Origin of the sequence: Metabacillus crassostreae (assembly GCF_016908395.1) — a bacterium.
Classification (GTDB): Bacteria; Bacillota; Bacilli; order Bacillales; family Bacillaceae; genus Metabacillus; species Metabacillus crassostreae.
Window position 1 is genome coordinate 173015 of record NZ_JAFBDU010000007.1, and the last position, 57671, is coordinate 230685.

Sequence of the window (57671 nt, forward strand, 5' to 3'; positions counted from 1 at the left end):
ATAGATGGGAAATGTGTTGGACTTATCTCAGAAGCTGTTAGAGGAGAAGGTGCAACATTAATTAACCAGAACGGTAAAGTATTTATGAATGAACTTCATCATCAAGGTGATTTAGCGCCAAGAGATGTTGTATCAAGAGCTATTTTTGATGAAATGAAAAAAGGAAACAAAATCTACCTTGATATTTCAATGATTACGAACTTCACAACAAGATTTCCAACGATTTCAAAGCTATGTCGTGAACATAAAATTGACTTAGCTAGTGGGAAAATCCCTGTTGCTCCAGGAATGCACTTTTTAATGGGTGGAATCCTAACTAATGATAAAGGTGAGACGTCAATTCCAAATTTATTTGCGGTTGGAGAAGCAGCATGCACAGGTGTACATGGTGCGAATAGACTGGCAAGTAATTCTTTGTTAGAAGGTCTTGTTTTTGGTAAAAGAATTGCTGAGTATATCTCTACATTATCTTTTGACAGAGAATATTTCTTTAATGAAGTACCTTCTACGTATCTGACGGAAATAGAGCTACCAAATAAAAAAGAAATCCAAGAAATCATGACAAAATATGTGGGCATACAAAGAACAGAAAAAGATTTACTTTATGCTGTCAAATGGTTTGAATCATATAAAGATCAAGTCTCTTTTTGGGACTTTAATGTGAATGATTTCACAATTGAACAAATTGAAGTAATTAATATGTTAACAATTGGCTGGATCATATCGTCATCAGCATTAAGACGAACTGAAAGTAGAGGGGGTCATTTTCGACTAGATTTTCCTGAGAGTAATGATCAAATCTGGAGACAAAAATATGTTATTCGAACAAAAGATGAAATGCAAGTGGAGGTGTAACAGTTGAATACGATCAAATTAAAGAAAAAATTAGAAGAATTCTTTTTAGAGGATCTTGGAGAATTAGATATTTCCAGTTCAACAATCTTTGGTGAAACCGCTAGAGGTGAAGCTGTTATTGTTGCAAAAGAAGATGGCATCTTCTCTGGTGCTAGTATTATAGAAGCAGGATACTCCCTCTTTCAGTCAGATCTTCTTGTGAACGTAAAAAAGCTTGATGGAGATGTATTAAAAAAGGGAGATATTATTGCTGAAATTGAAGGACCTGTTTCTGTCATTTTAAGTGGAGAGCGTGTTATTTTAAATTTAATGCAACGGATGAGTGGGATTGCTACTTTAACAAATCAAGCAATTAACTTACTGAAATCAGATTCTACTAGAATTTGTGATACAAGAAAAACATCACCTGGTCTAAGAATGTTTGAAAAATATGCAGTTCGTTGTGGTGGTGGCTTCAACCATCGATTTGGATTGTATGATGGAGTCATGATTAAGGATAATCATATTGCTTTTGCGGGTTCTATTTATAATGCTGTAAAAGAAGTAAGAAATAAAACAGGTCATATGGTCAAAATCGAGGTGGAAATTGAAACTGAAGAACAATTATTAGAAGCCATTGAAGCTAAAGCAGATGTAATTATGTTTGATAATCGAACACCAGAGGAAGTAGCAAAATTTGTTAAGCTAACACCTAAACAAATTATCACTGAGGCTTCTGGAGGTATTGGCTTTCATAATTTAGCAGATTACCGTAATACAAATGTTGATTATATTTCTTTAGGAATGTTAACTCATTCATATAAATCATTGGATATTAGCTTAAATGTAAAATAGGGGGGAAATACACGTGGAATTATTAGATATTCTTGAACATGAAAAAAAAGAGATGATGCCAGAATCTTATAAAACACGATCAACTGAAGAGATGGAAAAAAGAGTTAGAGAAATTAAAGAGAAGTTCGGCTCAAGATTGTATATCCCAGGACATCATTATCAAAAAGATGAAGTTGTTAAGTTCTCAGATGTTACAGGAGATTCATTACAGCTAGCACAAGCAGCTGCTAAAAATAAAGACGCAGAATATATTGTTTTTTGTGGTGTACACTTTATGGCGGAAACAGCTGATATGCTTACTACAGAACATCAAAAGGTTTTATTACCTGATATGAGAGCTGGTTGTTCTATGGCAGATATGGCTGATATTGAACAAACAGACAGAGCATGGGAAAAGCTTCAGAAGCTTTTTGGTGATACTATGCTACCTTTAACATATGTAAACTCAACCGCTGCTATTAAGGCTTTTGTTGGAAAAAACGGTGGAGCTACTGTTACATCTTCAAATGCTAAAAAAATGCTCGAGTGGGCATTTTCACAAAAACAACGAATCTTATTTTTACCTGATCAACATCTAGGAAGAAATACTGCATTTGATTTGGGCGTTCCTCTTGATAAGATGGCGATATGGAATCCTATCTCTAATGAATTAGAATACGATGGAAACCCTGAAGACGTTGTGGTTATTCTCTGGAAAGGGCATTGCTCTGTTCATGAAAACTTCACTGTGAAAAACATCGAGCATATACGTAAAACAGAGCCTGACATGAATATTATTGTTCATCCTGAATGTAGTCGTGAAGTTGTAGGCTTATCTGATTATGCTGGATCTACCAAATACATTATCGATATGATCGAAGCGGCAGAACCAGGAACTAAGTGGGCAATTGGGACAGAAATGAATCTTGTTAATAGAATCATTCAGCAGCATCCTGATAAGAAAATTGTCTCATTAAATCCATTTATGTGTCCATGCTTAACAATGAATCGAATTGATCTTCCTCACTTATTATGGACATTAGAAGGTCTAGAAAAAGGGGAAACAGCTAACAGAATTGTTGTGCCTGAACATATAACCCAAGATGCAGTTCTAGCGCTAAATCGTATGCTAGCAAATGTATAAAAGGAAGAATAATGACTTCCTGCTGAAAATAAAAGAATATATAGAAAAAAGACCAATTCATCAGATTTGGTCTTTTTTCTATAGTAATTCTATAAATCAAATTAAACAAACTAAAACAAAAGTTGAATTAACTAGTGATACAGCTCATCTTTTGAATTATTGAATATAAAGCCAGCTCCTCTTGTTTTGCCCTCTCTCATTAAGAGCTTATTGGTAAAAATACCGATATTAAGAATACATCAGTCTTTATACATTGCTGCTTCCTTCAATCGACTGAAAGCAAAAACATATAAGAAAATAGCCTTAATAATTTCCAAAAAACAAACATAGGTATAAATATAGCCATTTGAGAGGTAATCGTTTCTTTTATATTAATTTTTAACATAATTACTGATTTCTTCTCATAACTTGTTATGAAGAATAATGGCATTATGCTTAAGTTCATATTTTGCTGAAAATAATGGTGTTTAGTAAAAATCATTATGATTCATTATCCATCAGATACTTTTTATGCTTAGGAGGGAAAGCATTGAAAATTCATATTGTACAAAAAGGCGATACACTTTGGAAGATTGCAAAAAAATATGGAGTTAATTTTGAAGAAGTTAAGAGCATGAATACACAATTAAGTAATCCAGATTTAATTATGCCTGGTATGAAAATCAAAGTTCCTTCTGGAAATGTAGCTGTGAAAAAAGAAGCTCCAATTCAAAAGGAAGCTCCAATTCAGAAAGAAGCACCAATTAAGAAAGAAATGCCTTTAGCAGAGCATCCTTTTGCTAAAGAAAAACCAAAAGCAGTTGTAGATGTTGAAGACACTGTTCCTAAGGAACCTATCTCAGAAAAACCATCAAAACCTTATATACCGCCTGTACCTAATGCACAACATCCGGTATATACTGGGATGGAAGCGAATAATTATTATACGGTGAATATGGCAATGATGCCGCAAATGGGAAATCCACAGCTACCACCGAAACCAGCAAATGTGTTACCTGACATGACAAAAGTAGACGAAGAAATGCCTAACGAAAATCATCATGCAGAGCCATATTATCTACCAAAAGAAGAACACCATGAGGAGGATTTAAAAGATATGGCCAACATGCCGAATGTACCAAACATGCCTAATATGCAGATGCCTGCCTATAATCAACCGGCAATGTATCAACCACAACCGCAATATGTAGCACCACAATACATGGTGCCAGTTTCACCTGTATTACCGGGAACAGGACTTTGTCCACCATATTATCCTATGCAACAAATGCCTTATGCGCCTGGTCCTGCTATGATGCCGAATCAGCCATATCCATCAGCTGTGAGTCCTGAAGCTTATGATGATGATGATTATGACTATGATCATGAAAATGTACCAAATCAGCCTTATATGCCATATCAACAGCAAGTAGCTCCAGCTCATTATGGGCAAGGTCATGGATTTCCTGTAAACCCATATGCAGGCGTACCAGTTTCACCAGTTATGCCAGGAACAGGACTTGGCTATCCAAGTCAAGTGATGGGTGCTTATGGAGAAGCTCCAGATGGAGATTATGCTGAGCATGCTAATATGCCAAATCAGCCATATCCTCAAGTAGCTCCTGCTTATGATCAGGATGATTGTGGATGTGGAGGTCCGTCTCCACAGCAATATGCAAATCCATATCCTTATCAACAAGGCTATCCTATGGCGCAGCAGCCTTATGGTGGATACCCAATGCAACAACCATACATGGCTCCACAAGGTTATGCACCATCACCATATGGTTATAATCCATATGGCTATAATCAAACACCATACCCAGGTCAACCAGGTCAACCAGGTCAACCAGGTCAACTTGATCCGAGTGCGCAAATGTTTGGTATGCCAAATTATGATCGTGAAGAAGAGGAAGATTAAAATAATATGACAAACAGGGGATGATATATTCATTCCCTGTTTTTATATTTGGCTGATTTCGTAAACCTTGTTGTTTTTAGGAATCAGATGGAATCAACTTGGTACAAAATTAATTGAATATTATCTTCTTCAAATCGCACCTTCTATATAATAATACACTGCTTGCAACAGAGAATGACGTCTAAAAGCAAAGAAACATATTACATACAAAAAACTAGTATTTGGCCGAAAATAAATGAATCTCCATTATTTAAACAAGTTGGCGTAAAGTAACAGACTTATCTTCCTGCTTCAAGCACATCATAGGTAATGAGCAATTGATGATTGATTGCTTAATTTGAGTGTATCTAAACAGGGAGGTTTTTGTATTGATAAACAGTAAAAAGGCTTCTACTTTAACGGCAATCGCTCTATTAACAACAAGTTTAACTGCTTGTAATGGTAATGAAGGTGCCCTAAATAATGGAGATAATGATAACAATACTCGACCTATTGGATACTATTCAAATGAAAATACAGATGTTGATAATGAAGGACCTATCACAGAAATGATGGATGGCATGAATGACGAAGATAATTATTTTCGTCGTGTAAATGACCGTTATGACAATCGTAACATGTCAAATCCAACAGTTCCTTTAGGTGACCGTGATAACGGTCTTGTACGAGATAATCGTTTTAGTCATGGTGACGCAAACTATCATGGACACTTAAACGAGGTTGGTTATTATAATCGTGGAGATGGAGCAGTTTCAGATAAAGTAAAGAATGCGGTTGAGAAAATTGATAACGTAGATGATGCTCGTGTTTTAGTAACCGATGATAATGTAATCGTAGCTGTTGATACTCATGACAGAAACGATGCAGATATGAAAGAGAAAATCACGAGTGAAATACGAAAAATGACTAAAGGCAGAAATGTCCAAGTTATTACTGATGAAGGAACATTTACTCGTATACGAAATATTGACAATGATATTCGTAATGGTGGAGACAGAGAAGCAATTGATACAGATGTTAATGATTTAATGGAAGATTTAGGGGATGCTATTCAACGTCCATTTAATGGTGAGCGCTAAATTTTCGTAAAAAGGGGCAATGCCCCTTTTTTTATTGATCTTTTTTGGATAATCCTTCTATAAATGGTCACAATAATAATTGAGATTGTGTTTAATGAATTTTATGAACGAGGTGAGATTGGTGAGTAAGTTTCATCGTGGTCACATCATTACTGTTTGTTGTATTCTTGTTTTTATTGTAAGTATCACAGTAACAAACGGTAGTCATCAGTATATAAGAGCAGAAGAACAGAGTGTAAGAGATCCATTAACAATTGAGGTTATCTTACAGCGGAAATATTTAGACGGAGAAGTTAGTGAAGAAATAACGAAGGAAACAATCCTTTCTATGGAGGATTTTTGGGCATCATATGAGAGCTGGCAGTTGGTTGATCAAAATGAAGATCGAGTTATTTTTAAAAAGAATATTGATGATATTTCACCTTTACTAAAGACAAATGGCTACTTTGGAATTGCAGGAGATGGGACACTCTCCATTTTTAATGGCAAGCCAGAAACAAGTGAAGTTATTCAATCTTTTTTTCAAATTGATATGGATAAGCTTGAAAGTCATAAGCATGATGAATTAATTCAAGGCATAAGAATACAAACAAAAGATCAATACTTAGAAGTAATAAAAATGTTTGAGACCTATTCAAAAGCTGAAAAAAAATAGAAATTTTGCTAACTTAGATTTTTTCTGGTTAGCTTTTTCTTTGTAAAAAGAGTTATTGCGCAAATCTATTTAAATCCATCATCAAAATATTGGCGAATGCAATATATATCAGCTTGTTTTTTCAGTTAGTTTTGCCTTCTTTTTTTGTATTGACGTCTTTTTTTAGAATGTCCTTTTCGAAAACTCCACAAACAACACTTTAATAATTCATACAATTTCCTTCACATCATGGTAAAATAGAAGGGAACAATTGTACGGGTTCTTTTATTGTAATGAATTATCCTTCTGATTAGTCAAGTTTTTTGATACAATGAGGTACAGTCAATAAGAGGTGAAGGAAATGATTGAATTTATTAAAGGGTATGTGGATAATGTAACACCTGAATACATTGTGATTGATCATAGAGGAATGGGGTATCAAATTCATACACCTAATCCTTTTAGCTATAGAAAGAATAGTAGTGAAGAAATCATTGTTTATACATATCAGCATGTTCGTGAGGATTTATTAGCTTTATATGGCTTTCCATCTAGAGAGGAAAAAGCACTTTTCATGAAGCTATTAAACGTAACAGGGATTGGACCAAAGGGTGCGCTTGCCATCTTAGCATCTGGAAATCCATCACAAGTTATCGAAGCAATTGAAAATGAAAATGATACGTTTTTAGTGAAATTTCCTGGTGTGGGTAAAAAAACTGCACGTCAGATTATTCTTGATTTAAAAGGTAAATTGGAAGAAGTTGCCGCACTATATTCTCCAGACTTATTTACACATGAAGATATAGAACAAAAATACACAACAAACCAGGCATTAAATGAAGCAGTTGAAGCTTTAAAAGTTTTAGGCTATGCTGAACGTGAAATTAAAAAAGTTCTTCCTGCGTTACAGGAAGAAAGCTTAACGACAGATCTTTATATTAAAAAAGCATTGCAAAAGCTATTAAAATAGGTGATAAATATGGATGAACGTCTTGTATCCAGTGAAGCAGATTTACAAGAAACGTATATCGAACAAAGCTTAAGACCACAAACATTATCACAATATATCGGACAAGATAAAGCAAAGGAAAACCTTAAAGTATTTATTGAAGCTGCAAAAATGAGAAGTGAGACTCTCGACCATGTCCTCTTGTACGGTCCCCCTGGATTAGGAAAGACCACATTGGCTACGATAATTGCAAATGAGATGGGTGTAAATATTAGGACAACATCAGGTCCTGCTATTGAAAGACCCGGTGATTTAGCGGCGATTTTGACAGCACTTGAACCTGGTGATGTGCTTTTTATAGATGAAATCCACCGATTACAACGTTCAATTGAAGAGGTATTATATCCAGCAATGGAGGACTTTTGTTTGGATATTGTGATTGGTAAGGGATCAACAGCTAGATCTGTTCGACTTGATCTTCCTCCTTTTACATTAATTGGTGCCACGACAAGGGTAGGCTTATTAACGGCTCCGCTTCGTGATCGCTTTGGAGTTTTAAGCAGATTAGAGTACTATAATGAAAGTCAATTAGCTCATATTATAGAGCGAACAGCTGATATTCTTGAAGTGGGTATTAAGCATGATGGTGCCATTGAAATGGCAAGAAGATCAAGAGGTACCCCTAGAATTGCCAATCGTTTATTAAGAAGAGTGAGAGATTTTGCTCAAGTTATGGGTGAAGACACGATCACATATGAGCTTGCAATTGATGCCTTGGAAAAACTCCAGGTTGATAAGTTAGGCTTAGATCATATTGATCATAAGCTATTGTTAGGGATTATCGAAAAATTTCGTGGTGGACCGGTTGGGATTGATACAATTTCGGCTACAATAGGAGAAGAATCGCATACAATCGAGGATGTTTATGAGCCTTATTTATTACAAATTGGCTTTCTCCAACGAACTCCAAGGGGAAGAATTGTAACAAATCTTGTTTATCATCATTTTCAAATGGAGGCTCCACATCATGACTGAATTTCCTAAGATACTCATGATATTAGGTGGATTACTATTAGTGATTGGATTTTTCATGCAATTTATTGGTAAACTACCTGGTGACCTTATTTTTAAAAAAGGAAATACAACAGTCTTTTTTCCAATAGTAACTTGTATTGTTATAAGCATAGTGCTATCAATTGTCTTTTCAATTTTGGGTCGTTTTAAGTAACAAGTTTAGATAGAAAATAGGTGAGTTTATTGAAGGTAGAATTATTTGATTTTCATCTCCCGGAAGAACTGATTGCTCAGGTTCCTCTTAAGGAAAGAGATGCTTCAAGGTTAATGGTTCTAAAAAAAGAAACAGGCGAAATAAAGCATGAGTCTTTTAAGGCAATCATTGATTATTTCAATGAAGGTGATTGTCTTGTGTTAAATAATACAAGAGTTATGCCTGCAAGACTTTTTGGTGTAAAAGAAGATACGGGTGCAAGTATTGAAATTCTCTTATTAAAGCAACAGGAAGATAATGTGTGGGAAACACTTGTTAAACCTGCAAAGCGTGTCAAAGAAGGAACTGTTGTTACATTTGGTTCAGGTGTTATGAAAGCTACATGTGTTGGATCTAGTGAACATGGTGGACGATTATTAAAGTTTGACTATGAAGGTATTTTTTATGAAGTACTTGAAACACTTGGAGAAATGCCACTCCCACCATATATTAAAGAACAATTAGATGATCGTGAGAGATATCAAACAGTTTTTTCCCGTGAAATAGGGTCAGCAGCTGCACCGACAGCTGGTTTACATTTTACAGAGGAAATTCTTGAGCAGCTTAAATCAAAAGGGGTACATATTGCTTTTATTACTCTTCATGTTGGTTTGGGCACATTCCGTCCTGTAAGTGCTGATACAGTGGAGGAGCATGAAATGCATGCAGAATTCTATCAGGTTACAGAAGGTACTGCAGCTCTTCTAAATGAAACAAGGGCAAAAGGTGGTCGTATTATATCTGTTGGGACAACCTCTACTAGAACGCTTGAAACTATTGCATCAAAGCATAATGGTCAATATGTTTCAGAGAATGGCTGGACAAATATCTTTATTTATCCAGGTTACGACTTTAAAGGTATTGATGGAATGATTACAAATTTCCATCTTCCTAAATCTTCGCTTATTATGTTAGTTAGTGCTCTTGCTTCAAGAGAAAATGTCATGAACGCATATGAAACAGCTGTAAAAGAGCAGTATAGATTTTTTAGCTTTGGAGATGCGATGCTGATTATTTAAGATTTGAAAAGAATTAAGAAAGTTAATTAGTGTATGTTCATATCTTCGTGGGATAATAACATACACTTTCGATTAAGGAGGAAATATAGGTGTCAACATCACCAATTCGTTACGAACTGATTAAAACATGCAAACAAACAGGAGCAAGACTTGGAATCGTTCATACGCCCCATGGTAGCTTTGAAACACCAGTTTTTATGCCTGTAGGAACACTTGCAACTGTAAAAACAATGTCACCTGAGGACCTGAAGCAAATGGGTGCTGGTATTATTCTAAGTAATACCTATCATCTTTGGCTTCGTCCAGGTAATGAGATTGTTAAAGAAGCTGGTGGATTACATAAATTTATGAATTGGGATCGATCCATTTTAACAGATTCTGGTGGGTTTCAAGTATTTAGTTTAAGTGATTTCCGTCGAATCGAGGAAGAGGGAGTTCACTTCCGTAATCATTTAAATGGGGATAAGCTATTCCTTTCACCTGAAAAAGCTATGCATATTCAAAATGATTTAGGATCAGATATTATGATGGCTTTTGATGAATGTCCACCATATCCTGCTGAATATGATTATATGAAGAAATCAGTTGAAAGAACAAGCCGATGGGCTGAGCGCTGTTTAGAAGCTCACCAAAGACCAAATGATCAAGGGTTATTTGGAATTATTCAAGGCGGAGAATATGAAGAATTACGTAAGCAAAGTGCAAGAGATTTAGTGTCATTAGATTTCCCTGGATATGCGGTTGGTGGATTATCAGTTGGAGAACCAAAAGATGTTATGAACAGAGTGTTGGATTTTACAACACCACTTATGCCTGATAATAAACCTCGTTATTTAATGGGAGTAGGATCTCCTGATTCGTTAATTGATGGTGCGATTCGTGGTATTGATATGTTTGATTGTGTATTACCAACACGTATTGCAAGAAATGGTACACTTATGACAAGTGAAGGTCGACTTGTTGTGAAAAATGCGAAATTTGCTAGAGATTTTGGTCCTCTTGACGAAAATTGTGATTGCTATACATGTAAAAATTATTCCAGAGCTTATATTCGACACTTAATAAAATCTGAAGAAACCTTCGGATTAAGATTAACATCTTATCATAATCTATATTTTCTGGTAAACTTAATGGAGCAAGTTAGACAAGCTATTCGTGAGGATCGTCTAGGCGATTTCCGCGATGAATTCTTTGAAAAATATGGTTTTAATAAACCAAATGCCAAGAACTTTTAATACATGCTTGAAAGGGGTGATATTTAATGGATATGTTAACAACAGTTTTACCTTTAGTGTTAATGTTTGCGATCTTTTACTTTTTGCTAATTCGTCCGCAACAAAAGCAACAAAAAGCGGTTCGTGAAATGCAGAACAGCCTACAAAAAGGCGACAAGATTATTACAATTGGCGGCCTTCACGGTATTCTTGATTCAATTGATGAAAATAAGATTGTATTAAAAGTTGGTGACGGTACTCGTTTAACGTTTGATCGTCGTTCAGTACGTGAAGTAGCAAAAGACTAATATGTATGATACATACAAATAGAAACAGGGGCTATCCCCTGTTTTTTTGTATGGTTTTTATAAGAAAAGAAAGGTAACTTGTATCGGTAGCAAATGGTATCTCCTATATGTCTTCAGATTATCTCCCTATGAACTCAGTCGATGCTCATCTTAGTTTATCGGTGATGACCAAGGCACCTTGTTATTTACTTTCTCTTGATGCTGACAAATTAACGCCAAAAACTCCACCTAACATTGCAATTAATAAAAATCCTCCATGATACATCAACTCTTCAGTTGTAAATACTTGTCCGTGACCCAAAAATTTAAATAGAAGAATAATTAATGAATAAAGTAACGCAGTTATTCCTCCAATTAACCAACCCTTTTCTTTACCGTTACCTCCAGCAACAAATCCACCGATAAATAAAGTCAATAAAGAAATTCCTAGTAATACCCATGTAATAGAAGATTCTGTAAGACTAGTAAATTTTAATAATAAAGAAAAAGTTAAGCTTGTCACTAAAGCGATCACAAATATTGTAATGAGACCATAAAGAATCGCTTTTCCCCATCTTTTTGTTTCCATTTTAACGTCCCCCCTAAAAAATAAAAATAGTACCAAAGCTTGTTGTAGCTCGTCTTATTACAGAATATTCATAGAAGAAAAAAAAAGACTATAAATATTTTAGTGGACTTGCATCATATGATGGTAAAGAGGACATGTACCATAGTGGTAGATGGTAAAAAATTAAAAAGAAATCAACAATACTATCGATAGATTTTATAAGGCTTGTTTGAGGGTAGATTGCTTTGTAGCTTTGATTTCAATCGAAATTCTAGAAGCAGCAATGTTTATTAAAATAATCATATAAACGTTTCAAAAAGCTAATAAAGCATATAGAGAAATTGTTGTACAAAAGTGCACATGAAGCAAAGCACTAGTACATTTGTGCTTTCAAGGGGGATAAACGATGCTTACAATTTTAACTGTTATCATCTTTCTCGTAACATATTTTATTATTATGACTGAAAAAATTGACAGAGCTGTAGCAGCAGGATTTGGCGGAGTTGTTATGCTCATAGTAGGGATATATGATGTGAACAAAGCTTTTTTATCATATATTGATTGGAATACAATCGCTTTGTTATTTTCAATGATGCTTATTGTTATTATTACAAGTCAAACAGGTGTATTTGAATATGTCGCTATCGTTATGGCAAAAGCAGTTGGAGGAAAGCCGATACCTCTGCTCATAGTGATATCAACTTTAACTGCAATTGGATCAGCATTTTTGGCAAATGTAACGATGGTTTTGTTACTAGTTCCAATCATCCTAACAATAGTTAGAATGCTTGATATTCCTGCAATGCCTTATTTAATTTCTATTATCATTGCTTCTAATATTGGAGGAACAGCAACTTTAATTGGTGATCCACCTAATATTATGATCGGTCAGGCCGTGGAGCATTTAACATTCAATGCTTTTCTTTTTCACTTGAGTCCAATTGTTCTAATTATCTATGCAGTTGTATTAATTTATTTAATAATTCTTTACTGGCCGAAGTTAAATGTAAATCATATTGATCAAGTGAAATTATCTTCAATAAAAGCATCTGACTATTTAAAAGTAACAGCAGCGTTACCTAAATCACTAGCTGTATTGTGTATGACGATATCTGGATTTGTATTAAATCCGATTCTTCACATAGATTTAACAAGTGTTTCTTTAGCAGGTGCATTGTTATTACTTTTGTTAACTGAGGATGAGTATAAACCTGAAGAGGTTTTTAAACAGGTGGAATGGGGAACATTATTTTTCTTTATCGGTTTATTTATGTTAATTGGAGGTCTAGAAGAGGTAGGAATAATTGATGAATTAGCTAGGGGACTAGTGTTTTATACAGAAGGTGATTTACCGAAGACTTCTATGTTAATTCTTTGGATGACAGGAGTGTTATCAGGTTTTGTAGATAATATCCCCTTTGTAGCTGCCATGATCCCAGTTATAACAGAATTCCAGGATTATGGAATGACAAATCTCGATCCGTTATGGTGGTCATTGGCACTAGGTGCTTGCTTAGGTGGAAATGGAACGCTGTTAGGTGCAAGCTCAAATTTAGTTGTCGCAGGATTAGCAGCCAAAGAAAAAGAGCATATAAGCTTTATTGAATTTCTAAAGGTAGGTTTCCCAATAGTGATCATATCTCTTTTTATTTCATCTATTTATATCTATTTTAGATATCTAATTAATTTTACAAATTAAATACAGTTACATAAATATAAACTTATCGCTCAAACTAAGTATTAATAAACTGCATGCTGATAAGGAGGCCATATTATGGAGTGGTTTCTAACCATTGTGGCTCGTACACTTTTTCTTTATTTCTTAATCGTAATTATCTTTCGTTTAATGGGTAAAAGGGAGATTGGAGAATTAAGTATACTCGATTTAGTGGTTTTTATTATGATTGCTGAAATGGCTGTTACAGCTATTGAGGATGAAAAAGATCCATTAATTCATACAGTTGTTCCAATGAGTTTATTAATGATTATTCAAATCTCTCTCGCCTACTTGTCTTTGAAAAACCAAAAAATTAGACATCTATTAGATGGGAAACCAACAATCATCATTAATCGGGGAAAAGTGGATGAGCATGCCATGAAAACACAACGTTATAACTTTGATGATTTAATGACACAATTACGCGATAAAAATATTAGTAATGTGGCCGACGTCGAGTTTGCCATTCTAGAGCCTACTGGCAAACTTTCAGTAATAGAAAAACAAAAAAAGCAAAAGAAGCAACCTGAGCTGCAGGTGCCACTAATTGTTGATGGACAGATAAATGAAGACAATTTAAAAGTAATTGACAAAAATAATTTATGGTTAAGGCAGCAACTTCGTAAATTAGGGTATAAAGATATTAGTGCAATATCATTATGTACCTTTGGAAAAGGGATCTTTTTTATTGATATAAAGGATGAAAAAAAATAGAATATCTATTTGCCAAAGATAGGGATAAAACCCTACTTTTTTTCGCCTATTTATTAATTTATTGTTTTCAATTTACTACTATTTTTAAAAGTAACAATCTAAAAGAGGGTACACAAAATCGACAGCTAGGTCATTTAGCTGTCGATTTTGTATTGGGTATTATTTAACAGGTATTAATTTTGCTAAAAATCCACCAACATAAGGTAACCGTTTCACTTCATCTTTCTCTACTAAATTCAAAACAAATAACAGCAAGCAGTAGATGATGGATGTAACAATTAATGCTGCTATTAACCGAAGAATACTTGAAGAATTAAGGAATACATTTTCGTAAAATAGGTAACCAGCTACTCCAGATATGACCATTGTCAAACCACTTTTTATATAATCCTTCACATATATAGTAAATGGTATAACCTTCATTACAGTTGCGAAATGTAATAATGTAACAAGCATGATACCAATTACTATTGCTAATGCTGCTCCCATTATTCCTAATGAAGGTCTCGATGCTAAGGTAAAGATTAATGCTGTTTTTATTGCAGATCCTATTAGGCTATTGATCATTGCTGCTTTAGCTAAATCCAAAGCTTGTAAAACAGCTTGTAGTGGGCCTTGGAAATAGTAGAAAATAAAGAATGGTGCCATTACTTGAACGAAAATGGCTGATTTACTACTACCATACATAACAGTCATCAATGGTTCAGCAAAAACATATAACACAACACAAGAAAGACCACCACTTACAATCGATAATCTAATCGCCTGCTGAAGTCGATGCTCAACAAGCTTAAGTTGATTTTGCGCCATTGCTTCACTTATTGCAGGAACCAAGGAGGTAGAAAGAGAATATGTAATAAAAGATGGTAACATAAGCAATGGTAGTGCATAACCAGTTAGTCCACCATATTGACTTGTTGCAACAGCTGTAGCAACACCGGCGATGGCTAGACTATTTGCTACAACGATAGGTTCGAAAAACCATGCAATGGAGCCTATGAATCTACTTCCTGTAGTTGGTAGTGCAATACTCATTAATTGTTGAAAAGTATCTTTTCCATTTTTAGCCGATTTAAAAAACTTTTTCCGGATTTTCATTTTTTTCTTGAGCTTAAACATTGTTAAAAGGTAAATAAGAGAAACTAATTCTCCGATGACAGCAGAAATCATAGCACCAGCCGCCGCATATTCAATTCCATATGGTAGGAAAGCACTTGTTAAGATAGCTACTAATGAAATTCTGACAAGTTGTTCTAATACTTGAGATATAGCAGCAGGGCGCATGTTTTGTTTTCCTTGAAAGTAACCGCGAATAACTGACGAGATCGCAACAATTGGCACAACTGGTGCAATCGCATATAATGGCCATACTGTACGACTATCCCTAAATAATTCAGCTAGGTAAGGAGATAGAAAAAACATTGTTGGGGTGAATATTAAGCTAAGCAAGCCTGTAATAGATAATGAAACAACAAGAATTTTCTTTATCTTCCTTTGATCTCCCTGAGCTTCAGCTTCAGCAACTAATTTTGATATCGCTACAGGCAAGCCAAGCTGTGTAATGGTAATAGTTAAAACGAGTGTAGGAACAGCCATCATATATAAACCTACACCTTCTTCACCGATAAATCTTGCGACAACAATTCGATTAATAAAGCCTAAGACACGTGTGATAAATCCTGCTAATATTAAAATAAGCGTTCCTTTTAGAAACGTTTGCTTTGACATTCCTTTCCCCTGCCTTCTCAAATAACGTGTAATGCTATACAATTACTATATGCACAGGATTAGGCCAAGCATGACAAGTTCTGTATAGAATATATAAACATCAAAAGTTTACATAAGAAATTCTAAAAAGGAGAGGTTATATGGACAAGCAACCATTTGATGATTTTAGAGATCATGTAAAGCCAGCAATAAGAAGCAAGCTAGAGGAATTTATATTGTTGGGTTATCGTGATGTGTCAGAAGAAAAGGTATGGAATTTCTTGAAAAATAAAAAATGGAGAAAAACGCCTGAATTGTTTGTTCATGAAGTTGTTCGTGATGTTTTGGCACTTAAAGTAGGTGACTTCATGAACTATGCAACAGTTGAATCGTTTAAAAAAGATAACTGGTTTGATAGTGATGAAGGAAAAGATCTACTAAAAGGTCTTATTTAGCATTGCTTCCATTCAATATAAAAGCGTATAATTTTTTAGTGTAGAAGTTAACAGCCAAAGTGATTTCTTCTCTTATGGAAAATCCGAAGAGGAGGGTAAATGAGAAGGTGGGTGTAATCACAACTCTCTACAAAGACCTTATTTTTTATCATACTATTTCAATTACAATTTTTTAGAGTGATTTAAGGAGGATACATAATGATAAAGCGAGGACGCATTATTGCGTTTTTTCTACTAGTCCTTGTTGTGGGAAGCTTAATTGGTATGAACACAAACAAAGTGACAAATAACATCATTTTAGGGTTGGATTTACAAGGTGGCTTTGAAATCCTTTATGAAGTTCTACCAGCAAATGATGGTGATGAAATAAATAGAGAAGTTTTAGTTAGTACTGTAAATGCTTTACAAAGACGTGCGAACGTTCTAGGGGTAAGTGAACCGAATATTCAAATTGAAGGTGAAGACCGTATTCGCGTTCAGCTTGCAGGAGTTAGTGACCAAAATAAAGCTCGTGAAATATTATCTACACAAGCAGAATTAACATTTCGTGATTATGAAGATAAGGAAATGTTAAATGGCTCTGACTTAGTTCAAGGTGGCGCTAAGCAGTCTTTTGACGAAAATGGTGCTCCTAATGTAGCAATTAAGCTTAAAGAAGCATCAAAATTCAAAGAAGTAACACAAGAGATTGTCGGAAATGCCCCATATAACCAGCTAGTAATTTGGTTGGATTATGAAGATGGTGATTCTTATCAAGAAGAAGTGACAAAAGAAAACCCTAAATTTCTTTCAGCACCAAATGTAGATCAAGTTTTTAATCAAACAGATGTAACAATAACAGGGAACTTTACGATCGGTGAAGCACAGGATTTAGCCAATCTACTTGATGCAGGATCACTTCCAGTAAAGCTAAAAGAGATGTATTCAACATCAATTGGTGCTCAATTTGGAGAGCAGGCCCTTGACCAGACGGTTCTTGCTGGGATAATTGGAATTTCTGTTATCTTCTTATTTATGATTTTCTTCTATCGTTTACCTGGTATTATTGCAGTTGTTACACTATCGACATACATCTATGTAATTCTTCAGGTCTTTGATTGGATGAATGGTGTATTAACATTACCGGGAATAGCGGCACTTATCCTTGGGGTAGGTATGGCGGTTGATGCAAATATTATTACATACGAACGGATAAAAGAAGAATTAAAGCTAGGTAGAACAGTTCGCTCTGCCTTTAAGGCAGGAACGAGACGTTCATTTGCAACAATTTTTGATGCAAACATAACGACAATGCTGGCAGGAGGTGTTTTGTTCTTCTTTGGTACAAGCTCTGTTAAAGGTTTTGCAACAATGTTAATCATTAGTATTGTTGTTAGCTTTTTAACTGCTGTATTCTTAACACGAATTCTACTTGCGTTATTAGTTGAAAGTCGTTGGTTAGATAAAAAGAAAGGTTATTTTGGTGTTAAAAAAGATCATATACTTAGTATAGAAGATACTGATGATGATACAATTGCACCAACACAATTTGATAAAGTTGATTTCTTAAAACACCGTAAAAAGTTTTTCGTGCTATCTTCTTTTTTAGTTGTAGCGGGATTTATCATTCTACTTATTTTTAAATTAAACTTAGGTATAGATTTTGCTAGTGGTACTCGAATAGAGGTTTTAGCTGATAAAAGTTTAACAGCAGAAGAAGTAGAAACAGAAATGGCTAAACTAGATATAGAGGTTGATGATGTTGTTCTTGCTGGAAATGAAAACGAAATTGGTGTTGCTCGTTTTAAAACGGTTTTAGATCAACCAAAAATTGCAGAAGTGAAAAATCACTTTAAAGAAAAATATGGCTCAGAACCAAATGTTAGTACTGTTTCTCCAACAGTTGGTGAAGAACTAGCTAGAAATGCAATGCTAGGAGTTCTTATCGCATCAATTGGTATTATTATTTATGTATCAATTCGCTTTGAGTTTTATATGGCATTAGCATCGATTGTGGCGCTGTTACATGATGCATTCTTTATTATTGCCTTCTTCAGCATTACTCGACTAGAGGTTGATATTACATTTATTGCAGCAGTCTTAACAATAGTCGGTTATTCGATAAATGATACGATAGTCACCTTTGACCGGATTAGGGAGCTTTATAAGAAGAAAAAGGTTAAGACAATTGAAGATTTACAATTTATTGTTAACAGAAGTTTACAGCAAACATTTACAAGGTCAATCAATACTGTTCTTACGGTTGTAATAGCAGTTATAGCTTTAATGATTTTTGGTAGTTCATCAATAACAAACTTCTCCATTGCCTTGTTAGTTGGATTAGTTTCTGGAACATATTCATCTTTATTTATTGCTGCCCAGCTGTGGTTAATTTGGAAAGGGAAGCAGTTAAATAAGAAAAAAGATGTCCCATCTAATATAAGTGATGAACCACAAATCTAAATAATTTATAGGGTCACTCCTCTTTTAAATGTAGAAAAAGTGATGAAATTTGCTCACTTAACAATACATATAGAGGGGATGACCCTTATTTATTCATTAGAGTTGGTTATTATATGGATAACAGTTAAAGAGGTGGAATAAGTGAATAACAAAGATCGTTTTAAGCAAGCTGAATTTGCAGCAATGATAGGTGTTGTAGGAAATATCATTTTAGCGATTATTAAGGGAGTAGTTGGTGTTATATCTGATAGTCGCGCTTTGATCGCAGATGCCGTTCATTCAGCTTCAGATGTTGCGGGCTCACTAGCCGTTTTTATAGGTGTGCGTGCTGCCAAACAGCCCCCTGATGAAGATCATCCTTATGGTCATGGTAAGGCGGAATCAATTGCTGCAATCATTGTAGCTGTTTTGTTATTTTTAGTTGGCTTAGAAATTGGAAAATCTTCAATTGAAGCATTTTTTCATGAAATTGAAGCACCTAAGCTCCTTGCTATTTATGCTGTTATCTTATCAATTGTTGTAAAAGAATGGATGTTTCGATATAAGTTTAAATTGGGTAAAAGAATAAAAAGTGATGCAATCATTGCTAATGCTTATGAACATCGCTCAGATGTTTATTCTTCGATAGCTGCTTTAATTGGAATAGGTGCAGCTATTGTTGGACAGAAGATAGGTATAGATTGGCTTGTGTATGCTGATCCTGTAGCAGGATTATTTGTAGCCATTTTAGTTATTAAGATGGCGTGGAAACTTGGTTCAGAATCTATTCATACAACCTTGGACCATGTATTGCACGATGAAGATATTACTGAACTTAAGGATACGGTAAGTCAGATAAGTGGAATCAAAAAAATTGATGAACTATTTGCACGTGAACATGGGCATTATGTCATTATAGATATAAAAATATCAGTTGATCCACATATAACCGTAGAAGAAGGTCATAACATTGGAAAGCTAGTGAAAGAGAAGCTAATGAGTGAACATGAGCATGTACAAAATGTACTTGTACATATTAATCCATATTCACCATAAAAAGTTTGGAGGAATTTAGATGAAACGTCAGTGGAGTCTTGTTGTAGCTATTATTTTTGCACTAATTATTGCACTATTTGCCGTAATAAATGTTGAGCCTGTTAAAGTTGATTATTTGTTTGGAACATCTGAATGGCCATTAATTTTAATTATATTAGGATCTGTTCTGATGGGAGGGTTCATTATTGCATCTGCAGGTGTAGTTCGAATTTTATCAGTACAGAGAAAACTTAAATTAACAGAAAAAGAAAATATAAAACTAAAAGAAGAGCTAGAATCCCTAAAGGGAGAACAAGTTCATTTACCAAATAATGAATTTCAGAACGAGGAAGAAAAGCAATCTGAGAATGTCTAATTTGATTCTATAAAAGTTGGAATATAATACTTAAATTGAAACCCCTTGATCACTCTTGTATAATGGGATGGTTGAGGGGTGAAACTATGTTAAAAGCAAAAACAAGATGGTTGGTTCAACCACCTGATGAATCTTTGATTAATACATTAGTAGAAGAATTATCGATAACTCCACTTGTAGCGTCATTACTCGTTAATCGAGGAATACGTTCAACCCATGGAGCTCGTGAATTTTTACAAATAGAAAAACAAGATTTTCACGATCCTTATTTATTAAAAGATATGGACAAAGCTGTGCTCCGAATAAAAACAGCTATTGAAAATAATGAAAATATCCTTGTGTATGGAGATTATGATGCTGATGGTGTTAGTAGTACTACAGTGTTGTTAACAACTTTAAGAAATATTGGAGCACAAGCTGACTTTTATATTCCAAATCGTTTTACTGAGGGGTATGGCCCTAATGAGGCAGCGTTTAGACAAGCTCATCAAAAAGGCTTCTCATTAATCATAACTGTTGATACAGGAATAGCTGCAATCAATGAAGCTGAAATTGCAAAAGAGCTTGGAGTTGACCTAATTATTACTGATCACCATGAACCAGGACCGATTCTTCCGGATTCCTTTGCAATTATCCACCCAAAACAACCAGGGTGCTCTTATCCTTTTAAAGAATTAGCTGGTGTTGGTGTAGCTTTTAAATTAAGTCATGCTTTATTGGGAGAAGCTCCATCAGATTTATTAGAGGTGGCTGCGATTGGAACAATTGCTGACCTTGTTACTCTTCATGGTGAAAATAGATTAATTGCAAAAAAAGGAATTCAACAACTAAAATCAACTAACCGTATAGGATTAAAGGCTTTGTTGAAAATTGCAAATGTAGATCACAAAGATATTACTGAAGATACAATTGGCTTTGCAATTGGTCCAAGAATCAATGCTGTAGGTCGGCTACAGTCAGCTGATCCTGCAGTTGATCTACTTTTGTCAGACAATGAAGAAGAAGCTTTTATGATTGCAGAAGAAATTGATTTATTAAATAAAGAGAGACAAAAGTTAGTTAATACAATGACTGAAGAAGCAATCGCAGAAGTGGAAAGTAAATTTCCAATTGAAGCTAACCCAGTCTTAATTATTGCAAAAGAAGGCTGGAATCCAGGGGTAGTTGGAATTGTTGCATCTCGACTTGTAGAGCGTTACTACCGACCAACAATCGTTTTAAGTATCGATCATGAAAAGGGAATTGCTAAAGGCTCAGCACGAAGTATTAATGGCTTTGATTTATTTGAAAATTTATCAACATGTAGAGAGATCTTACCACATTTTGGTGGACACCCAATGGCTGCTGGTATGACTTTACAGCTTGAACACGTTGATATTCTACGAGAAAGATTAGTAGAGCTCGCTAAAAATCAATTAACGGATGAAGATTTTACTCCAATAACTAAAGTTGATGTGAGCTGTATGCTAGAAGATATTTCTGTTAAATCTATAGAAGAAATGCAACAGTTGTCACCTTTTGGAATGAACAATCCCAAGCCTATTGTTCAAGTTGAGAATGTTACACTTGCAAGTATTAGAAAAATTGGCGCGGATCAAAACCATTTGAAATTAGTTTTCTCACAAAAAGAACAGCAGCTTGATAGTGTCGGATTTGGCTTTGGATATATACATGATGAACTATCACCTGCCGCAACATTATCAGCAATAGGTGAGCTAACAATTAACGAATGGAACAATCACCGTAAGCCACAAATCATGCTACAGGATATAAAGGTAGATGAATGGCAGCTTTATGATTATCGTGGCACTCGTAATATAGAAAAGCTTATCAAAACAGTTAATTCTGAAAATCTAATCTTTATAACTTTTCAACCTTCTACATTTGAAACAATGAAAAGTAAAGCGGGATTAAATAGCATCCATTTAGTTAAAACAATGGAGGATGCAGAAAAACTTAATGTGAAAAATAAAAATATTGCTTTAATAGATATACCTTTATCATCAGAGCATATTGAATCTCTCTTTTTACAAGGAAAGCCAGATCGTATATATTCAGTTTTTATGCAAGAAGCCGATCATTTCTTTGCTACAATTCCTACTCGTGAGCACTTTAAGTGGTATTATGGTTTTTTATTAAAAAAAGGTACCTTTAACTTAAATGAACAAGGAGAATTATTAGCAAAACATAAAGGATGGTCAAAAGAAACAATTGAGTTTATGTCACAGGTGTTTTTTGAGCTGAAATTTGTTACAATAGAAAATGGTGTTATTTCGACAAATTCCTCGTCTCAAAAAAGAGATTTAGGAGAATCGGAAACCTATGTACAAAAACAGATGAAAATCGAGTTAGAAAAAACGTTATTATATACATCATATATGCAGTTAAAGCAATGGTTTGAAGAACGATTTCAATCTGCTAATGAAGATGCACATGTGAATGTATAAGGAGGACATTGGAAAAATGGATTTAAAGCAATTCGTAACAGTCGTACCTGATTATCCGAAACCAGGAATCCAATTTAAGGATATTACAACTTTAATGGATAACGGAGATGCGTATAGATATGCTACAGACCAAATTGTAGAATATGCTCGTGAAAAGCAAATTGATCTTATCGTTGGTCCTGAAGCTCGTGGATTTATAATCGGTTGCCCAGTAGCGTACTCATTAGGTGTAGGTTTTGCTCCTGTTCGTAAAGAAGGAAAATTACCTAGAGAAGTAGTTCGTGTAGAATATGGCCTTGAATATGGTAAAGATGTTTTAACAATCCATAAAGATGCTATTAAACCTGGTCAACGTGTATTAATTACAGATGATTTACTTGCAACAGGAGGAACAATTGAAGCAACGATCAAGCTTGTTGAAGAGCTTGGTGGAGTTGTAGCTGGGATTGCTTTCTTAATAGAACTATCTTATTTAGATGGACGTAAGCTTTTAGATGGTTATGAAGTATTAACGTTAATGACTTACTAATTGCTTGAAAAATTAAATATTAATACAGAGAAATTATTTCGATGTTTTTTAATTGAAATATTGAAGAATTTCTCCTTTCTTTTAATTTAAAAGAGCACTCTCATGGGTGCTTTTTTTATAAAGGCTCTTTTAAATTTATTATATGGTTTAAAAATCAACATTTTAGAATAAGAGCCGATATGAATAACAATACTTCTCTTATTTACATAAGGTTGTGTCACCATCATGATTCTCCTCATTCGTTTACCTTTCATTAGAGAATACATGACTTTATTTGTAGCTACCTTTCAAAGTGAGAAAATAAATAGTATCTAATTATTCATCGAACCAGTATTTGGTTTCTTAAAAAGAGTGAATTCTCTTTACATCTTCTCAATTTTTATTGATAATAGTTACAATATAGTAAAATTTCTAAAAGTAGGATCTAAGGACTATTCTTCATTATTAAAACCCTATGAAAAGCTTGGTTAATTATATACAGGTTTACAAGACGTATTCACTCCAAATTATTGGAGTTCAAATAAAGTTTTCATTATAAAAAAGGTGATTTCATGGCTAACGAACAAGTTTTATCTTCTGAACAAGTAATTGAAAAGGCACAGCGTTATTTATCAACTGAGGATACCGCTTTTATTCAACGAGCTTATGACTTTGCAGAAGAAGCACATCGAGAGCAATTTCGTAAATCGGGTGAACCATATATCATACATCCCATTCAAGTAGCAGGGATTTTGGTAGACTTAGAGATGGACCCTTCAACAATTGCTGGAGGATTTCTGCATGATGTTGTTGAGGATACTGAAGTAACGCTAGATGACTTGCGTAAGGAGTTTAGCGACGAAGTAGCCATGCTTGTTGATGGAGTAACAAAGCTAGGTAAAATTAAATATAAATCAAAAGAAGAACAACAAGCAGAAAATCATCGTAAAATGTTTGTGGCGATGGCCCAAGACATAAGAGTAATCTTGATTAAGCTTGCTGATCGTCTTCATAACATGAGAACGTTAAAGCATTTACCACAAGAAAAGCAAAGAAGAATTTCAAATGAAACATTAGAAATCTTTGCTCCTTTAGCACACAAATTAGGTATTTCTAAAATCAAATGGGAGCTAGAAGACACGTCATTACGTTATCTTAACCCTCAACAATATTATCGAATTGTTAATTTGATGAAAAAGAAACGACAAGAACGTTTAGAATATTTGGATGAAGTGATTAATGAAGTTCGCGATCGTGTTGATGATGTAAATATTGAAGCGGATTTTTCAGGAAGACCTAAACATATTTACAGTATTTATCGAAAAATGGCTCTTCAAAATAAACAATTCAATGAAATTTATGATTTACTAGCTGTTAGGATCGTCGTTAATAGTATTAAAGACTGCTACGCAGTGTTAGGGATTATTCATACATGCTGGAAGCCGATGCCTGGTCGTTTTAAAGATTATATTGCCATGCCAAAAGCTAATATGTATCAATCACTTCATACAACTGTAATTGGTCCAAAAGGAGATCCTCTTGAAGTTCAAATACGTACAATTGAAATGCATCAAATTGCTGAGTACGGAATAGCAGCACATTGGGCATATAAAGAAGGAAAAGAAGTTGACGAGAAATCAACTTTAGAGAAAAAACTAACATGGTTTAGAGAAATATTAGAATTCCAAGATGATGTAACAAACGCAGAGGAATTCATGGAATCTTTGAAAATTGATTTATTTTCAGACATGGTCTTTATCTTTACACCTAAGGGAGATGTTATTGAACTTCCTTCTGGATCAGTTCCGATTGATTTTGCTTATCGTATTCATTCTGAAATTGGTAACAAAACAATTGGCGCGAAAATTAATGGTAAAATGGTCACATTAGATTATAAGCTAAAAACGGGAGATATTATTGAAATCCTTACATCGAAGCACTCTTATGGACCAAGTCAAGATTGGTTAAAGCTAGCACAAACCTCTCAAGCAAAAAATAAAATACGCCAATTCTTTAAAAAGCAACGACGTGAAGAGAATGTTGAAAAAGGCAAAGAAATGGTTGAAAAAGAAATTAAGAATTTAGATTTTGATGTGAAAGAAATCATGACGATTGATAATCTTCAGCGTGTAGCAGAGAAGTTTAACTTCTCAAATGAAGAGGATATGTATGCTGCAGTAGGGTATAACGGTGTGACTGCATTACAGGTTGCTAATCGTTTAACAGAAAAGTGGCGTAAAAAGCGTGATCAAGAAGAACAAGAGAAAAATGTCCGTGAAGTAATAAATGAAGCTAAGCAAGTTACATCTGTAACATCAAGAAGACGTGATGCTGGTGTACAAGTTAAAGGTATTGATAACTTGCTAATCCGCTTATCAAAATGCTGTAACCCTGTTCCAGGTGATGAAATTGTAGGGTTCATTACAAAAGGTCGAGGTGTTTCTGTTCATAGAGACGATTGTACAAATGTTCATACTGATGACGCAAAAGAACGTTTAATTGATGTAGAATGGGAAAATCAGCCTTCTACAAGTCGAAAAGAATATAATGTGGAAATTGAAATCCTTGGATATGATCGCAGAGGGTTGTTGAACGAAGTACTTCAAGTAGTTAATGAAACAAAAACAAATATTTCGTCTGTATCTGGAAAGTCTGACCGAAATAAGGTTGCTACAATTAATATGACCATATCGATTTCAAATATCAATCATTTGCATAAAGTTGTAGAAAGAATAAAGCAAATATCTGATGTTTATTCTGTACGTAGAATGATGAATTAAGGAAAGGTAAGGTATTGTTCGTGAAAGTTGTGATACAAAGAGCTAAACATGCAAGTGTTACCGTTTCAGGTGAAGTAGTAGGAACTATTGATAATGGTGTAATGGTCCTAGTTGGTGTTACACATGATGACACTGAAAGTGATGCTGAATATCTAGCAGATAAAGTTGCTCATTTACGGATATTTGAAGATCATGATGGGAAAATGAATCATTCTTTATTAGATGTTAATGGACAGGTTCTATCTGTTTCTCAATTCACTTTATATGGAGATTGTCGAAAAGGAAGACGTCCGAATTTTATGAGTGCTGCAAAGCCAGATATAGCAAATGAACTTTATACATTATTTAATAAAAAGTTAAGAGACAAAGGACTTCAAGTTGAAACAGGTACTTTTGGTAGTATGATGGATGTTCAATTCACAAATGTTGGACCTGTTACATTAATTCTTGAAAGCAAATAAAGGTTGTTTTCGTAAACTATGTTGCTTACTTACTAAACATTAGCCATTAAGCTAGCATCATTGTTAAAAAAGGTCTTCTTTCCACAAAGTTTGTGTTTTTTATATAATAGGCAGGTAGTAACAAATTTGTTTCATTTCGCTACAAACTACATGCCTCTAAACCGCAGGAGTATAGGTCTTCCTCTCAAATAGATTCAAATAAACAACCTTTGAGAAAAGAGTCTAAAATAATCAAAATAAAAAAGGTTACTCGTTCCATTTGGAGAGAGTAACCTTTTTTGCATAAGATCGACATATGATCTATTTAAAATATTGTGTTAGTCCATTATAAATACCTTGTGCTGCTCGTTCCTGGTACAGGGAAGAAGCAATTGTTAATTCCTCTGTTCTGTTACTTAAAAATCCTAATTCTAGTAATACAGCAGGACCTTTGTTTTCGCGGATAACATGAAAATTACCAAATTTTACTCCACGATCTCTAAGTTTCGCTTGTTTAACTAATTCAACATTCATTTTTGATGCTAATGGTGCATCCTTTAATGAGTTATAATAATAAGTGGTTGTACCAGAAGCACTTCGATCAGTTGTACTATCAAAATGTAAGCTAATAAATGCTTGGGAATTTCTGTAGTGTGATGTGCTTACTCTTGAGTTTAAACTAATATAAGTATCATTTGATCGAGTAAGAAATACATTTGCTCCTGCAGACTTTAATTTATCGTAAACAAGTTTTGCAGTGGATAAAGTGATATTTTTTTCTAGCGTACCTCGTGATCCAACGGCACCACTATCTTGCCCACCATGACCTGGGTCAATGATGATTGTTTTGTTTTTTACATACTGTTCAGATCCAGGTTTAGTAATAGGAGAACTAACTCCTATCGTTTCAATAACCCAACCGGCAACATACGCAGTCTTGTTATTGCCAACATTAATTTTGTACCATTCTCCAGATTTTCCTATAATGTCATAGGTTTCTCCTAATTTCGCTCTTTTGACGATAGAATGACTTGTTGAAGCTCCAGAACGGATATTTGTTCCATCAAAAATAATTTTCACCTGTTCTTTTGAAGAAGCTGGTGTTTCCTTAACCGGAGTTGGTGTTGCGGATTTCGTGACATACCAGCCTGCTACCCAACCAACCTTGTTTGCTCCAAAGCTAATTTTGAACCATTTATTTTTTTCCTCTAAGATGGTAACCTTTGTTCCTTTTGTGACAGCAGCAATAACTTTGCCACTTAATGATCCATTGTCCCTTACATTCAAGGAAGTAGCTGTTACTGTTCCGTTAGACGTTGTATTTGTTGGTGTCTGTGGAGTAGTAGTTGTTTCTTTTGGCGTTTCAGCAGGTTTTGATGCACTTACTTTTATGTAATCACTATGAACCCAGCCTTTGATGCTGTTTGTCTCAACATATGCCCAGTCACCTTGTTCCTTTGTGATAACAACTGCTGCATTTTTCTTTAAACTACCAATCTTTGCTCCTTTTGTCGAAGCAGAATTCCTAACATTAAGGGAGGTAGCAGTAACTGTAGCTGTTTTTTTAACAGAAGGACTAGTACTTGGATTGTTACTAGTAGCTGTCTTATTAATTGTTACATATTGGGAAGAAACCCATCCTTGTTTACCAGAATATGAAATTTTAACCCAATCTCCACTCTTCTCTAAGTAATTGGCTGATTTCCCATTATCAAATACCCCGATTACCGAGAAAGTTGTTCCAGGTCCTGAGCGAAATCTCAAGCCTGTAGCTTTTGATATGACAGTTGAAGACGAACTTTCCGAAACATTTGCTGTTGATGTTGGCTTTTGAGTGGCAGTTTGTTTTTTCTCGGTTACAAGCCATCCTGCTACCCAGCCTGTCGAATTACTAGATAATTTAATTTTTATCCAATCGTTCTTCTTTTCTACCACATCATATGTTTGTCCGGATTTAACTTTGGCAATAACTGAATATGTAAGACCAGCACCACTTCGAACATTTAATAAATCAACCTTTATCGTGACCTGATCAGTTGTAGCAGATGTTTTCACAGTAATAAACAATGAAGAAGTTAACAGTACTGTTAAACAGATGGATACTGTTAAAAGTTTGCGAATCAATGATATATCCTCCTTTATAAAAATGCTAATATAACCATTTCTCTACTTATATCGACATTCCTTTTAAAATTTGAAATAAAATCTTCCAATATAGGAAAAGATATTTAAGAAAATAACTTCATTTAAGCATTTTGTTGATTTGTGAAGAGTTTCTTCGAGGAAATTAAAATGTCTGGAGAAATCATACTAATATATGGAGGAGAAATGAATATGAGAAATAGTGAAAAAGGTAACATCTCTCATTCAACCCGTGATGTGTTTGGAGTAAATCTTCATGATTTTATGATGAAAGAACAAAATGATACTTCATATGAGCTTGCTTCAGAGTTCGGTATATCACTTGGAGATGTTAAGAAATTAAAAAAACATTTAAATCGTTCTTGACAATGTACTGTAAAGATACGTATGATAAGATAAAATTCGATAATAACTTTTATGTTGAAATATACATATCTTATGAACCAATGAGGGAGAACAGTAAGTAAGAATACACATGACTAGAGAGGAAATGTCTAAGGCTGAAAACATTTCTACATGATGACTTATTGAAAAACACTCCTTAGGTTTCTCTCTGAAAAACATAATGTTTAGTAGGAGCTGAACGTTACAGGCGTTAACTGTTTGAGTGGAGATAGATAAAACTATTTCAACTAGGGTGGAACCACGGGTATAACTCTCGTCCCTACATTATTGTAGAGACGGGAGTTTTTTTGTTGTTTTGAACCATTTTAAGAAAAACAACCAGAGCTCGGGTAACTACCCAGATCATATAGCATTTGTGTATTGGAGGAGAAAAGTAATGTCATTCCAGATTCCTAGAGGTACTCAGGATATTTTACCTGGAGAAGTTGAAAAGTGGCAGTATATTGAAAATACTGCTCGTGATTTATGTAGTAGGTATCAGTATAAGGAAATTCGCACACCAATATTTGAACATACAGAATTATTTTCACGAGGTGTTGGTGAGAGTACTGATATTGTTCAAAAGGAAATGTATACCTTCCAAGATCGAAAGGGAAGAAGCATTACACTAAGACCAGAAGGAACGGCATCAACTGTACGTTCGTTTGTTGAAAAGAAACTTTATGCAAATCCGTCACAGCCAACAAAGCTTTATTATATTGGACCTATGTTTCGTTATGAACGCCCACAAACAGGTCGTTTTCGCCAATTTGTTCAGTTTGGTATTGAAGCACTTGGTAGTAATGACCCGGCAATTGATGCAGAAGTTATTTCTCTTGCAATGAATTTATATGGAACACTAGGTCTTAAAAGCTTAAAGCTAGTGATCAATAGTTTGGGTGATACTGCAAGCCGTACAGCTCATCGTGAAGCATTAATTGCACATTTTGAACCTCGAATTAATGAATTTTGTTCAGATTGTCAAAATCGATTGCAACAAAATCCATTGCGTATTTTAGATTGTAAAATAGATCGCGATCATGAGTTAATGAGCTCAGCTCCTTCTATTCTTGAATTTTTAAATGAAGAATCCAAGACTTATTTTGAAAAAGTCCAACAATACTTAACGGCAAATGGAATTTCATTTGAAGTTGATCAGAATCTTGTTCGTGGGCTTGATTATTATAATCATACAGCGTTTGAAATTATGAGTGATGCAAAAGGGTTTGGGGCAATTACTACTCTTTGTGGAGGTGGTCGCTATAATGGACTTTCTCAAGAGATTGGCGGTCCAGAGACACCAGGCATTGGGTTTGCACTTAGTATTGAGCGTCTATTATCAGCACTAGAAGCTGAAGGTGTAGAGTTACCCATTTCATCAGCAATAGACTGCTATATTGTGACAATGGGAGATCAAGCAAAAGATCGTGCTGTTTCATTGCTTTATGACATGAGAAATGCAGGCTTTAAAGCGGAAAAAGATTATGAAGATAAAAAGATGAAAGCTCAATTTAAAGCAGCAGATCGTCATAATGCCAAATTTGTTGCCGTTTTGGGTGATGATGAGCTAGAAAAGAATGTGATTGCAGTGAAAAATATGGATACAGGTGAGCAAGAAGAGATTGGAATAGATCAATTAATTTCATATTTAAAACAAAATTCTAAGTAAAGTATTGAAAGGTGAGGGTTACATGTTTGGCCGTACATATTATTGTGGAGAAGTACCTGAAACTTCTATTGGAGAAAAAGTTATTTTAAAAGGCTGGGTTCAGAAACGTCGCGACCTTGGAGGAGTTATTTTTATTGATCTTCGTGATCGTACTGGAGTTGTTCAAGTTGTTTTTAACCCCGAAATCTCTGAAGAAGCATTACAAATAGCTGAAAAAGTTCGAAGTGAGTACGTATTAGATATAACTGGGGAGGTTGTTCTTCGAAGTGAAGAAACAATTAATCCGAATGTACCTACAGGTAAAATTGAAGTGATTGTTGAAAGTGTAACAATCGTAAATGCTGCAAAAAATCCTCCTTTCTTGATTGAAGATAAGTCAGAGGAAGTTTCAGAGGATGTTCGTTTAAAATATCGTTATTTAGATTTAAGAAGACCAGCATTATTTAATACAATCCAGATGCGTCATAATGTTACAAAATCAATGCGTAATTTCTTGGATGAAAAAGGATTTTTAGATATTGAAACACCTATTTTAACGAAAAGTACTCCTGAGGGTGCTCGTGATTATTTAGTGCCAAGTCGTGTTCATGATGGTGAATTTTATGCATTGCCACAATCGCCACAAATTTTTAAGCAATTATTAATGGTTTCAGGTTTTGATAAATATTATCAAATTGCTCGTTGTTTCCGTGATGAAGATTTAAGAGCAGATCGTCAACCTGAATTTACGCAAATAGACATTGAAGCATCTTTTATGAGTCAAGATGATATTATGGCTATGACAGAAAAAATGATGGCACGAATTATGAAAGAAACGAAAAATATTGATATTGAGTTACCACTACAAAGAATGTCTTATGATGAAGCAATAAATCGATTTGGTTCAGATAAGCCTGATACTCGTTTTGGTTTAGAGCTTGTTGATGTTGCTGACGTTGTTAAAGACAGTGGCTTGAAAGTATTTAACACAGTAGTAGCCAATGGTGGACAAGTAAAGTCTATCAATGTAAAAGGTGCTGCTGATAAATATTCAAGAAAAGACATGGATGCTTTAGCTGAATTTGTTGCACCATATGGAGCGAAAGGTTTAGCTTGGCTAAAAGTTGAAGAAGATGGATTGAAAGGTCCAATTATCAAATTCTTTACTGAAGAAGAACAAAAAGGACTTTTACAAGTGATGGACGCAACTGTTGGGGATTTATTAGTATTTGTTGCTGATAAAAAGTCAGTTGTTGCTGACGCTCTAGGTGCTCTTCGTATGAAGCTAGGAAAAGATTTAAAGCTTATTGATGAAAGTAAATTCAATTTCTTATGGGTAATTGATTGGCCATTACTTGAATATGATGAAGCAACAAAACGTTATTATGCTGCACATCATCCATTTACAATGCCAGCTAGAGAAGATATCGGATTATTTGAAACAGATCCTGGAAAAATGAAAGCACAAGCATATGACATTGTTCTTAACGGTTATGAGTTAGGTGGAGGATCAATTCGTATATTCGAAAAAGATATTCAAGAAAAGATGTTTAAGCTACTTGGTTTCTCTGAAGAAGAAGCAAAAGAGCAATTCGGTTTCTTGCTTGAAGCATTTGAATATGGAACACCACCACATGGAGGTATTGCTTTAGGTTTAGACAGACTTGTCATGCTATTAGCAGGTCGAACAAACTTAAGAGATACTATCGCGTTCCCTAAAACAGCTAGTGCAAGTGACTTACTAACAAATGCACCAAGTGCTGTAAGTGAAGCACAATTAGAAGAGTTAAATATAGAGCTTCGTGATTAATTTATGTCACTAGAGCTTCCAATAATCTTGATCTGTATTTTGTAATTTGCTATTATTTGATTAAGAAATAAAATAAAAATAGTCCTGATGTGTTCGTTGTATACCTAGTTTTGACCTAACATTATAAATTCGGGAGCTTCTTGTTTCTACATGTAGTAAATGCCTTTTATTCACAAGTGAGGACTTACAATCATTTAGAATAGAGCACCCACCTGCTAAGGGCGGGATCAAAACTAAGGAATCGGCAACGGCACAATCGGGACTAATACATAGAATGAAATTATAGAGTCTAATATTCCAGAATGCAGTGGAAGATGGGCTTTTTTATTTTGTTTATAATATTTTAATACGCAACATCATTTAATATCTGATCTATAAAATACTTGCATTTCCGTCTGTGTATGATATATTCGTTTTCAGGTAAAAATACTGTCATTATATAGATCGACTATAAATGAAAAATGGAATAATTGGAGTTGAATTAATTGTTACATCAATTTTCTCGTAACGAATTAGCTATAGGTACAGAAGGGTTAAATATACTTAAAAATAGTACAGTTGCAGTCCTTGGTATTGGAGGAGTTGGTTCTTTTTCTGCTGAGGCACTAGCTAGATCAGGTGTTGGTAAACTCGTTCTAGTTGATAAAGATGATGTTGATATTACAAATGTTAACCGACAAATTCACGCACTAGTTTCAACTGTGGGACAACCTAAAGTAGATTTAATGGAAGCTAGGGTCAAAGATATTAATCCTGATTGTGAAGTAATATCGCTTAAAATGTTTTATACAGAAGAAACATATGAGCAATTTTTTGATCACAATATTGATTATGTTGTGGACGCATCTGATACAATTTCATATAAAATCCATTTGATGAAGGAATGCTTAAAACGAAATATTCCTATAATTTCAAGTATGGGTGCAGCAAATAAAATGGATCCAACAAGATTTCAGGTTGCTGATATTTCCAAAACACACACAGATCCAATTGCAAAGGTTATTCGTACACGTTTAAGAAAAGAAGGAATTCATAAAGGAATTAAAGTTGTATTTTCTGATGAAAGTCCTATTGTCATACGTGAGGAAGTGCGAAAAGAGGTTGGGAATGATGCGGCACAAATCCGGAAAGCGAAAATGCCACCATCATCAAATGCATTTGTACCTTCAGTAGCAGGTTTAATTATGGGAGGATATGTTATTACAGATCTTCTAAAGGATATAAAAATAACACGAGTTAAAGATGAAAAGAAATAATAAAGGAGGCTGACATGTTTCAGCCTCTTTACAGTTAGTTATAATATTTTTTAGGGAATGTATCATCACTCATTTTTTGTGCTTGATTAATCATTGACATTAGTAGCTTATAGTCATGTTCAATATGCTGTTTTTTCTGTAATAGCTGTGCATACTTAGCTTCAAGTTCAGAATGTTTTTTCCTAAGTTGTTCATTCTCTTTTTTTAGTTGTTCTTGTTCATCCTTTGTATTATGATCATTCTTTGTTTGTTCATGACTTTTTAAAAAATTTATACAATCACTTAATGTAATATCATTAAAAGTATCCTGGTCAGAATTTGATGTTAGAGCATCATTCGATAATGCTAAACTGTGACTTACTTTCTGTTGTGTGAGTTTATTGTCTTTTTCTTGATGAATGCTTTTTCTTAGCGTTTTGGCATGTTCTACTTCTTTTTTATAATGCTTCCTTACTTCTGCATTCCACCGGTAGCCACAAGCTGCTGAAGTTCTATTTAACTGATCACCCACTTCGTCAAATGCAGCCACCTGAGTGCTTCCTTTTTGAATATGTTGTAATACAGACTGAGCTAATAGCAGATCATCTTCACTGGACCAAGCATCTTGTCTAACCTTCATGATACCCTCCTTTACGTTGTTAAGTATTTTCCTTTAGCGTTTCCTGATAAAATCATATTATTACGATGTGTAAATAGGAAAGCAATATTAGTTGTGATTGAACTGGTTAAGACCGCTCAATTTTTAACATTACTTATTTTATTACGTCTTTTATCAAATCTCTATGATTTGAAAGATTGATCCTACCCTATATAATCAAATAAGAAGGTTTTTTAAACAGTGCTATTTTGCGGTGAAAGATGTATTTATTGTAAAATATATTTCCATTTTTTATGAAAAAGATGCTATAGAATTGATTGGAGTGTTAACTATGAATGGGGAGCCACTTGCTTATCGTATGAGACCAACAACAATAGATGAAATTGTTGGTCAGAAAGATATAATTGGACCAAATACAAGTTTATATAAGATGATTAAAAATGGTTTTGTTCCATCTATGCTTTTATATGGTGAACCAGGTATCGGAAAAACGTCAATTGCATTTGCTATTGCTGGTACAACCAGTATTCCTTTTATAGCATTAAATGCAACAACGGCTGGAAAAAAGGATGTTGAAGCTGTTGTTGATGAAACTCGTCTTACAGGAAAGGTTATTTTATTTTTAGATGAAATTCACCGATTTAATAAAGCACAACAAGATTATTTATTACCACATGTTGAACGCGGAGATATCATATTAATTGGTGCAACAACTGAAAATCCATTTCATGACGTAAACCCGGCGATTCGAAGCAGATGTGGACAAATAAAGCAGCTCACTCGATTAACGACTGATAATATAAAAGAATTACTTAACAAGGCTTTACAAGATGAGCAAAAAGGTCTAGGTAAGTTATCAATTAAAATTACTGATGAACAAATAGATAAAATTTCCTTTGGATCTAACGGTGACGCAAGGAAATCTCTAACATTGTTAGAATCAATCGTATATGCTTCACCGAGGGAGAGTTCCACTTATTTAATCGATGATGAAATTATCCAAGATATGATTGGTCGAGTGGGTGTATATGGTGATAAAAAGGGGTCTAATTTTTATAATTTGTTATCAAGTCTTCAGAAAAGTATTCGAGGAAGTGATGTAGATGCAGCACTTTATTATTTAGCTCACTTACTTGAAACCGGAGATTTAGTTGCAGTAAACCGAAGATTACTTGTTATCGCTTATGAAGATATCGGATTAGCTGATACTTCAATAGGTAATAATGTGTTGGCGGCTGTTACCTCAAGTGAAAGGTTAGGGCTCCCAGAGGCGAGAATACCTTTATCGGTAGCAGTGGTTGAAATGTGTTTATCATCTAAATCAAATTCAGCGTACAAGGCATTAGACATGGCCATAAATGATGTTCGAAATGGTAATGTTGGAGATATACCTAAGCACTTGAGAGATGGTCATTATGCAGGCGCAAAGGATTTGGGGCATGTTGGCTACAAATATCCTCATGATTTTCCGATTGGAACTTTTGGTGGATGGGTTCAACAGGATTATCTGCCAACTAAACTTTTAGGAACCAAATATTATCGACCAATAGAAGCTGGTGAAGAAAAACGTCTTGCTGGGATTTATAAGAAGCTGGAACAATTTAAGAAAGAAAACAAATAAGGTACAGCAGTTGAATGTCCAAGTTGAATAGTCGGTTTTAGTGCTAACCATAAGGATAATATGCTATAATGGCAAGTGTTCAAAGAAGATACTATTATCAATTAGTTTTTCTTTATAAATTCAGCATAACTAAAATAAGGTTAAAGAACAACCTTCTAGCCGTCTTGCCTTATGCCTGTCGGGTCTAAACAAGGCGCTTTCGCTTTTCGTTGTCTAGCTACAGGCGCCATCGGCTCGAGGTCATAAGTCAATTAGGAATAGAAGGTAAAAAGCACCTTCTTTTCCTAATCGCCTTATGCTTGTCGCCGATAGGCAGGCGCCTTTCGCTTTTCATTGTCTAGCTGCAGCGCCTAGCCCCTCGGGGTCATAAGCCACTCAGGAATTGAAGACAAAGAACGTCTTCTATTCCCGAGCGTCTTATGCCTGTCGGGTCTAATCAAGGCGCTTTCGCTTTTCTTGGTATGGGAGGGTATTTATGGCGAATAATATGACAGAAACGATCTTTAAATGGGTTGTTTATTTTATAGGTTTACTGATTATGTCGTTAGGTATTGTATTGACGATTAAAGCGGAGTTGGGTGTTTCTTCCTGGGATGTGCTTCACATTGGATTGTATTATCAATTTGGTTTAACAATTGGTTCATGGACGATCATAACAGGTGTGTTTGTTTTATTGATTAGCACAATAATGATGAAAAGAATTCCACAGCTAGGTGCTTTTATTAATATGATAACTATTGGAATTTTTATTGATTTATATTTATTATTACCTTTCCTTCATACACCTCATTCGTTTTTAGGTCAATTGCTGATGCTACTATTAGGTATTGTTGTTTTATGCTACGGAATGGGTTTATATATATCTGCAAAATGTGGTGCAGGTCCAAGAGATAGCTTAATGATCGCCTTAGTAGAAAAAACAGGTAAATCTATAACTGTTATTAGAGGAAGTATTGAAATGATTGTCTTATTTTTGGGTTGGCTTTTGGGTGGACCTGTATTTATTGGAACGATTATCACAACTTTATCTCTAGGGTACATGGCAGGTGTGATGATTCCATTTTGTGAAAAATCAACAGATAAACTCTTCAGTAAACTATTTAATCAAAATAAAAAATTATTTGAAAAAGTTTGCTAGGGTCGTAAAGCTTAAGGGGGATATTATGAAAATATCAACAAAAGGACGTTACGGATTAACAATTATGATAGAGCTCGCGAAACAGCATGGAGAAGGACCAACTTCATTAAAAAGTATTGCCCAGACACATAATTTATCAGAGCATTACCTAGAGCAACTTATTGCTCCATTAAGAAATGCACGTCTTGTTAAAAGTATTAGAGGTGCTTATGGTGGCTATATTTTAGGAGATGAGCCTGCTAACATAACTTCAGGAGATATTATCCGTGTATTAGAAGGTCCAATAAGTCCTGTTGAAGTTCTAGAGGATGAAGAGCCAGCAAAAAGAGCTCTTTGGATTAGAATTCGTGATGCAGTTAAGGATGTACTTGATAACACAACACTTGAGGATCTTGCTAGTTATACAGACGGTGAACAAGAACCTTATATGTTTTATATTTAATGTTATAACTATAACTAAATTTACTCCAGAAACGAGTGTATAGAAAGGAGGGGATGTTGATGAAACGAATTTACCTTGATCATGCTGCAACTTCCCCGATGCATCCAGAGGTAGCTGAAAAAATGTTCTCTATGATGAAAGAGAGCTATGGAAATCCTTCTAGTATTCATTCTTTCGGTAGAGAAGCAAGGCGAATTCTCGATGAAGCTAGACGAAGTCTAGCAAAAACGATTAGTGCAAAACCAGCAGAAATTATTTTTACAAGTGGTGGAACTGAAGCTGATAATTTAGCTATTATCGGTACAGCTTTGGCGAATCAACATTTAGGAAAACATATCATTACAACAGAAATAGAGCACCATGCAGTTTTACATGCATGTAAATATCTAGAAAAAAATGGATATGATATCACATACTTACCAGTAGATAAATATGGCTTGATATCAATAGAAGATCTAAGAGATAATCTGACAAATCAGACAGTGCTTGTTTCAATCATGTATGGAAATAATGAAGTTGGCGCTATACAGCCTATAAGAGAAATTGGCCACATTTTAAGAAATCATCATGCTTTTTTTCATACAGATGCGGTACAAGCATATGGAATTGAGTCTATTGATATAAATGATTTAAATGTAGATTTACTATCTGTTTCTTCCCATAAAATAAATGGACCTAAAGGAGTAGGCTTTTTATATGCTAAAGCAGGTCTTAAACTTCAGCCTTTGCAATACGGAGGAGAACAGGAATTAAAACGAAGAGCTGGGACGGAAAATGTTCCTGGTATTTTTGGCTTTCAGCTTGCTGCTAACCTGTCATTAGCAACCCGAAAACAAAAATCAGAAAACTACCTTTCATTTAAGCAGGAAATGATATCAATTTTTCAGGAACATCAGATTAAATTTGAAGCGAATAGTCCAAATGATGGATTACCACATGTGTTTAATGTCTATTTTCCTAAAACAAATATTGAATCATTACTAGTAAATCTAGACTTAGCTGGAATTGCAGCATCAAGTGGTTCAGCGTGTACGGCAGGGTCAATTGATCCCTCCCATGTCTTAGTTAGCATGTATGGTAAGCAGTCAGAGCGAATTTTATCATCTATTCGTTTTAGCTTTGGATTAGGTACAACGAAAGAAGATATTCAATATGCAGCACATGAAATTTCAAAAGTAATTAAAAAAGTTACAGCATAGAGTAAAACTGGAGGTGAAGAGATGAATAAAGATCCTAAAGATACAAGAGTTGTTGTTGGAATGTCTGGTGGAGTAGACTCCTCAGTAGCAGCTCTTCGTTTAAAAGAGCAAGGTTATGAAGTTATAGGAATATTCATGAAAAACTGGGATGATACAGATGAAAATGGTGTATGTACGGCAACAGAAGATTACAATGATGTGATCGAGGTTTGTAATCAGATTGGAATTCCCTATTACGCGGTGAATTTTGAAAAGCAGTATTGGGATAAAGTATTTACCTATTTCTTAGATGAATATAAAGCAGGCAGAACACCTAACCCTGATGTTATGTGCAATAAAGAAATTAAATTTAAAGCATTTTTAGAGCATGCTATGTCACTTGGTGCTGATTATTTGGCAACAGGTCATTATGCTCGTGTAGAGTATCGTGATGGAGAATACAAAATGCTCCGTGGTATCGATGACAACAAAGATCAAACCTATTTCCTAAATCAATTAGGTCAAGAACAGCTTTCAAAGGTAATGTTTCCATTAGGAGATATTGAGAAGCCGTTAGTACGTGAAATGGCAAAAAAAGCAGAGCTAGCAACTGCAACTAAAAAGGATAGTACGGGAATTTGTTTTATAGGTGAAAGAAATTTCAAAGAATTTTTGAGTGGCTATTTGCCTGCACAACCCGGAATAATGCAAACTCTAGATGGTGAAGTAAAAGGTAAGCATGATGGACTTATGTATTATACAATTGGACAGCGACATGGATTAGGAATTGGTGGTAGTGGTGATCCTTGGTTTGCTATTGGTAAGGACTTAGAGAAAAATGTATTATATGTTGATCAAGGTTTCCATAATGAGCTTTTATATTCTGACTCAATCACCGCAACAAATATAAGCTGGGTATCAGACTCTCCAATTACAGAATTATCTTGTACAGCAAAATTCCGCTATCGACAAGAAGATAATGAAGTGTCTGTAGAAATGATAGATGAAAATACAGCAAAGGTTTCATTTAAAGAGCCTATACGAGCTGTAACACCAGGACAAGCTGTTGTTTTCTATGATGGTGAAATTTGTCTAGGTGGAGGAACAATTGATGAGGTATATAAAGAGGACAAGAAGCTCTGGTACGTTGGATAACTGATAAAATAAGGGGGTGACGCTGTTAAATAGAGTCAGCCCCTTTATCTCGTGATTTAAAGCTTGAGAATTTGGAGCAGCAGCATCAAATTTACATAAAAAATACTTGAAAGTAGGTAACAAAATGGATAATAATCAACTTGGTATTGAAGCTATGCAAAAAGGTAATTTTGAAGAAGCAGCTACAGCATTTTCTAAAGCGATTGAAGAACAACCTAAAGATCCGATTAGTTATGTAAACTTTGGAAATTTATTATCGGCAGTGAACGAACTTGAAAAAGCCCTTAAATTTTATGAAAAAGCAATTGAAATTGATGAGAATACAGCTACTGCATACTATGGAGCAGGAAATGTATACTTTAATCAAGAAAACTATAATGAAGCAAAAAACATGTATGAAAAAGCCTTAAGAAAGGGCTTAGATAACGGTGACCTTCATTTTATGCTTGGATTGTCTATGCTGCAAATAGATCAACATCGATTAGCATTACCATACTTCCAAAGAGCAGTAGAGTTAAATGAAGACGATGCTGATGCGAGGTTTCAATATGGTTTATGTTTAGCACAGCTTGATTTAATAGATGAAGCAATGATTCAATTTCAAACTGTAGTATCATTAGATGATCAACATGCAGATGCATTTTATAATCTTGGAGTAGCATACGCATTTAAAGAAGAAACAATTAAAGCAAAAGAAATGCTAGAAAAAGCATTAATAATACAGCCGGACCATATGCTGGCTGGACATGCTTTAAACATAATAGGTGAAAATAAACAGTAGTAGTTGCATTAGAGGGGAGTATGGTGTCATGCAGGAAAGTGCGGATTTATTTGCGGAAAATGAAAAATTTGTGAAGGGCTTAGTTAAGGTTGTTATCTTTCACAATGAACAGAATTTATATTCTGTCTTAAAAGTAAGGATTCATGAAACAAGTGAGAATATTGAAGATAAAGAAATAACAGTTACCGGATATTTCCCACTCCTGCATGAAGATGATACATACACCTTTTTTGGTTCATTTACGAACCATCCTAAATTTGGTTTGCAATTTCAAACCGAGCATTTTCGAAAAGAAATACCTCAAACAAAGGAAGGAATTGTTCAATATTTATCGAGCGATCTTTTTAAAGGAATTGGAAAGAAAACCGCAGAAGCAATTGTTGATAAATTAGGTGAATCAGCTATTTCAAAAATCCTTCAGAATCCTTCTATCCTCGACGAAATTCCTAAAGTAAACAAAGAAAAAGCGAAACAATTAGTTGAAGCACTTGTTTCTCATCAAGGTCTTGAACAAGTAATGATTTCATTAAATCAAGTGGGATTTGGTCCACAGCTTGCCATGAAAATATATCAAACATACCAAGACCAGACGTTAGCAATCATCCAGGAAAACCCCTATCAATTGGTACAAGATATAGAAGGGATAGGATTTGTACGAGCTGATGAACTAGGTCAGCAAATTGGTATATCAGCAAAAAGCTCTGAAAGAATTAAAGCTGCTTGTCATTATATTATTGAACACTTAAGTTTGCAGGAAGGTCATGTTTATATAAAAGTTGATCAATTAATTATTAAAACGAAAGAGCTACTTGATCATTCAAAAAAAGGTCTCATTCATGAAGAAGAGATTGCTAATGAGATTATTTCCTTAGGTGAAGAAGGAAAAATGATTGTTGAGGAAGATCGAGCATATTTACCTTCTCTATATTTTGCGGAACAAGGATTAGTGAAGAATATCAAAAGAGTTTTGGATCAACAAGAGTACGAAGAGCTTTTTCCTGAATCGGAATTTTTATTATCACTTGGAAACCTTGAAGAACGGTTAAAGGTCCAATATGCACCTACCCAAAAAGATGCCATTCAAAAAGCATTAATGTCTCCAATGCTTTTGTTAACAGGTGGACCTGGTACAGGCAAAACGACTGTTATTAAAGGGATTGTTGAACTATATTCAGACTTACATGGTTGTTCATTGGATCCCTCAGATTATAAAAAGGAAGAACCTTTCCCGATTCAATTAGTTGCACCAACAGGTCGAGCTGCTAAAAGAATGAGTGAAGCTACAGGCTTATCTGCAGTTACCATTCACCGCTTATTAAAATGGAATGGTGCAGATGGCTTTGAACATGATGAGAATAATCCAATTGCAGGAAAGTTACTCATCGTAGATGAAGTATCGATGGTTGATATTTGGATTGCAAATCAGTTATTTAAAGCTTTACCTGAAAACATTCAAGTTATCATGGTAGGTGATGAAGATCAACTTCCTTCCGTCGGTCCCGGTCAGGTACTTAGAGATCTATTAGCTTCTTCAATTATACCTACTGTGAGGTTAACTGATATTTATAGACAAGCAGAAGGATCATCCATTATAGAGCTTGCACATGAAATCAAAAAAGGGAATTTGCCACAAAATATTACGAAACCAACCTCTGATCGTTCTTTTATTCAGTGTTCACAATCACAGATGAAAGAGGTTATTGAGAAAGTAATAAAAAGTGCAATTAATAAAGGGTATTCTGCCAAAGACATTCAAATTTTGGCACCAATGTATAAGGGACCTGCTGGTATTGATCAATTAAACAAACTTCTACAGGAACTTTTTAATCCCAAGACACCTGGTAAAAGAGAAATGAAGTTTGGTGAGGTTATTTATCGTAATGGTGATAAAATTCTTCAGTTGGTAAACCAGCCTGATCAAAATGTTTTTAATGGAGATATTGGAGAGATTGTTTCCATTTTCTATGCGAAGGAAAATACAGAAAAAGAAGATATGATTGTTGTTGCATTTGATGGAAATGAAGTCACCTATACGAAACAAGACTTTAATCAGTTTACTCATGCTTTTTGTTGTTCTATTCATAAATCACAGGGAAGTGAATTTCCAATTGTGATTTTACCTATCGTTAAGGGGTATTATCGAATGCTTCGTCGAAATTTAATTTATACAGCGATAACGAGAAGTAAACGATCACTGATTCTTTGTGGTGAGAGAGATGCTTTACAGTGGGGAATTTCGAATAATGAGAGCTCCGAGAGACAAACAAGTCTTATGTTAAAGCTAAATAAAGATGGAACAGAAATGATCATTGATGAATTGCAAAAAGAATTACCATTCCCTGTAGAAGATGCAAATATTGGCATGGAAAACGTTACACCGTATGACTTTATGGAGGTTAGTGAATCATAAAAATGTTCGAAAGAGGTGGAGCTACTTTGCGAACATATTCAAAGCTTAAGGGACTTCCAGTGTACAGCACCAGCAGTGCTGACCTTCTTGGTCATATAACGAATTTATGCGTATCTACCCAAGGCTTTATCATCGGACTTCTTATGGAAGGAAAGGGTCTTTTCCATCGTGATCGTTTTTTACCTATTAAATCAATACATGCAATTGGCGATCATGGTGTAATGGTTGATGAAGCTGAAAATTTATTAACAATTCATGATCTAAAGAAAAATTATACGTATAACACATACAGTGACCTCCAATACAAATCAGTTTTAACAAAAGAAGGAGAGAAACTTGGTTTGTTAGAGGACGTATATTTTTCAGAAGAAATGGGCACAATTGAGGCATACGAGTTGACGGACGGATTTTTTGCTGACATCGCTGAAGGAAAAAAAGTGGTTAAAGCAAGTGGGGAGCCACTATCGATAAGCAAAGATGCGATCGTCATAGACTTTTAAGAATATAAAAGAGGTGTGCCCGTTTGTTTTCATGTCCGAATTGTAAAAGTAAAGATCTTGGGAAGATAGGTGTAAATCAATATTACTGCTGGAGCTGCTTTATTGAATTATCTGTTACTAAAGGGAAAATATTAACACATCAGGTTGAGGAAGATGGCACATTAAGCTCACTTGATGATTTGTTTTCAGATGATGAACGATCAATAAGCATGTAAAGGGGAGATTGATTTTGAAACGTACTGTAACCTCATTAATGTCTTTAGGATTAGGTGCTGCAGCTTATCATTTTGCTCGCAACACTAACATGACAAATAATCGTTCAATGAAAAAAATGAAAAAACGCATGATGAAAATGTTTTAATATTTCTTTAGGGAGCTGACTGTTCAGCTCTCTTTTTCATATTTAAAGTAAATCCAACATGTATAAAATGTCTCCTTCCTTTAAAGAATAAATGGAAAGAGGAGGGAGTTTTTTGAGAGAAAAACAAATAAAATGGTTATTACGTATCACTATTTTATTGCTTGGATTACTTACAATATATGTATTTTTTAAGCTGTATAATATATGGGCTCCCTTTTTTCTTATGTTCAAAGCCATATTTATCCCTTTCTTAATAGGAGCTTTTATTACATATCTATTACATCCAATAATTGAAAAGTTACATCGTACAGGTGTACCAAGGCCAATTTCAATCCTGATTATTTATTTACTTTTTTTCGGTTCTATTGGTTACGGTTTTTATAAAGGAATTCCTGTACTAGTTAATCAGCTTCGTGATTTGTCAGAGAACTTTCCTCAGCTTTCTGCAGCATATTCTGAGTGGATTGATTCTATTCATGATCAAACAAATCGCTGGCCTAATGGTGTTCATGAAAGGGTTGATCAACTATTTGCAAAAACTGAGGCTTGGTTAGCGTTAACTGTTGAGAATGTTATTAGCAGTTTAAAAGGGATTTTCGATTATATGCTATTAATCGCAATTATCCCTTTTCTAGTGTTTTATATGCTGAAAGATTATGATCAAATTAAAAAAGCTGGGTGGTATTTAACTCCTAGAAAATGGCGTAGTGAAGCCATTCAATTTCTAAAGGATATTGATCGCTCACTAGGAAACTATATTAGAGGGCAATTGTTTGTTTGTTTTATTATAGGGTTACTTGCTTTTATCTCATTATGGTTTTTTGATGTGAAATATCCTTTAATTTTGGGCTTATTAATTGGTTTAACCAATATTATTCCTTATTTTGGACCAATAATAGGAGCTGTACCTGCCTTAATCATAGCAGCAACAATGTCTACTCAAACCATTATTATTGTTGTTGTCATCATATTGTCTTTACAATTTATTGAGGGGAATATTCTAGGACCATTAGTTGTAGGTAAAAGCTTGCATATGCATCCAATCATTATAATGCTCGCATTATTGGCTGGTGGTGAAATTGGTGGAATTGTTGGATTAATGATAGCTGTTCCCATTGTAGTAGTGTTACGTGTGATGATCCTTCATCTTGTATTACTCAGAAGACAACATTGACATTTATCGCACGCTTGTCTATAATTCACGATAGAATATTGAATATTGCAATCACAATGATGGAAAAAGATGTTGTTACCGCCTTTTCAGAGAGGAATTTCCTTGGCTGTAAGAAATTCTAGGTAGGCACAGCAAAAAGCTATTCCTAAGTGCAGAAAAACCTGCCGTTTTAACCACGTTACGGTTATTAGAGGTGATGAACATATGTCACGCATTTTTCTTTCTAACTTTGCCTATTGGCTATTAGTAGTACAGAGATTCTTGTGTGTTTGTAAGTTCATAATCAGGGTGGTACCGCGAGTTTACTCTCGTCCCTGTGCAAAGATGGATTTCTTTACACAGAGACGAGAGTTTTTTGTGTGATTTTCGTTTTGTGAAATAACACATAACTGAAACTATTGATAACAAATGAGGAGGATACATATGAGAAATTTACAATCAGCAGAAGTGCGTCAAATGTTTTTGGACTTTTTCAAAGAAAAAGGTCATGGTGTAGAACCAAGTGCTTCTCTAGTACCACATGAGGACCCAACATTGCTTTGGATTAACAGTGGTGTTGCGACATTAAAAAAATACTTTGATGGGAGAGTTATTCCTGCCAATCCGAGAATTTGTAATGCACAAAAATCAATTAGAACAAATGATATTGAGAATGTTGGTAAAACCGCTAGACATCATACATTCTTTGAAATGCTAGGTAATTTTTCAATAGGAGATTATTTTAAGGTTGAAGCTATTGAGTGGGCTTGGGAGTTCTTAACAAGTGAAGAATGGATTGGGTTTGATGCAAAAAAGCTTTCAGTAACGATACATCCTGAAGATAATGAAGCATTTGATATTTGGAAAGATAAAATTGGTGTTCCTGAGGAGCGAATCATTCGCTTAGAAGGTAACTTTTGGGATATAGGTGAAGGACCTAGTGGACCAAATACCGAGATCTTTTATGATCGAGGAGAAGAATACGGAAATGATGTAAATGACCCAGAATTGTATCCAGGTGGAGAAAATGAGCGTTATTTAGAAGTGTGGAATTTAGTGTTTTCTCAGTTTAATCATAATCCAGATGGAACATATACTCCACTTCCAAAGAAAAACATAGATACAGGAATGGGACTTGAAAGAATGGTCTCTGTTATTCAAAATGTTCAAACGAACTTTGACACCGATTTATTTATTCCAATCATTCGTGCAACAGAGGAAATATCAGGTGAGCAATACCGAACTGATAAAAATAAAGATGTTGCATTTAAGGTTATTGCTGACCATGTACGTACAGTAAGCTTTGCCATTAGTGATGGAGCACTACCTTCTAATGAAGGTCGTGGATATGTTCTGCGACGTTTATTAAGAAGAGCAGTCCGCTATGCGAAACAAATTAATATTAATCGTCCTTTTATGTATGAATTAGTTCCAGTTGTAGCAGAGATAATGGTCGATTTCTATCCTGAAGTAAAAGATAAAACTGAATTTATTCAAAAAGTGATTAAAAATGAAGAAGAACGTTTTCATGAAACACTAAATGATGGACTAGCAATTCTTAGTGAAGTAATCAAAAGTCAGAAAAAACAAGGTAAAGATATCATTCCAGGAGAAGATGTTTTCCGTTTATATGACACTTATGGATTTCCAGTTGAGTTAACTGAGGAGTATGCAGAAGAGGAAGGAATGAAGGTTGATCAAGCTGGTTTTGAAGAAGAAATGGGTCGCCAGCGTGATCGAGCTCGTGCTGCAATTCAAAAAGTTGATTCTATGCAAGTACAAAGTGGAGTGCTAGGAGAAATAAAGGAAAAAAGTGAGTTTGTTGGTTATAATCAATTAGAGATTGAGCAAGCAAAAGTTATGGTAATTATTAAAGATGGAGAACTTGTTCATGAAGCTTCTGAGGGAGAAGAAATTCAAGTTATTCTTGATTCAACACCTTTTTATGCTGAAAGCGGTGGACAAATCGCAGATGAAGGTACTCTAATCAATAGTAAAACACATATTAACGTGCAAAATGTTCAAAAAGCACCAAACGGGCAAAATCTTCATCTGGTAGTAGTGGAAAGTGGTACTTTACAAACTGGTGACACATTTAAAGCAACTGTTACTGAAGCAAATCGTAGTGGTATTGTTAAAAATCATACTGCGACCCATTTATTGCATCAAGCATTAAAAGATGTGCTTGGCGAGCATGTAAACCAAGCAGGATCATTAGTTACTGCTGATCGTTTGCGCTTTGATTTCTCTCATTTTGGACAAGTAACGCAAGAGGAATTATCTCAGATCGAACATAATGTTAACGAACAAATTTGGAAGGGCATTTCTGTTCAAATTGAGCTAAAATCACTTGCAGAAGCTAAAGAAATGGGTGCGATGGCGTTATTTGGAGAAAAGTATGGAGAGGTAGTTAGAGTTGTCCAAGTGGGTGACTATAGCTTAGAGCTTTGCGGTGGTTGTCATGTAGATAACACAGCAACAATAGGTTTATTTAAGATAGTAACTGAATCTGGAATTGGTGCTGGAACTAGACGTATTGAAGCTGTAACTGGTAAAGCAGCTTATCAAGCTATAAATGAACAATTACAGAAACTCACAGAAGCTTCAGAGCTGTTAAAATCTAATCCTAAAGATATTACGACAAGAATTAGTGGCTTACTTCAAGACTTCAGATTACTTCAACGAGAAAATGAATCATTAAATTCTAAACTTGGAAACTTAGAAGCAGGTAATATTGTAGATCAAGCTAAAACGATTAATGGTGTAACACTTCTTGCTGCCAAAGTGAATGCTAAGGATATGAATAGTCTACGTGGAATGATGGATGACTTGAAAAATAAGCTGCAATCAGCTATTGTTGTTCTCGGAGCTGCTGAGGATGGTAAAGTGAATTTAGTTGCAGGAGTAACGAAGGATTTAGTAGATAAAGGCTATCATGCAGGAAAACTTATTAAAGAAGTTGCTGAACGATGTGATGGAAAAGGTGGCGGTCGCCCAGAAATGGCTCAAGCCGGTGCTAAAAATCCTGATAAACTGGACGGAGCACTTAAATATGCTGAAGAATGGATTGAATCCGTTTTATAATTAGTAAAAGTAGTGTAAAATAAAGGTAAGATTGGACAAGCAGATTTCTTCTTAAGAATCTGGGAAAGAGGTGCGAAGGTGAGTTCATTTGATAAAACGATGAAATTTAATTTCTCTGACGACTCTGTCGAAACGAATGTAAACGAAGTCCTTTATACTGTATACGATGCATTACAAGAAAAAGGCTATAATCCAATAAATCAAATTGTGGGCTATTTGCTTTCTGGTGACCCAGCCTATATTCCTCGTCATCGTGATGCAAGAAATCTAATTCGCAAGCTTGAGCGGGATGAATTAATTGAGGAGCTAGTTAAATCTTACTTACAAAAACGGATTTGATCTTTAGTATCTTAAGTATCTGTTCTGTAAAAAAAGAAATGTAATTTTGTATATTGATGGGCTGAATTAAGTAGAACATAATTATTCAGTTCCAATCTTTATACAATAAAATCGAGAGGCATATTATGCGAATACTTGGGTTAGATTTAGGAACTAAAACATTGGGAGTAGCCGTTAGTGATGAATTGCGCTGGACAGCACAAGGAATTGAAACGATTAAAATCAATGAAGAAGGTCGAGACTATCAATTGGGAAGACTTTCTGAACTAATTAAACAGTATGAAGTTGAGAAAATTGTCCTTGGAATGCCTAAAAACATGAATGGAACAATTGGACCAAGAGCGGAAGCAAGTCAATCGTTTGCTGATATACTAACAAAGAAGTTTAATCTTCCTGTTATCCTATGGGATGAGCGGTTAACAACAATGGCTGCTGAAAAAATGCTAATCTCTGCAGATGTTAGTCGAAAAAAAAGAAAAAAGGTTATAGACAAAATGGCTGCAGTGATGATCTTACAAGGTTATTTAGATAGCTTAAACTAGACAAAAATTATTATGAGGTGAAGAATTCATGGATCACGGAGAAAAACAAATTACAGTTATAGATGAAAGTGGCAATGAACAATTATGTGAGGTTCTTTTTACATTTGAGTCAGAGGAATTCAAAAAATCTTATGTGTTATACTACCCACTAGGTGCAGAAGAGGACGATAGCGAAGAAATTGAAATTCATGCTTCGAGCTTTAACCCTCACGCAGACGGTGAAGATGGAGAGCTAGAGCCAATTGAAACAGAAGAAGAGTGGGACTTAATTGAGGAAATGTTAAATACATTTCTTGATGAAGAAGAAGAGCAAGAATAAGCATAAAAAGTGTGATAAGAGATATACTCTTATTGCACTTTTTTTTGTTTAACTTTCTAAAAGTAATAAAAATGGGAAACTCAAATAGTATTTTACATGTCATGTTTAAAAATATTGCCGAATAATCATGAACATTGTAGTATAATAGTTGGGGTGAGAGGAGGATACACATGTCTGAAGATCCAAAAAAAGATTCATTCCGAAAAAAGTTATTAGAAAAACATAATGAGGCAAAGGTTGTTCGGAGAATTGTTCTTTCCGTATTTATTACTCTTTTAATTGTTTTTTCTGGGTTAATCGGGGGCGGCTATCTCTATATTAAATCTTCTTTAGAGCCAGTTGATCCAACTGATCAAACGCCTGTTGATGTGACGATACCAATTGGTTCATCAGTTTCGTCAATATCAAAAATCCTAGAAGAAAATGATATTATAAAAGATGATCGTGTTTTTAAATATTATATTAAATTTAAAAATGAATCTGGTTTTCAAGCAGGTGATTACCAGCTGAAAAAATCAATGACATTTCAAGAAATTATAGCTAGCATAAAAAAGGGGAAAGTCATGGATGATGTCGTGTTCCAAGTGACAATTCCAGAAGGAAGACAACTAACAGAAATAGCATCAATTATTTCTAACAACACAAACTTTTCAGAAGATGAGATTTTTGAGAAATTAAATGATAAAAGCTTTATCGAATCTATGAGAGCTAAATATCCTGATTTGCTCACTGATGATATTTTTAAGGAAAATGTTAAATATCCACTAGAGGGTTACTTATTTCCTGCAACATATCCTTATTATCAAGAAGAACCAACAATTGAAGAGATTCTAGAACCGATGATCACAAAAATGAGTGAAGTTGTTGCAAAATATATTCCGCAACTTCAAGAAAAGAATATGAGTGTTCATTACTTTGTAACAATGGCATCTCTTATTGAGGAAGAAGCTACTGAAAAATCAGATCGTGAGAAGATCTCAAGTGTTTTTTATAACCGTATTGATAAGAATATGATGCTACAAACAGATCCAACTGTTTTATATGCATTAGGTGAGCATAAAGACAGAGTGCTATATAAAGATTTGGAAGTGGATTCGCCATATAATACTTATCAAAATACTGGACTTCCACCTGGACCTATCGCTAATGCTGGTGAAATGTCTTTTGTAGCTGCACTTAGCCCTGAGCCAACAGATTTCTTATATTTCCTTGCAACAAAAGAAGGGGAAGTAATTTTCACAAAAACGCTAGAAGAACATAACAAAGCAAAGAATGAACATATTATTAATAACTAACTATATCTCAAACAAAGGGAACGTGAATTATTATTCGCATTCCCTTTATTGTTGTGGTAAAATATATCGAGTTGTTATTTGGATTGTACTATTTGATATAATCATACAAAAAGAGTTCTCAGGATATGGGGCTCTTCTTTTTAGGTAGAATATAGATTATTCGACAAAGTTCATTAGCAGTTGTATAACCAGGAGGGCAATCATGTTAAATGAAGATGTGCTAACGTATGTTGAAAGCTTGATTCCAGAACGTCCTCAATACGTGGAACAAATTGAAGAGTTTGCTTTAAAGCATGATGTGCCAATAATGGAGAAATCAGGTATAGAGGTATTGTTATTGTTGTTAACAATGCAACAGCCAAAGAAAATATTTGAAATCGGGACAGCAATTGGTTATTCAGCAATAAGGATGGCTTTATCTTTACCCAATACCCACATTGTAACTGTGGAGCTTGATGAAGATAGATATAAGCAAGCAGTACTTCATATAAAAGAATTAGGACTAGAGAATCGTATTAAATTATTCTTAGGTGATGCACTATTATTATCAGATGATATTAGCAAGCATGGCCCATTTGATGCGTTTTTTATTGATGCAACAAAAGCGAAATATAGTAAGTTTTTTGATTTATATGAACCAATGTTAACAAAGGATGGAATTATATATACTGATAATGTTCTTTTTAAGGGAACAGTTGCTCGAGATCGTTCAGAATTAAAAACGAGAAGACAACGAACTCTTGTTAGAAAACTTGATGAATATAATCGAATGCTTTTTTCTAAGGAAGGCTTTACATCAACAATGATTCCCGTTGGTGATGGTCTTGCAGTTACAAGAAGAAAAGAAGTGTAAAGAGGTGTACAAAATGAAAAAGCCAGAATTATTAGTGACTCCTAAAAAGGTAGAAGACTTTTTACCTTTAATTGAAGCAGGTGCTGATGCATTTATCATTGGTGAGCAAAAATTTGGTCTTAGGTTGGCTGGAGATTTTTCAAAGGACGATATTAAGAATGCTATCGTCATTGCTCATCAGCATGGGAAAAAAGTGTATGTTGCAATGAATGCAATTTTTCATAATGAATTAGTCGATGAGTTAGGTGAATATTTACATTTTCTAAGTGAAGTGAAAGCAGATGCAGTTGTTTTTGGTGATCCTGCTGTTCTTATGATGGCTAAGGATGCTGCTCCTGAAATGAAGCTACATTGGAATACAGAAACAACGGCAACAAACTGGCACACGTGTAATTATTGGGGAAGAAAAGGATCACAACGGGCTGTGCTTGCTAGAGAGCTGAGCATGGATGCAGTTGTTGAGACAAAAGAACATGCAGAAGTTGAAATAGAAGTACAAGTACATGGAATGACATGTATGTTTCAATCAAAACGATCATTATTAGGCAACTATTTTGAATACCAAGGGAAAAAATTAAAAATAGAAAAGCCTGATACTAAAGAGACGATGTTTTTATTTGATCCTGAAAGAAATAATAAATACCCAATTTTTGAGGATGCAAACGGAACTCATATAATGAGCCCTAATGATATTTGTATTATAGATGAACTTGGTGAAATGATTGAAGCAGGTGTGGATTCTTTCAAGATTGATGGTGTTTTACAAACATCAGATTATATTGTTGAAGTTACGAAAAAATATCGTAAAGCAATAGATTTGTTTGTTTCGAATGTTGATGAATATGAAGAGGTTAAGGATGACCTTTTAAATGAGATTGAAAATCTACAGGCTCAAAATCGCCCGTTAGATACAGGCTTCTTCTTTAAAGAAACAGTATATTAATTTAATGAATCGGTTGAATGTTAAGCCTTTCATTTTGAACATAAAGGGAGTGAAAAAATGACAACTGTAGTTGATAAAATTTCGAGCATAGTCGATGGGAAGCGTGTAATTACAAAAAAACCGGAATTATTAGCACCTGCCGGAAACCTTGAAAAATTGAAAATTGCGGTTCATTATGGTGCTGATGCAGTATTTATTGGTGGCCGTGAATATGGTTTAAGATCTAATGCAGACAACTTTTCACAAGAAGAAATGGCTGAAGGAGTTCAATTTGCTAATAAATATGGTGCGAAGATTTATGTAACAACAAATATCTTTGCTCATAATGAAAATATGTCAGGTTTAGAAGACTATTTAATAGGCCTTCAAGATGCAGGAGTTACAGGGATTATTGTTGCTGATCCTCTAATTATCGAAACATGTAGAAAAGTTGCACCTAAGCTTGAAGTACATTTAAGTACACAGCAATCTCTATCAAACTGGAAAGCAGTTCAGTTTTGGAAAGAAGAGGGGCTAGAGCGTGTTGTATTGGCACGTGAAACAAGTGCTGAAGAAATTAAAGAAATGAAAGAAAAAGTTGATATTGAAATTGAGGCTTTTGTTCATGGAGCAATGTGTATTGCTTATTCTGGTAGATGTACCTTAAGTAATCATATGACAGCACGTGATTCTAATCGTGGTGGTTGTTGTCAATCGTGTCGCTGGGATTATGACTTATTTAAACTTGAGGATAATCAAGAAGTTGAGTTATTTGATAAAGAAGATGCACCTTTTGCAATGAGTCCAAAGGATTTAAATTTAATTGAATCTATTCCTAAGATGATTGAGCTAGGAATTGATAGCTTAAAAATCGAAGGTCGAATGAAATCAATTCATTATATTGCAACAGTTGTTAGCGTATATCGTAAAGTAATTGATGCTTACTGCGCAGATCCAGACAATTTTAAAATAGATATTGAATGGCTTAAAGAGCTAGATAAATGTGCTAACCGTGAAACAGCTTCAGCCTTTTTTGAAAGTGTTCCTGGTTTTCAACAACAGATGTTTGGTAATCATAGTAAAAAAACAGTGTATGATTTTGCTGGTCTTGTATTAGATTATGATCAAGAAGCAAAAATGATTACTTTACAACAACGTAATCATTTTAAACCGGGTGAAACAGTCGAGTTTTTCGGACCAGAAATTGAGAACTTTACACAAACAATAGAGAAGATATGGGATGAAGATGGAAATGAGCTTGATGCTGCTCGTCATCCACTACAAATTGTAAAATTCAAAGTAGATAAACCCGTCTTCAGAAACAACATGATGCGAAAGGGGTTCTAACTACTATGGCGAAGAAGCCGGTTGTAATCGGTGTAGCTGGAGGCTCTGGCTCGGGAAAAACGAGTGTGACGAAAGCAATATATGAGCATTTTAGAGGTCATTCAATCTTGATGCTTGAACAAGATTATTATTATAAAGATCAAAGTCATCTGCCTTATGAACAAAGACTAGATACAAATTATGACCATCCATTAGCTTTTGATAATGATTTACTAATAGATCATTTAAAAACATTACTAAGTCATGAATCAATTGAAAAACCAGTTTATGACTATAAATTGCATACAAGATCTGAAGATGTTATAGTTGTGGAACCTAAGGATGTTATAATTCTTGAAGGTATCCTTATTTTAGAGGACGAGCGTTTGCGTGACTTAATGGATATTAAGCTTTATGTGGATACGGATGCGGATCTTAGAATCATACGGAGAATCCTTCGTGATATTAAAGAGCGTGGACGTTCAATTGATTCGGTTATAGAGCAATATATTACTGTTGTAAGACCGATGCATAATCAATTTATCGAGCCGACCAAACGATATGCAGATATTATCATCCCAGAAGGTGGACATAATCATGTTGCAGTTGATTTAATGGTCACAAAAATTCAAACAATTCTTGAACTAAAGGCAATTTTGTAATAACATAGCATAGATAAAGTCTACTGTGATCATATTATGTATAAGTATAATTTTTATGAAAAATCTTAATAGGGCACATTGTTGCCCTGATTTTTTACATATCATCAGATTTGGGGTTCTACATTTTGTTCACCATATATTTGAATTACTGACATAATAATTTTTAGTCATTTTTCTAAAAGAATTTTCACCTAGATTATACATATGTAATATGCAGTCTATAGATGCATTTATAGAATAAGCAATATTACAATGACTCAGTACGACATGGACAGTCTACTAGAAGGAGTGGAACAAACATGGCACAAGATAAAGTTTTTCCAATGACAAGAGAAGGTAAAGATAAGCTTGAGCAAGAGCTTGAATATTTGAAAACGGTTAAACGTAAAGAGGTAGTTGAAAGAATTAAAATTGCACGTAGCTTTGGAGATCTATCTGAGAACTCTGAATACGATTCAGCTAAAGAAGAACAAGCCTTTGTTGAAGGTCGTGTCACAACATTAGAAAATATGATTCGAAATGCAAAGATTATTGAAGGTGAAGCTGATACAAGCATTGTTGCTTTAGGAAGAACAGTTGCTTTTACTGAATTACCTGATGGTGATAAAGAAACATATACAATCGTTGGTAGTGCTGAAGCTGATCCGTTCGAAGGTAAAATCTCTAATGACTCACCTATTGCTAAGAGTCTTATGGGACGCAAGGTAGGAGATCAGGTAACTGTTCAAACACCAGGCGGAGAAATGCTTGTTAAAATCGTAGAAATTAGCTAATACAGGTTTATATAATGAACACCTCGTCGAAAATGATGACGAGGTGTTTTTTTATTGATTTAAAATACCGTGGAAACATGTATGAATATAGCAGATCATTTGTACGCAACGGACACAGCTACAAGGAGGGGTGTTGGAACATGATATCAAAAAGAAGATTTCTGGCTTTAGGAATTGTTATCATTATCTGTTTATCTTTTTATTTATATCGATTAGCTGATTTACAATTAATCAACACAGAATCATTTACAGATAAGGGAATAAATCTAGTTCAAGAAAGTGTTAATCAACGTACACAAGAAGTTTTAATTGATGATGGAAGAGGACGATTTGTAGATCGAAATAACATATCATTAAAAAAAGATGCAGAGCCATCACTTGTGCTGTTTCCATTTTTAAAAGATATTTCTTGGTCAAGTGATAAACTCTCAAATTTAGTGAATGTGCCTAGTACAGAGTTAGAAAGACTTGTTCAAAATTCAAAAGAGCCCATTGTTCTTTCAAGTAAGGATGGTGTGGAATTAACAAATAAAGATTTAAAGGAAATAAATGAGCTAGAGATTCCAGGTGTATTTGGCATTTTTCAACAAACAACAATAGATGAATCTGTTGCAGACCACATTATAGGGATAACTGGAGAAAATGCAGAAACATTACGTGAGAAATACCCAGATCGCAGTGACTTATCATACAAAACGAAAATCGGTGTGACAGGACTAGAAAAAACATTTGATGAATTTTTATTACCTGATGCAGAAACAAAACTCTTATATCATGTTGATGGAGACGGAAATCCGCTTTTCGGGGTAAATGTTAAGTATATTGCTGATTCTAACCCTTTCTATCCAGTAACAGTAGAAACTACGATCGATAAAGGCATTCAAGAGGTAGCAGAAGATATATTAACAAATCAGAATGTTGAGAATGGAGGACTTGTTCTTCTTGATATTCAATCAAATGAGGTCTTAGCAATGGTGAGTAAACCTGATTTAGATCGATCTCATTCTAGTACCTTAACAAACCATATGATTCGACCATTATTTCCGGGATCAGTTTTTAAAACTGTCATTTCTGCTGCTGCAATTGAATATGGTTTAGATGATGCGAACCGAAAGTTTAATTGTAATTTAAATCTTTATGGAGAAGATGATGGGGGACAGGATGATGGATTATTATCGTTTGAAAGAAGCTTTGCGAAAAGTTGTAACTATACTTTTACAACATTAGCAAAAGAGCTTTTGAAAAAGGACGAAAATGCGATTGAGGATATAGCAGGAAAACTTGGGTTAATTGGTCATATAGGTTGGAGTGGAGAAGTTTTCCATTATGATCAATTTAAACAATTTCCTGATGAAATGGCTGGAAGTATATGGGGTGATGAAACAGATAAAAATGTCCCCCGTGCCATTGACCAAACCGCTATAGGACAAAAAGATGTAAAGCTATCACCAATGGCTGTAGCAAATATGATGGCGACAATTGCAAGAGGCGGACAAAAACAACAGGTTCGCATCGTAGAAAATATATTATATAAAAATGGAACAAATATGTTTTCATTTACGTCTAACAAACTAGAAGGAGAAAATATTTCACCATATACAGCATCAAGGCTTCAAGAATTACTAAGGCTCGTTGTAACTGATACAGAAGGAACAGGTAGGAGGTTTCAATCTTCTCCTTTTGAGGTATCAGGAAAATCAGGAACTGCACAAACCGGAAAGAAAAATGCTGAAGGTGAAACACTTTATCATAAGTGGTTTGCAGGATTTTTTCCATCTAATAATCCAAAGTATGCACTGGTAGTTGTAGAGATGGATACAACTAGTGCCAACGCTGGAACAAATGCTGTTTTTTATGATATGGTTGCAGAACTGGCAAAATCTTAAATATAGAGTAATATACAATGTGTTTTTGAAGCGTTTTTTTTCACATAAATTATTACTCTTGAATTTATAAGGAAAGAAGTGTGTAAGGCTTTTGACTTGCTTGCTATTCTGCTAGGAAGGGTCCCTAGATTACATGAACAGAAGCTGATGCGACATGAGTACTCCCAGAATTTTCTTATGTCTGGAGCTAAATGAATGCTGTTTCTTTGGGTAATAAAAGGCACAAATTTTACAAAATCAGCTCTATAAAAACATTTTGTGCAGAGAATATGAAACTTATGGCTTAGATTTAACGACTAGATAGAATAAGGTCTTAATGCTAAAATTAGACAGAAGGTATGAGGGACAAAGGAGTGTAGGAAATTGAGTAATTATCAAATTAATAATTCTCGTTTTGAAAAAAGGGATAAACGTAGAAAAACGAATGTTGTTTTAAACACATTAATTGGGCTCGTTTTTGTTCTTATTCTTGTTATTGGCTCTCAGCTGATTTTTGGGGATAGCGGAGCTGAAAAAACAGCAAAATATAATGAACAACCAGATATTAAGCTAGCTAGTGAAGAAAATAAGGCAGAACAAGATGATTCTAATGAAAAGACAGATGAAAATGATGATAAATCAGAAGATAAAGACTTAAATGAAGATGAAGGTATAGAGGAAGAAGCTAAAGAAGATGAAGAGACTGAAGAGGATTCATTTGAGCAAGCAACAATAACTGAGGGAGAACCTGGTTCGGGGATTGCAGAAACAATTGAAAATCCCGC

Annotated in this window: 53 protein-coding genes, 1 other RNA gene and 1 other annotated feature (2 of these 55 running past the window's edge); of the genes, 50 read left to right on the top strand and 4 right to left on the bottom strand. The window is 34.6% G+C overall.

Translation table 11 applies throughout. From position 1 onward, the window contains the following. The 12 genes from nadB to yajC all read left to right on the top strand — a co-directional run. Positions 1–855, top strand: the 3' portion of a protein-coding gene (nadB, locus tag JOC75_RS18490) for an L-aspartate oxidase (protein WP_204955476.1). It extends 690 nt beyond the left edge of the window; 855 of the gene's 1545 nt are visible here — the last part of the coding sequence; the start codon falls outside the window, past its left edge; it ends in the stop codon at positions 853–855. Positions 856–858: 3 nt separating this feature from the next. Then, on the top strand, positions 859–1689 hold the full coding sequence (gene nadC / locus JOC75_RS18495) for a carboxylating nicotinate-nucleotide diphosphorylase (protein WP_204955477.1): 831 nt from the start codon (positions 859–861) through the stop codon (positions 1687–1689). Positions 1690–1717: 28 nt separating this feature from the next. After that, on the top strand, positions 1718–2812 hold the full coding sequence (gene nadA / locus JOC75_RS18500) for a quinolinate synthase NadA (protein ID WP_420828042.1): 1095 nt from the start codon (positions 1718–1720) through the stop codon (positions 2810–2812). A 529-nt stretch (positions 2813–3341) separates the two neighbouring features. Beyond that, a complete protein-coding gene (gene safA, locus JOC75_RS24290) occupies positions 3342–4712 on the top strand; it encodes a SafA/ExsA family spore coat assembly protein (protein WP_204955479.1) in 1371 nt (456 codons plus the stop codon). A 368-nt stretch (positions 4713–5080) separates the two neighbouring features. Further along, positions 5081–5791, top strand: coding sequence for a YhcN/YlaJ family sporulation lipoprotein (locus JOC75_RS18510; RefSeq protein ID WP_204955480.1), 711 nt, complete (start codon positions 5081–5083; stop codon positions 5789–5791). Between the two features lie 121 nt (positions 5792–5912). Further along, positions 5913–6446 carry a BofC C-terminal domain-containing protein gene (locus JOC75_RS18515; RefSeq protein ID WP_338036609.1) on the top strand — a complete coding sequence of 178 codons (534 nt, stop codon included), beginning with the start codon at positions 5913–5915 and terminating at the stop codon, positions 6444–6446. Between the two features lie 340 nt (positions 6447–6786). Beyond that, complete coding sequence (ruvA, locus tag JOC75_RS18520; protein WP_204955481.1) at positions 6787–7395, top strand: Holliday junction branch migration protein RuvA; 609 nt, start codon at positions 6787–6789, stop codon at positions 7393–7395. Positions 7396–7404: 9 nt separating this feature from the next. Then, the gene (gene ruvB, locus JOC75_RS18525) at positions 7405–8409 is read left to right on the top strand and encodes a Holliday junction branch migration DNA helicase RuvB (RefSeq protein WP_204955482.1); all 1005 of its coding nucleotides are present in this window, start codon (positions 7405–7407) and stop codon (positions 8407–8409) included. Next, entirely contained in the window at positions 8402–8602 is a 201-nt protein-coding gene (locus JOC75_RS18530) for a DUF2905 domain-containing protein (protein WP_146949141.1), read from the top strand. The genes ruvB and JOC75_RS18530 overlap by 8 nt, the downstream gene beginning before the upstream one ends. Positions 8603–8631: 29 nt before the next feature. Further along, positions 8632–9660: a tRNA preQ1(34) S-adenosylmethionine ribosyltransferase-isomerase QueA gene (queA, locus tag JOC75_RS18535; RefSeq protein WP_204955483.1), complete on the top strand. Its 1029-nt coding sequence runs from the start codon at positions 8632–8634 to the stop codon at positions 9658–9660. A gap of 89 nt (positions 9661–9749) precedes the next feature. After that, positions 9750–10895, top strand: a complete 1146-nt coding sequence (gene tgt / locus JOC75_RS18540; protein WP_146949139.1) for a tRNA guanosine(34) transglycosylase Tgt — start codon at positions 9750–9752, stop codon at positions 10893–10895. A 26-nt stretch (positions 10896–10921) separates the two neighbouring features. Next, the gene (gene yajC, locus JOC75_RS18545) at positions 10922–11182 is read left to right on the top strand and encodes a preprotein translocase subunit YajC (protein WP_204955484.1); all 261 of its coding nucleotides are present in this window, start codon (positions 10922–10924) and stop codon (positions 11180–11182) included. Positions 11183–11363: 181 nt separating this feature from the next. On the opposite strand, the gene JOC75_RS18550 is transcribed toward yajC, so the two are convergent. Beyond that, complete coding sequence (locus tag JOC75_RS18550; protein WP_204955485.1) at positions 11364–11750, bottom strand: TIGR04086 family membrane protein; 387 nt, start codon at positions 11748–11750, stop codon at positions 11364–11366. A 385-nt stretch (positions 11751–12135) separates the two neighbouring features. Between JOC75_RS18550 and JOC75_RS18555 the strand changes: the two genes are divergently transcribed. Both JOC75_RS18555 and JOC75_RS18560 read left to right on the top strand, forming a co-directional pair. Then, positions 12136–13428, top strand: coding sequence for an ArsB/NhaD family transporter (locus JOC75_RS18555; RefSeq protein ID WP_204955486.1), 1293 nt, complete (start codon positions 12136–12138; stop codon positions 13426–13428). Positions 13429–13503: 75 nt separating this feature from the next. Further along, positions 13504–14160 carry a DUF421 domain-containing protein gene (locus JOC75_RS18560; RefSeq protein WP_204955487.1) on the top strand — a complete coding sequence of 219 codons (657 nt, stop codon included), beginning with the start codon at positions 13504–13506 and terminating at the stop codon, positions 14158–14160. Positions 14161–14319: 159 nt separating this feature from the next. On the opposite strand, the gene spoVB is transcribed toward JOC75_RS18560, so the two are convergent. Further along, complete coding sequence (spoVB, locus tag JOC75_RS18565; RefSeq protein WP_204955488.1) at positions 14320–15888, bottom strand: stage V sporulation protein B; 1569 nt, start codon at positions 15886–15888, stop codon at positions 14320–14322. Positions 15889–16028: 140 nt separating this feature from the next. Between spoVB and JOC75_RS18570 the strand changes: the two genes are divergently transcribed. The 8 genes from JOC75_RS18570 to dtd all read left to right on the top strand — a co-directional run bounded on the left by JOC75_RS18570 (position 16029) and on the right by dtd (position 26350). Then, the gene (locus JOC75_RS18570) at positions 16029–16322 is read left to right on the top strand and encodes a post-transcriptional regulator (RefSeq protein ID WP_204955489.1); all 294 of its coding nucleotides are present in this window, start codon (positions 16029–16031) and stop codon (positions 16320–16322) included. 201 nt (positions 16323–16523) lie between these two features. Continuing rightward, complete coding sequence (gene secDF / locus JOC75_RS18575) at positions 16524–18764, top strand: protein translocase subunit SecDF (RefSeq protein WP_204955527.1); 2241 nt, start codon at positions 16524–16526, stop codon at positions 18762–18764. A gap of 183 nt (positions 18765–18947) precedes the next feature. Further along, on the top strand, positions 18948–19799 hold the full coding sequence (locus JOC75_RS18580; RefSeq protein ID WP_239589577.1) for a cation diffusion facilitator family transporter: 852 nt from the start codon (positions 18948–18950) through the stop codon (positions 19797–19799). A gap of 19 nt (positions 19800–19818) precedes the next feature. After that, complete coding sequence (locus tag JOC75_RS18585; RefSeq protein ID WP_204955491.1) at positions 19819–20154, top strand: LapA family protein; 336 nt, start codon at positions 19819–19821, stop codon at positions 20152–20154. A gap of 86 nt (positions 20155–20240) precedes the next feature. Further along, positions 20241–22601 carry a single-stranded-DNA-specific exonuclease RecJ gene (gene recJ / locus JOC75_RS18590; protein ID WP_204955492.1) on the top strand — a complete coding sequence of 787 codons (2361 nt, stop codon included), beginning with the start codon at positions 20241–20243 and terminating at the stop codon, positions 22599–22601. Between the two features lie 16 nt (positions 22602–22617). Further along, positions 22618–23130, top strand: a complete 513-nt coding sequence (locus JOC75_RS18595; protein ID WP_146949129.1) for an adenine phosphoribosyltransferase — start codon at positions 22618–22620, stop codon at positions 23128–23130. 551 nt (positions 23131–23681) lie between these two features. Further along, complete coding sequence (locus tag JOC75_RS18600; protein WP_204955493.1) at positions 23682–25889, top strand: RelA/SpoT family protein; 2208 nt, start codon at positions 23682–23684, stop codon at positions 25887–25889. A 20-nt stretch (positions 25890–25909) separates the two neighbouring features. Beyond that, positions 25910–26350 carry a D-aminoacyl-tRNA deacylase gene (gene dtd, locus JOC75_RS18605; RefSeq protein WP_204955494.1) on the top strand — a complete coding sequence of 147 codons (441 nt, stop codon included), beginning with the start codon at positions 25910–25912 and terminating at the stop codon, positions 26348–26350. Between the two features lie 300 nt (positions 26351–26650). On the opposite strand, the gene JOC75_RS18610 is transcribed toward dtd, so the two are convergent. Then, positions 26651–28453, bottom strand: a complete 1803-nt coding sequence (locus JOC75_RS18610) for an N-acetylmuramoyl-L-alanine amidase family protein (RefSeq protein WP_204955495.1) — start codon at positions 28451–28453, stop codon at positions 26651–26653. Positions 28454–28663: 210 nt separating this feature from the next. Between JOC75_RS18610 and JOC75_RS18615 the strand changes: the two genes are divergently transcribed. The 5 genes from JOC75_RS18615 (at position 28664) to JOC75_RS18635 (ending at position 33569) form a co-directional block, all read left to right on the top strand. Then, the gene (locus JOC75_RS18615; protein WP_204955496.1) at positions 28664–28837 is read left to right on the top strand and encodes a hypothetical protein; all 174 of its coding nucleotides are present in this window, start codon (positions 28664–28666) and stop codon (positions 28835–28837) included. Positions 28838–28908: 71 nt separating this feature from the next. Then, positions 28909–29140, top strand: a binding site (T-box leader). 112 nt (positions 29141–29252) lie between these two features. After that, positions 29253–30524, top strand: a complete 1272-nt coding sequence (gene hisS / locus JOC75_RS18620) for a histidine--tRNA ligase (RefSeq protein ID WP_204955497.1) — start codon at positions 29253–29255, stop codon at positions 30522–30524. A gap of 22 nt (positions 30525–30546) precedes the next feature. Next, entirely contained in the window at positions 30547–32313 is a 1767-nt protein-coding gene (gene aspS / locus JOC75_RS18625) for an aspartate--tRNA ligase (protein ID WP_204955498.1), read from the top strand. Between the two features lie 78 nt (positions 32314–32391). Then, positions 32392–32580: non-coding RNA, 6S RNA (gene ssrS / locus JOC75_RS18630), on the top strand. 218 nt (positions 32581–32798) lie between these two features. Further along, positions 32799–33569 (top strand): tRNA threonylcarbamoyladenosine dehydratase, encoded by a 771-nt coding sequence (locus JOC75_RS18635; protein WP_204955499.1) that lies wholly within the window; start codon positions 32799–32801, stop codon positions 33567–33569. A gap of 34 nt (positions 33570–33603) precedes the next feature. Here JOC75_RS18635 and JOC75_RS18640 read toward each other — a convergent pair whose 3' ends face one another. After that, entirely contained in the window at positions 33604–34188 is a 585-nt protein-coding gene (locus tag JOC75_RS18640; RefSeq protein ID WP_239589568.1) for an RsfA family transcriptional regulator, read from the bottom strand. A gap of 310 nt (positions 34189–34498) precedes the next feature. On the opposite strand from JOC75_RS18640, the gene JOC75_RS18645 reads away from it, so the two are divergent. The 23 genes from JOC75_RS18645 to JOC75_RS18755 form a co-directional block, all read left to right on the top strand. Next, on the top strand, positions 34499–35788 hold the full coding sequence (locus tag JOC75_RS18645) for a replication-associated recombination protein A (RefSeq protein WP_204955500.1): 1290 nt from the start codon (positions 34499–34501) through the stop codon (positions 35786–35788). A 475-nt stretch (positions 35789–36263) separates the two neighbouring features. After that, on the top strand, positions 36264–36926 hold the full coding sequence (locus JOC75_RS18650; RefSeq protein ID WP_204955501.1) for a YczE/YyaS/YitT family protein: 663 nt from the start codon (positions 36264–36266) through the stop codon (positions 36924–36926). Positions 36927–36951: 25 nt separating this feature from the next. Next, positions 36952–37368 (top strand): cysteine metabolism transcriptional regulator CymR, encoded by a 417-nt coding sequence (gene cymR / locus JOC75_RS18655; protein ID WP_146949120.1) that lies wholly within the window; start codon positions 36952–36954, stop codon positions 37366–37368. Positions 37369–37427: 59 nt separating this feature from the next. Beyond that, positions 37428–38567, top strand: a complete 1140-nt coding sequence (locus tag JOC75_RS18660) for a cysteine desulfurase family protein (RefSeq protein ID WP_204955502.1) — start codon at positions 37428–37430, stop codon at positions 38565–38567. A gap of 21 nt (positions 38568–38588) precedes the next feature. After that, positions 38589–39701 (top strand): tRNA 2-thiouridine(34) synthase MnmA, encoded by a 1113-nt coding sequence (mnmA, locus tag JOC75_RS18665; RefSeq protein ID WP_204955503.1) that lies wholly within the window; start codon positions 38589–38591, stop codon positions 39699–39701. 124 nt (positions 39702–39825) lie between these two features. Continuing rightward, on the top strand, positions 39826–40482 hold the full coding sequence (locus JOC75_RS18670; protein WP_204955504.1) for a tetratricopeptide repeat protein: 657 nt from the start codon (positions 39826–39828) through the stop codon (positions 40480–40482). Positions 40483–40510: 28 nt separating this feature from the next. Then, positions 40511–42892, top strand: a complete 2382-nt coding sequence (recD2, locus tag JOC75_RS18675) for an SF1B family DNA helicase RecD2 (RefSeq protein ID WP_204955505.1) — start codon at positions 40511–40513, stop codon at positions 42890–42892. Positions 42893–42918: 26 nt separating this feature from the next. After that, complete coding sequence (locus tag JOC75_RS18680; RefSeq protein ID WP_204955506.1) at positions 42919–43392, top strand: PRC-barrel domain-containing protein; 474 nt, start codon at positions 42919–42921, stop codon at positions 43390–43392. Positions 43393–43415: 23 nt separating this feature from the next. Beyond that, complete coding sequence (locus JOC75_RS18685; protein ID WP_146949114.1) at positions 43416–43607, top strand: hypothetical protein; 192 nt, start codon at positions 43416–43418, stop codon at positions 43605–43607. 14 nt (positions 43608–43621) lie between these two features. Then, positions 43622–43753, top strand: a complete 132-nt coding sequence (locus tag JOC75_RS18690; RefSeq protein WP_204955507.1) for a YrzQ family protein — start codon at positions 43622–43624, stop codon at positions 43751–43753. 112 nt (positions 43754–43865) lie between these two features. Continuing rightward, a complete protein-coding gene (locus JOC75_RS18695) occupies positions 43866–44927 on the top strand; it encodes an AI-2E family transporter (protein WP_204955508.1) in 1062 nt (353 codons plus the stop codon). Positions 44928–45350: 423 nt separating this feature from the next. Continuing rightward, positions 45351–47990, top strand: coding sequence for an alanine--tRNA ligase (gene alaS, locus JOC75_RS18700; protein ID WP_204955509.1), 2640 nt, complete (start codon positions 45351–45353; stop codon positions 47988–47990). A 78-nt stretch (positions 47991–48068) separates the two neighbouring features. After that, on the top strand, positions 48069–48329 hold the full coding sequence (locus tag JOC75_RS18705; protein WP_146949110.1) for an IreB family regulatory phosphoprotein: 261 nt from the start codon (positions 48069–48071) through the stop codon (positions 48327–48329). 125 nt (positions 48330–48454) lie between these two features. After that, a complete protein-coding gene (ruvX, locus tag JOC75_RS18710) occupies positions 48455–48871 on the top strand; it encodes a Holliday junction resolvase RuvX (RefSeq protein WP_204955510.1) in 417 nt (138 codons plus the stop codon). 28 nt (positions 48872–48899) lie between these two features. After that, a complete protein-coding gene (locus JOC75_RS18715; protein WP_204955511.1) occupies positions 48900–49190 on the top strand; it encodes a DUF1292 domain-containing protein in 291 nt (96 codons plus the stop codon). A 170-nt stretch (positions 49191–49360) separates the two neighbouring features. Continuing rightward, positions 49361–50485, top strand: a complete 1125-nt coding sequence (mltG, locus tag JOC75_RS18720) for an endolytic transglycosylase MltG (protein WP_204955512.1) — start codon at positions 49361–49363, stop codon at positions 50483–50485. A gap of 202 nt (positions 50486–50687) precedes the next feature. After that, complete coding sequence (locus JOC75_RS18725) at positions 50688–51338, top strand: O-methyltransferase (RefSeq protein WP_204955513.1); 651 nt, start codon at positions 50688–50690, stop codon at positions 51336–51338. A gap of 13 nt (positions 51339–51351) precedes the next feature. Beyond that, positions 51352–52281: a peptidase U32 family protein gene (locus tag JOC75_RS18730; protein ID WP_204955514.1), complete on the top strand. Its 930-nt coding sequence runs from the start codon at positions 51352–51354 to the stop codon at positions 52279–52281. Between the two features lie 57 nt (positions 52282–52338). Further along, complete coding sequence (locus JOC75_RS18735; protein ID WP_204955515.1) at positions 52339–53607, top strand: peptidase U32 family protein; 1269 nt, start codon at positions 52339–52341, stop codon at positions 53605–53607. Positions 53608–53612: 5 nt separating this feature from the next. Beyond that, positions 53613–54248, top strand: coding sequence for a uridine kinase (gene udk / locus JOC75_RS18740; protein ID WP_146949103.1), 636 nt, complete (start codon positions 53613–53615; stop codon positions 54246–54248). Positions 54249–54547: 299 nt separating this feature from the next. After that, positions 54548–55021 (top strand): transcription elongation factor GreA, encoded by a 474-nt coding sequence (gene greA / locus JOC75_RS18745; RefSeq protein WP_204955516.1) that lies wholly within the window; start codon positions 54548–54550, stop codon positions 55019–55021. A 140-nt stretch (positions 55022–55161) separates the two neighbouring features. After that, complete coding sequence (locus JOC75_RS18750) at positions 55162–56907, top strand: peptidoglycan D,D-transpeptidase FtsI family protein (RefSeq protein ID WP_204955517.1); 1746 nt, start codon at positions 55162–55164, stop codon at positions 56905–56907. A gap of 363 nt (positions 56908–57270) precedes the next feature. Then, positions 57271–57671, top strand: partial view of a YrrS family protein gene (locus JOC75_RS18755; protein WP_239589569.1) — the 5' portion only. 271 nt of this gene lie beyond the right edge of the window; only the first 401 of its 672 coding nucleotides appear in the window; it begins with the start codon at positions 57271–57273; its stop codon lies off the right edge, out of view.

Bases quoted from the DNA above. Each gene is read 5' to 3' on its own strand.
- JOC75_RS18730 (WP_204955514.1), top strand. From the start codon at position 51,352: ATGAAAAAGCCAGAATTATTAGTGACTCCTAAAAAGGTAGAAGACTTT.
- JOC75_RS18550 (WP_204955485.1), bottom strand. From the start codon at position 11,750: ATGGAAACAAAAAGATGGGGAAAAGCGATTCTTTATGGTCTCATTACA.
- JOC75_RS18600 (WP_204955493.1), top strand. From the start codon at position 23,682: ATGGCTAACGAACAAGTTTTATCTTCTGAACAAGTAATTGAAAAGGCA.
- ruvB (WP_204955482.1), top strand. From the start codon at position 7,405: ATGGATGAACGTCTTGTATCCAGTGAAGCAGATTTACAAGAAACGTAT.
- JOC75_RS18660 (WP_204955502.1), top strand. From the start codon at position 37,428: ATGAAACGAATTTACCTTGATCATGCTGCAACTTCCCCGATGCATCCA.
- JOC75_RS18580 (WP_239589577.1), top strand. From the start codon at position 18,948: ATGATAGGTGTTGTAGGAAATATCATTTTAGCGATTATTAAGGGAGTA.
- hisS (WP_204955497.1), top strand. From the start codon at position 29,253: ATGTCATTCCAGATTCCTAGAGGTACTCAGGATATTTTACCTGGAGAA.
- ruvA (WP_204955481.1), top strand. From the start codon at position 6,787: ATGATTGAATTTATTAAAGGGTATGTGGATAATGTAACACCTGAATAC.
- aspS (WP_204955498.1), top strand. From the start codon at position 30,547: ATGTTTGGCCGTACATATTATTGTGGAGAAGTACCTGAAACTTCTATT.
- JOC75_RS18750 (WP_204955517.1), top strand. From the start codon at position 55,162: ATGATATCAAAAAGAAGATTTCTGGCTTTAGGAATTGTTATCATTATC.
- JOC75_RS18650 (WP_204955501.1), top strand. From the start codon at position 36,264: ATGGCGAATAATATGACAGAAACGATCTTTAAATGGGTTGTTTATTTT.
- mnmA (WP_204955503.1), top strand. From the start codon at position 38,589: ATGAATAAAGATCCTAAAGATACAAGAGTTGTTGTTGGAATGTCTGGT.
- JOC75_RS18640 (WP_239589568.1), bottom strand. From the start codon at position 34,188: ATGAAGGTTAGACAAGATGCTTGGTCCAGTGAAGATGATCTGCTATTA.
- alaS (WP_204955509.1), top strand. From the start codon at position 45,351: ATGAGAAATTTACAATCAGCAGAAGTGCGTCAAATGTTTTTGGACTTT.
- spoVB (WP_204955488.1), bottom strand. From the start codon at position 15,888: ATGTCAAAGCAAACGTTTCTAAAAGGAACGCTTATTTTAATATTAGCA.
- JOC75_RS18645 (WP_204955500.1), top strand. From the start codon at position 34,499: ATGAATGGGGAGCCACTTGCTTATCGTATGAGACCAACAACAATAGAT.
- JOC75_RS18735 (WP_204955515.1), top strand. From the start codon at position 52,339: ATGACAACTGTAGTTGATAAAATTTCGAGCATAGTCGATGGGAAGCGT.
- JOC75_RS18615 (WP_204955496.1), top strand. From the start codon at position 28,664: ATGAGAAATAGTGAAAAAGGTAACATCTCTCATTCAACCCGTGATGTG.
- JOC75_RS18555 (WP_204955486.1), top strand. From the start codon at position 12,136: ATGCTTACAATTTTAACTGTTATCATCTTTCTCGTAACATATTTTATT.
- cymR (WP_146949120.1), top strand. From the start codon at position 36,952: ATGAAAATATCAACAAAAGGACGTTACGGATTAACAATTATGATAGAG.
- JOC75_RS18585 (WP_204955491.1), top strand. From the start codon at position 19,819: ATGAAACGTCAGTGGAGTCTTGTTGTAGCTATTATTTTTGCACTAATT.
- JOC75_RS18670 (WP_204955504.1), top strand. From the start codon at position 39,826: ATGGATAATAATCAACTTGGTATTGAAGCTATGCAAAAAGGTAATTTT.
- JOC75_RS18715 (WP_204955511.1), top strand. From the start codon at position 48,900: ATGGATCACGGAGAAAAACAAATTACAGTTATAGATGAAAGTGGCAAT.
- ruvX (WP_204955510.1), top strand. From the start codon at position 48,455: ATGCGAATACTTGGGTTAGATTTAGGAACTAAAACATTGGGAGTAGCC.
- JOC75_RS18725 (WP_204955513.1), top strand. From the start codon at position 50,688: ATGTTAAATGAAGATGTGCTAACGTATGTTGAAAGCTTGATTCCAGAA.
- JOC75_RS18560 (WP_204955487.1), top strand. From the start codon at position 13,504: ATGGAGTGGTTTCTAACCATTGTGGCTCGTACACTTTTTCTTTATTTC.
- JOC75_RS18570 (WP_204955489.1), top strand. From the start codon at position 16,029: ATGGACAAGCAACCATTTGATGATTTTAGAGATCATGTAAAGCCAGCA.
- yajC (WP_204955484.1), top strand. From the start codon at position 10,922: ATGGATATGTTAACAACAGTTTTACCTTTAGTGTTAATGTTTGCGATC.
- JOC75_RS18530 (WP_146949141.1), top strand. From the start codon at position 8,402: ATGACTGAATTTCCTAAGATACTCATGATATTAGGTGGATTACTATTA.
- mltG (WP_204955512.1), top strand. From the start codon at position 49,361: ATGTCTGAAGATCCAAAAAAAGATTCATTCCGAAAAAAGTTATTAGAA.
- recJ (WP_204955492.1), top strand. From the start codon at position 20,241: ATGTTAAAAGCAAAAACAAGATGGTTGGTTCAACCACCTGATGAATCT.
- udk (WP_146949103.1), top strand. From the start codon at position 53,613: ATGGCGAAGAAGCCGGTTGTAATCGGTGTAGCTGGAGGCTCTGGCTCG.
- recD2 (WP_204955505.1), top strand. From the start codon at position 40,511: ATGCAGGAAAGTGCGGATTTATTTGCGGAAAATGAAAAATTTGTGAAG.
- JOC75_RS18595 (WP_146949129.1), top strand. From the start codon at position 22,618: ATGGATTTAAAGCAATTCGTAACAGTCGTACCTGATTATCCGAAACCA.
- greA (WP_204955516.1), top strand. From the start codon at position 54,548: ATGGCACAAGATAAAGTTTTTCCAATGACAAGAGAAGGTAAAGATAAG.